Source organism: uncultured Prevotella sp. (genome assembly GCF_946407605.1).
Taxonomy (GTDB): Bacteria; Bacteroidota; Bacteroidia; order Bacteroidales; family Bacteroidaceae; genus Prevotella.
On the sequence record NZ_CAMJOS010000010.1, the window covers coordinates 57,672 to 101,660 of the forward strand.

The 43,989-nt window shown below is 51.7% G+C and carries 35 protein-coding genes, 2 tRNA genes and 1 other RNA gene (1 of these 38 cut by a window edge); 22 read left to right on the plus strand and 16 right to left on the minus strand.

Annotated elements, in window-relative coordinates; genetic code table 11:
• A protein-coding gene (locus tag Q0R57_RS06135) for a DUF3575 domain-containing protein (protein ID WP_294744735.1) crosses the window boundary here: on the minus strand, positions 1-428 show its 5' end (the start). It extends 1,111 nt beyond the left edge of the window; 428 of the gene's 1,539 nt are visible here — the first part of the coding sequence; it begins with the start codon at positions 426-428; the stop codon falls past the left edge of the window.
• A gap of 319 nt (positions 429-747) precedes the next feature.
• Between Q0R57_RS06135 and Q0R57_RS06140 the strand changes: the two genes are divergently transcribed.
• Together Q0R57_RS06140 and Q0R57_RS06145 are read left to right on the plus strand one after the other, a co-directional pair.
• The gene (locus Q0R57_RS06140; protein ID WP_294744738.1) at positions 748-1,542 is read left to right on the plus strand and encodes a Nif3-like dinuclear metal center hexameric protein; all 795 of its coding nucleotides are present in this window, start codon (positions 748-750) and stop codon (positions 1,540-1,542) included.
• A 58-nt stretch (positions 1,543-1,600) separates the two neighbouring features.
• On the plus strand, positions 1,601-2,461 hold the full coding sequence (locus tag Q0R57_RS06145) for a C4-type zinc ribbon domain-containing protein (protein WP_294744739.1): 861 nt from the start codon (positions 1,601-1,603) through the stop codon (positions 2,459-2,461).
• Positions 2,462-2,467: 6 nt separating this feature from the next.
• On the opposite strand, the gene Q0R57_RS06150 is transcribed toward Q0R57_RS06145, so the two are convergent.
• Positions 2,468-2,914, minus strand: coding sequence for a type I restriction enzyme HsdR N-terminal domain-containing protein (locus tag Q0R57_RS06150; protein WP_294744741.1), 447 nt, complete (start codon positions 2,912-2,914; stop codon positions 2,468-2,470).
• 148 nt (positions 2,915-3,062) lie between these two features.
• On the opposite strand from Q0R57_RS06150, the gene holA reads away from it, so the two are divergent.
• From holA to Q0R57_RS06175, 5 genes are all read left to right on the plus strand, one after another.
• Complete coding sequence (holA, locus tag Q0R57_RS06155) at positions 3,063-4,091, plus strand: DNA polymerase III subunit delta (RefSeq protein ID WP_294744744.1); 1,029 nt, start codon at positions 3,063-3,065, stop codon at positions 4,089-4,091.
• Between the two features lie 835 nt (positions 4,092-4,926).
• Positions 4,927-5,415 carry a helix-turn-helix transcriptional regulator gene (locus Q0R57_RS06160; RefSeq protein ID WP_294744747.1) on the plus strand — a complete coding sequence of 163 codons (489 nt, stop codon included), beginning with the start codon at positions 4,927-4,929 and terminating at the stop codon, positions 5,413-5,415.
• Positions 5,416-5,472: 57 nt separating this feature from the next.
• Complete coding sequence (locus tag Q0R57_RS06165) at positions 5,473-6,309, plus strand: dihydroorotate dehydrogenase electron transfer subunit (RefSeq protein ID WP_294744750.1); 837 nt, start codon at positions 5,473-5,475, stop codon at positions 6,307-6,309.
• A complete protein-coding gene (locus Q0R57_RS06170) occupies positions 6,297-7,205 on the plus strand; it encodes a dihydroorotate dehydrogenase (protein ID WP_294744752.1) in 909 nt (302 codons plus the stop codon). The genes Q0R57_RS06165 and Q0R57_RS06170 overlap by 13 nt, the downstream gene beginning before the upstream one ends.
• 5 nt (positions 7,206-7,210) lie before the next feature.
• Complete coding sequence (locus Q0R57_RS06175) at positions 7,211-10,519, plus strand: autotransporter-associated beta strand repeat-containing protein (protein ID WP_294744755.1); 3,309 nt, start codon at positions 7,211-7,213, stop codon at positions 10,517-10,519.
• A gap of 166 nt (positions 10,520-10,685) precedes the next feature.
• Here the strand turns inward: Q0R57_RS06175 and aroC are convergent, their stop codons facing one another.
• From aroC to Q0R57_RS06190, 3 genes are all read right to left on the minus strand, one after another.
• Entirely contained in the window at positions 10,686-11,885 is a 1,200-nt protein-coding gene (gene aroC, locus Q0R57_RS06180) for a chorismate synthase (protein ID WP_294744758.1), read from the minus strand.
• A 26-nt stretch (positions 11,886-11,911) separates the two neighbouring features.
• A complete protein-coding gene (locus Q0R57_RS06185; RefSeq protein ID WP_294744761.1) occupies positions 11,912-12,484 on the minus strand; it encodes an FKBP-type peptidyl-prolyl cis-trans isomerase in 573 nt (190 codons plus the stop codon).
• Between the two features lie 147 nt (positions 12,485-12,631).
• On the minus strand, positions 12,632-13,432 hold the full coding sequence (locus Q0R57_RS06190; protein WP_294744765.1) for a flavodoxin: 801 nt from the start codon (positions 13,430-13,432) through the stop codon (positions 12,632-12,634).
• A 202-nt stretch (positions 13,433-13,634) separates the two neighbouring features.
• Here Q0R57_RS06190 and Q0R57_RS06195 point away from each other — a divergent pair, with 202 nt between their 5' ends.
• The 8 genes from Q0R57_RS06195 (at position 13,635) to Q0R57_RS06230 (ending at position 26,204) form a co-directional block, all read left to right on the plus strand.
• A complete protein-coding gene (locus tag Q0R57_RS06195) occupies positions 13,635-15,389 on the plus strand; it encodes a carbohydrate-binding domain-containing protein (protein ID WP_294744768.1) in 1,755 nt (584 codons plus the stop codon).
• Positions 15,390-15,517: 128 nt separating this feature from the next.
• The gene (locus Q0R57_RS06200) at positions 15,518-17,104 is read left to right on the plus strand and encodes a glycoside hydrolase family 30 protein (protein ID WP_294744771.1); all 1,587 of its coding nucleotides are present in this window, start codon (positions 15,518-15,520) and stop codon (positions 17,102-17,104) included.
• Between the two features lies 1 nt (position 17,105).
• The gene (locus tag Q0R57_RS06205; RefSeq protein WP_294744774.1) at positions 17,106-19,001 is read left to right on the plus strand and encodes a family 43 glycosylhydrolase; all 1,896 of its coding nucleotides are present in this window, start codon (positions 17,106-17,108) and stop codon (positions 18,999-19,001) included.
• A gap of 284 nt (positions 19,002-19,285) precedes the next feature.
• Complete coding sequence (locus Q0R57_RS06210; RefSeq protein ID WP_294744777.1) at positions 19,286-19,645, plus strand: hypothetical protein; 360 nt, start codon at positions 19,286-19,288, stop codon at positions 19,643-19,645.
• Between the two features lie 167 nt (positions 19,646-19,812).
• On the plus strand, positions 19,813-21,573 hold the full coding sequence (locus Q0R57_RS06215) for an Ig-like domain-containing protein (protein ID WP_294744779.1): 1,761 nt from the start codon (positions 19,813-19,815) through the stop codon (positions 21,571-21,573).
• A 164-nt stretch (positions 21,574-21,737) separates the two neighbouring features.
• Positions 21,738-23,684, plus strand: a complete 1,947-nt coding sequence (gene thrS / locus Q0R57_RS06220; RefSeq protein WP_294744782.1) for a threonine--tRNA ligase — start codon at positions 21,738-21,740, stop codon at positions 23,682-23,684.
• A 242-nt stretch (positions 23,685-23,926) separates the two neighbouring features.
• Positions 23,927-25,105 carry a hypothetical protein gene (locus Q0R57_RS06225; RefSeq protein WP_294744785.1) on the plus strand — a complete coding sequence of 393 codons (1,179 nt, stop codon included), beginning with the start codon at positions 23,927-23,929 and terminating at the stop codon, positions 25,103-25,105.
• Positions 25,106-25,331: 226 nt separating this feature from the next.
• Positions 25,332-26,204 carry a neutral zinc metallopeptidase gene (locus tag Q0R57_RS06230; protein WP_294744788.1) on the plus strand — a complete coding sequence of 291 codons (873 nt, stop codon included), beginning with the start codon at positions 25,332-25,334 and terminating at the stop codon, positions 26,202-26,204.
• Positions 26,205-26,212: 8 nt separating this feature from the next.
• Here Q0R57_RS06230 and Q0R57_RS06235 read toward each other — a convergent pair whose 3' ends face one another.
• Positions 26,213-27,109 (minus strand): esterase-like activity of phytase family protein, encoded by an 897-nt coding sequence (locus Q0R57_RS06235; protein ID WP_294744790.1) that lies wholly within the window; start codon positions 27,107-27,109, stop codon positions 26,213-26,215.
• 1 nt (position 27,110) lies between these two features.
• Positions 27,111-30,251: a glycoside hydrolase family 2 TIM barrel-domain containing protein gene (locus Q0R57_RS06240; RefSeq protein ID WP_294744793.1), complete on the minus strand. Its 3,141-nt coding sequence runs from the start codon at positions 30,249-30,251 to the stop codon at positions 27,111-27,113.
• Between the two features lie 132 nt (positions 30,252-30,383).
• On the opposite strand from Q0R57_RS06240, the gene Q0R57_RS06245 reads away from it, so the two are divergent.
• The 4 genes from Q0R57_RS06245 to ispE are packed head-to-tail and all read left to right on the plus strand — an operon-like array spanning position 30,384 to position 35,263.
• Entirely contained in the window at positions 30,384-32,207 is a 1,824-nt protein-coding gene (locus tag Q0R57_RS06245) for a DUF6057 family protein (protein ID WP_294744796.1), read from the plus strand.
• Positions 32,208-32,209: 2 nt separating this feature from the next.
• The gene (locus tag Q0R57_RS06250; RefSeq protein WP_294744799.1) at positions 32,210-33,709 is read left to right on the plus strand and encodes a hypothetical protein; all 1,500 of its coding nucleotides are present in this window, start codon (positions 32,210-32,212) and stop codon (positions 33,707-33,709) included.
• Between the two features lie 16 nt (positions 33,710-33,725).
• Entirely contained in the window at positions 33,726-34,379 is a 654-nt protein-coding gene (gene nth / locus Q0R57_RS06255; RefSeq protein WP_294744802.1) for an endonuclease III, read from the plus strand.
• Between the two features lie 20 nt (positions 34,380-34,399).
• Positions 34,400-35,263, plus strand: coding sequence for a 4-(cytidine 5'-diphospho)-2-C-methyl-D-erythritol kinase (gene ispE / locus Q0R57_RS06260; RefSeq protein WP_294744805.1), 864 nt, complete (start codon positions 34,400-34,402; stop codon positions 35,261-35,263).
• Here ispE and Q0R57_RS06265 read toward each other — a convergent pair.
• From Q0R57_RS06265 to Q0R57_RS06295, 7 genes are all read right to left on the minus strand, one after another.
• A complete protein-coding gene (locus tag Q0R57_RS06265) occupies positions 35,174-35,440 on the minus strand; it encodes a PqqD family protein (RefSeq protein ID WP_294744809.1) in 267 nt (88 codons plus the stop codon). The two genes, ispE and Q0R57_RS06265, sit on opposite strands and share 90 nt — an antisense overlap.
• Before the next feature lie 64 nt (positions 35,441-35,504).
• On the minus strand, positions 35,505-36,017 hold the full coding sequence (locus tag Q0R57_RS06270) for a S24/S26 family peptidase (protein WP_294744812.1): 513 nt from the start codon (positions 36,015-36,017) through the stop codon (positions 35,505-35,507).
• Positions 35,993-36,868, minus strand: coding sequence for a hypothetical protein (locus Q0R57_RS06275; RefSeq protein WP_294744836.1), 876 nt, complete (start codon positions 36,866-36,868; stop codon positions 35,993-35,995). The genes Q0R57_RS06270 and Q0R57_RS06275 overlap by 25 nt, the downstream gene beginning before the upstream one ends.
• Positions 36,858-37,304, minus strand: a complete 447-nt coding sequence (locus Q0R57_RS06280) for a hypothetical protein (RefSeq protein ID WP_294744817.1) — start codon at positions 37,302-37,304, stop codon at positions 36,858-36,860. Before Q0R57_RS06280 ends, Q0R57_RS06275 begins: the two co-directional genes overlap by 11 nt.
• Positions 37,305-37,353: 49 nt before the next feature.
• Positions 37,354-38,217: an RNA polymerase sigma factor RpoD/SigA gene (locus Q0R57_RS06285; RefSeq protein WP_294744820.1), complete on the minus strand. Its 864-nt coding sequence runs from the start codon at positions 38,215-38,217 to the stop codon at positions 37,354-37,356.
• A 114-nt stretch (positions 38,218-38,331) separates the two neighbouring features.
• Positions 38,332-39,828, minus strand: coding sequence for a Do family serine endopeptidase (locus Q0R57_RS06290; protein ID WP_294744824.1), 1,497 nt, complete (start codon positions 39,826-39,828; stop codon positions 38,332-38,334).
• A 195-nt stretch (positions 39,829-40,023) separates the two neighbouring features.
• Positions 40,024-40,689, minus strand: a complete 666-nt coding sequence (locus Q0R57_RS06295; protein WP_294744827.1) for a hypothetical protein — start codon at positions 40,687-40,689, stop codon at positions 40,024-40,026.
• A gap of 382 nt (positions 40,690-41,071) precedes the next feature.
• On the opposite strand from Q0R57_RS06295, the gene Q0R57_RS06300 reads away from it, so the two are divergent.
• The 3 genes from Q0R57_RS06300 (at position 41,072) to Q0R57_RS06310 (ending at position 43,669) form a co-directional block, all read left to right on the plus strand.
• Entirely contained in the window at positions 41,072-41,611 is a 540-nt protein-coding gene (locus Q0R57_RS06300; protein ID WP_294744830.1) for a DUF3836 domain-containing protein, read from the plus strand.
• 281 nt (positions 41,612-41,892) lie between these two features.
• Positions 41,893-42,270, plus strand: an RNA gene (gene rnpB, locus Q0R57_RS06305) — RNase P RNA component class A.
• 61 nt (positions 42,271-42,331) lie between these two features.
• Positions 42,332-43,669, plus strand: a complete 1,338-nt coding sequence (locus Q0R57_RS06310) for a YihY/virulence factor BrkB family protein (protein WP_294744833.1) — start codon at positions 42,332-42,334, stop codon at positions 43,667-43,669.
• A gap of 53 nt (positions 43,670-43,722) precedes the next feature.
• On the opposite strand, the gene Q0R57_RS06315 is transcribed toward Q0R57_RS06310, so the two are convergent.
• Both Q0R57_RS06315 and Q0R57_RS06320 read right to left on the minus strand, forming a co-directional pair.
• A tRNA-Glu gene (locus tag Q0R57_RS06315) sits at positions 43,723-43,794 on the minus strand.
• 31 nt (positions 43,795-43,825) lie between these two features.
• A tRNA-Glu gene (locus tag Q0R57_RS06320) sits at positions 43,826-43,897 on the minus strand.
• Between the last annotated feature and the right edge of the window lie 92 nt (positions 43,898-43,989).

A 43,989-nucleotide genomic window follows, 5' to 3' on the forward strand; every position in this document is an offset into this window, starting at 1 on the left:
CTCAGGCCGTTGAAGGTTAGGCGCTTGGTGATAAAGTCGGTCAGAGCCTTGGCACGATTCTGACTCAGGCGCTTATTGTTCAGATAAGGACCTTCGGGCGAGGCGGCACCACGAATCACAATAGCCACCAACTCCAGACTGTCGGCATTGATGTGGGGCAGTACAACCTGCTCCAGTTCCTCCAGGGTCTTGTCGTTCTTGGGCAGACCGTATTTGTTGACTGGGAATACCACCTTCGCACAGTTGTCGTAGAAGTCCTCGTCGGTGAGTTGGATGGAGTCCTCGCTCTCCACAAAACGGATGTAAGAATATTTTTCGTAGAAGGCGGCATCTGACAAAACGATCAACGTAGCAGCAACGGCAGATAGCACGGATGTCACTGCTATCAGCACGATGAGAATGATATGTCGCTGCACGTAGTTATTCATTTTAACTCCTTTTTAATTCGCAAAGATAGCATTTTTTTTTATAATAAAGTACGCGTGATAGTGATTTTAATACAAGTCTTAACATAATTTAAGAAAAACGTCACGGAGGAGAGGGTTTTCTTATCCTAAAACGTAAATAAAAGCCCAAATGAGGTGTCTTTTGTTTAAAGGCTTTTTTCTATGAAAATAGGACAAACAGGGGTGGAGTATGGATCGGACTGGAGTCTAATGGCTACTGTTAAATTTACTTTATTTTAGATGTTTTTCTTTTGCGAAACGGAAAAGATTTTGTACCTTTGTGCCGAAATTGCGAAATAGCGTGAAAATAAAACAAGTGCTGAGCGCCCTTGAACAGTTCGCGCCCCTGCCGCTGCAGGAAAGTTGGGATAATGCTGGCTTGCAGATTGGATTGACAGAGGCGGAGGTTTCAGGGGCATTATTGTGTCTGGACGTCACCGAGAAAGTCATCGATGAAGCCATCGCCAAGGGGTGCAACCTCGTGGTGAGCCATCATCCGTTGCTCTTCCGTGGATTGAAACAGGTGAGCGATGCCAATGATGTGCAGCGTACCGTCAGAAAGGCCATCAAGGCTGATATCTGCGTCATCTCCATGCACACCAATATGGATAATGCAAAGGGTGGGGTGAACTTCAAAATCGCAGAGCGCCTCGGGGCTAAATGTCACACAGAAGGTAAAGGTCACACAGATTTCACAGATAACACAGATGTTAAGGTGCCAATGGTGGTGGCAGAACTGCCGGAGGCGATGGAGGCAAGGGCCTTTATTGAATTGGTGAAGGAAAGGTTTGGCGTGAAATGCGCACACTGCAATGAGCTGTTACAGAGGCCGATACGGAAGGTGGCCATCTGCGGTGGGGCAGGGGACTTCATGCTCGACGAGGCCATCGCAAAGGGGGCCGACGCCTTCATCACTGGCGAGATGCACTATCACCAGTATTTCGGACACGAACAGCAGATTCAGATCTGCGTCATTGGTCACTACGAGAGCGAGCAGTTTACGACGGAAATTTTCCAGGATATCATCCACCAAGCGTGTCCTGGTGTCCGCACCGAAATCGCCGCCACAAACACCAATCCGATAATATATGTTTAATAGGGAAACGAATGAGAATAATTAAAATAATTTTATCCACGAATAATTAAAGAAAATTATGGCAAAAAAAGATGCAACAGACTTGTCTGTGGAAGAGAAGCTGAAGACGCTCTTCCTGCTGCAGACGGCTCTCTCGGCTATCGACGAGAAGAAAGCTCTGCGTGGTGAACTGCCCCTCGAGGTAGAGGACCTGGAGGCTGAGATTGAAGGCCTGAACACTCGTGTAGAACGCATTCAGAGCGAAATCGACGAGTTCGAACGCGCCATCTCGCAGAAGAAAGCTGAGATCATCGAGTCACAGAACAACGTGGAGCGCTACAAGCAGCAGCTCAATGATGTGCGTAACAACCGTGAGTACGACACCCTGTCGAAGGAAATCGAGTTCCAGTCGCTGGAAATCGAGCTCTGTAACAAGAAAATCAACGAGGCACAGCGTCGTATCGCCGAGAAACAGGAGGAACTGCAGGCTAACCAGTCCGTGATGGACGAGAAGCAGGCTGACCTGGATCTGAAGCGCAGCGAGCTGGATGAAATCATGGAGGAGACACGTGCCGAAGAGGATAAGCTCAAGGAGAAGGCACACGAGTACGAGTCAAAGATCGAGGCCCGTCTGCTCACCTCTTTCAAGCGTATCCGTAAGAATGCCCGCAATGGACTGGGCATCGTTTATGTGCAGCGTGATGCCTGCGGTGGTTGCTTCAATAAGATTCCGCCCCAGCGTCAGTTGGATATCAAGATGCACAAGAAAGTCATCGTTTGCGAGTACTGCGGACGTATCCTCATCGATCCCGAGCTGGCTGGCGTGAAGACCGAGAAGCCCGCTGAGGAGAAGAAGTCACGTCGCCGCAGCAGCACGGGTGGCTCTGTTCGCCGCTCTTCTACCTCGAAGAAGGCCACAGACGCCAACGATATGATCTAAAAGGCTCTAAAGAATGTCGTAGCTGGGAATTTCGGGAAGGAATTCCCAGCTATGTTTTTCGTAGTCCATACGACAGCAGAAATGCTGTAAACCATTGGAAATCACCAGATAATCGACGTGCAGCAGACGGTTATAGACGGATATCTGGTCAAACACTTGCTGCGTAATCTCTACATCAGGCGCTTTATACTCGATAATCATCTGGGGCTGCATGGCCTTATCATATAATAAGGAATCGCAACGCAGCTTCTTTTCTCCTACACGCAACTCCACCTCGTTGGCCAGCAGACCCTTGGGATAGCCCTTCTGCTCTATCAGAAAATGCACAAAATGCTGGCGAACCCATTCCTCGGGCGTCAGAGCCACCCATTTTCGACGCAGAAAGTCGAAAATCTGGCGATGCCCGTTATGCTCGCGCCATTTTATTTCGTATGGAGGCAGGTTTATTTCCATTTTTATTTGCTATTTTTCGTGCTTATTCGTAACTTTAAGTTACACTTGAAGATACTTTCGCTCGGAAAAACTCAAATGAATTTGGTTTTTCGCTCACTTATTCGTATCTTTGCAACCGCAAAGGTACAAAATATCTTTCAAACAAACAATGGCAGAGACCAAAAATGTGACTTACAACAGCATTATGACTGACCTACAGGCGGGTAAATACCAGCCTGTGTACTACCTCATGGGCGAGGAGTCGTACTATATCGACAAAATTTGCGATTATATCGCAGAACATGCCCTACAGCCAGAGGAACGCGACTTTAACCAGACCATCTTCTTTGGTAGCGATGTCAGCGCCTCGCAGATTGCCGACGCCGCACGACGCTATCCGATGATGGCTGAAAGACAGGTGGTCATCGTAAAAGAAGCGCAGAACTTGAAGAATACGGAGGCGCTGGAGAAGTACTTAAAGCAGCCCTCACAGACTACCATACTTGTCATCTGTCATAAAAACGGTAAAATTGACGGCAGAAAACGCGAATATGTGAAGCTGATACAGCAGGCTGGCGTACTTTTTGAGAGCCAGAAGCTGAAAGATCGCGACCTGCCGGCATTTATCGAGAACTACGTCAAGCAAAAGAATGCTTCTATCGACCCGAAATCAACTCAACTCATCGCTGATGCCATCGGCGCTGACCTGAGTCGCCTGACTGGCGAGCTCGACAAGGTGCTCATCAGTCTGCCTGAAAACAATAAACGGATTACGCCGCAGGTGGTGGAGGACCAAATAGGGGTGAGCAAGGACTTTAACGGTTTCGAGTTGAGAGATGCTATCGTAAACCGGAATGTTTTCAAAGCAAATCAGATAATCAATTATTTTGACAAAAATCCGAAGGCTGGTAGCATCTACTCTTTTCTCCCGTTGCTCTTTAATTACTTCCAGAATTTAATTATTGCGTGGTACGCACCAAATAGAGGAAGCCAAGAGGCTGTAGCTGAGTGGTTAGAATTGAGATCTCCATGGGCTGCCAAAGAGTACATGACTGGCATGAGAAATTTCTCTGCGATGAAAACCATGCAGATAATTTCAAAACTACGCGAAATAGATGCCAAAAGTAAGGGCTTAGACAACCCAAATACCCCTCCAGGGGAGCTGATGAAAGAACTTATTTTTTACATTTTGCACTAAAAAGGCATCTTTTACTACCTGTTTTTCTCTAGAATGAGCACTCGCCAAGAGTGCTTTTTTTGACCCTAAATGCCTGTAAAATCAGGCGTTTAGCTCCAAATAACTACCCTCATATTTTAAAAATTTTCAGCCTCCTGGCCGTCGGCCGGAAATATTTCAAGCACGGCAAAATTGGCCTAATTTGTCCTCTTCAGATTTAGCGTTAAACTTTTTTATGATTCATATATCTGAACTTTGAATCTTTAAAATGTTTAATTCTTAAATCATCAGTTACGTGATTTAAATATTAATACGTAAACTTTTTAAATTTAAATGCTTAAATATATAGATTATTAAACTTTAAATATCGTCGTTTAAATATATAAATGCATAAATATAAAACTACAAACTTAAAGATATAAGTCTATAACAATCAACAAGTTAACTAAAAATCATAAAGCAAAAAGGCTCAGAATACTATTCCACTTACAACTATTCATTTAACTGAATATCCCCTATTATCAGGCCTTTTTACTTGGATATACAACTCTTAATCTTTGCATATATGCCCTAATTATAGGGTTTGTGGTGGTTGTAATGATTGAATAATCAGTGAGTTATGTATTATTGCTTATATTTTACTTAATCGCACTTTACAGTCTTGAATACGTATTTGTAAATGTAAACCAAGAAAACTTGTCTTTATTACTTTGATTTTACAAATATGAAACAGAAAATTTAAACTTTAATATCGTAAATTCTTCTTTAAAAAGTTGCACGTTTCATTTTTTCTCTTTACCTTTGTAAACTGAAACGAAAATGCCCAAAATGGGCTCCAAAACAACTTGATAAGCAAATGAAGGACAGAATCAGACAGATTATGGAGTCACAACACATGACTCAACAGGTGTTCGCAAATTGCATCGGAACGACACCCGCCACCTTGAGTGGCATCTTTAACGATCGCACCCGCCCTACTATTAACATCATTGAGAGCATCAAAAAGAAATTTCCTGACATCAGTCTCGAATGGCTCATGTTTGGTATTGGTGATATGTACCAGACCTCATCTACCCCCCTTCAGGGTGATCAACAGTCCCAAATTGTACCTCCTTCTATGGGGCAAAATGTACAAGATCAAGTCCTCGATTTTTCATCACAGGCTGCTCCTACCCCTTCTTTTGCCCCTCAGCAGACGCTTTCTTACAATAGTGTCAGAAATACACATCAAGAAATGAACCGTGAAGAGGTAAAAATAGTTGACAAACCTATGCGAAAAGTCACCGAGATTCGGGTGTACTATGATGACCAGACGTGGGAAAGTTTCGTGCCTTCTAAGAAATAATTCAAAAAAAATGTGTATCTTTGCACCTGAATTAGTATATATATTAATAAGGTGTAAATGAAAAAATATATTCTGGACCTTCAGGTCAAGTCAGTAGATCGTGTTCATGAACGTTATGTGCTGATTAGACTGACGGATGATAAGCCCTTGCCAGAAATGCTGCCTGGGCAATTTGTAGAAGTGCGTGTTGACGGCTCATCTACAACTTTTCTGCGCCGTCCTATCTCAATTAATTTCGTGGATCGACAGGCCAACGAGCTGTGGCTGCTGGTGGCCTGTGTGGGTGACGGCACCCGTCGTCTGGCTGAACTGAAAGCTGGCGATACCCTTAATTGCGTGTTGCCCTTAGGTAACGGCTTTACATTACCTGTCACCTCTTACCCTTCTTGCGTCCCTTCGGTAGCAAGCGAGCAAAGCTCGAGCGCACCTTTCACCTTTCACCTTTCACCTCTCTTAGTAGGTGGTGGCGTGGGTGTAGCCCCGCTGCTCTATTTGGGCAAGGTGCTGAAAGAGAAGGGTGTAGAGCCAACGTTCTTGCTTGGAGCGCGTTCTGCCAAGGATTTGCTGATGCTCTCGGAGTTTGAGAAGTATGGACGGGTATTGGTGACCACAGAGGACGGCACGATGGGAGAAAAAGGCTTCGTAACCAACCATAGCGTGCTACAGCAGGAGCAATTTGACATGATTCAGGTCTGCGGTCCTACGCCAATGATGAAGGCGGTGGCGCGTTATGCCAACGAGAAAGGCATTGAGTGTGAGGTGTCGCTTGAGAACCTAATGGCCTGCGGCCTGGGGGCTTGTTTGTGTTGTGTGGAGAAGACCAAAGAAGGTAATTTGTGTGTATGTAAGGAAGGTCCCGTATTTAATATCAAGAGATTGTTATGGCAAAGTTAGATGTAAATATAGGCGCATTGAAGCTGAAGAACCCCGTGATGACTGCCTCTGGAACCTTTGGCTATGGTCTTGAGTTCCAGGACTTTGTGTCACTTTCTGAGATTGGCGGCATCATTGTGAAGGGTACTACCCTGAAGCCCCGTGAGGGCAATGACTACCCCCGTATGGCAGAGACGCCGCAGGGCATGTTGAACTGTGTGGGACTGCAGAACAAGGGGGTGGATTATTTCTGCGAGCATATCTATCCCCAGCTGTTGCCTACTGGTGGTACGTATATCGTCAATGTCAGTGGCTCGTCGCCAGAGGATTATGCCGAGTGTGCCGCCCGTGTGGATGCTTTGGAGCATATTCCTGCTATAGAATTGAATATCTCGTGTCCTAACGTGAGAGACGGTGGTATGGCCTTCGGCGTGACCTGTGCAGGAGCCTCGAGTGTGGTGAAAGCGGTGCGTCAGGCTTATCATAAGACGCTGATAGTCAAGCTGTCACCTAATGTGACGGACATTACCGAGATTGCCCGTGCCGTAGAGGCTGAGGGTGCCGACTCCGTGTCGCTTATCAACACCCTGATGGGTATGGCTGTCGATATAGAGAAGCGTAAGAAGACCCTCTCTATCGGTACTGGCGGCTTGAGTGGTCCCTGTGTAAAACCTGTGGCCCTGCGTATGGTCAATCAGGTGGCTAAGGCCGTAAAAATCCCTGTGATTGGTTTGGGTGGTATCAGTAGTGCCACTGATGCTATCGAGTTCTTGATGTGTGGTGCTACTGCCATTGAGATTGGCACCGCCAACTTCCTCGATCCTGCTATTACTATCAAGGTACGCGACGGTATCAACGACTGGCTCGACAGTCATCATATCGCTGATATCAACGAGATTATCGGAGCAATACAATAATTACTATGAAATCTAATCTACTAATCGGTCTGATGCTGTTGATGGGCAGCATGACGTCCTCTTCCCAGCAGCTCGCATTTCCAAATGCTCAGGGCTGGGGACGTTTCGCTACTGGCGGACGTTCTGGCTCTGTATATCATGTGACTAACCTCAATGATTCTGGCACTGGCAGCCTTCGTGATGCCGTGAGTCAGCCTAACCGCATCGTGGTGTTCGATGTGGCTGGCGTCATCCGCATCAACTCGCGCATGTCGTTTGCCAAGAACCTCTATGTGGCTGGTCAGACCGCCCCTGGCGAGGGTATCACCGTCTATGGCGACGGCGTCACCTTCTCGGGTTCCGACAATATCATTGTGCGCTATATGCGTTTCCGAATGGGTGCTGTAGGTACCAAGGATAAGGATGCTGGTGGCATTGCCAATGGTCAGAACATGATCTTCGACCACTGCTCCTTCTCGTGGGGACAGGACGAGAACTTTTCCGTGAACTGGGATAACAAAGGCACCGCCCCCAAGAATATCACGCTGATGAACTGCATCGTGGGACAGGGTCTGATGACGCACAGTGCCGGCGGACTGATGCAGGGCGAGAATATCTCGCTCTATCGCATCCTGCTGGTCGACAATTCCACCCGTAATTTCAAGGTGAAGGGCGTGAACCAGTATGTCAACAACCTGGTTTATAACTGGAAGAACTACGCCTATAACATGGGTGGCGACAGCGAGGGCGAGTCATTCGCCAACATCGAGTCGAACCTCTTTGTCAACGGGCCCGATGGCGGTGGCAACTGTCTGGACGGCGGTAATGCGAAGTTCCATTTCTATGGCGCAGACAACTGGCAGGACGCCAATCGCGACGGCATCCTGAATCCCACGGAGTTTACAGGTAATGGTGGTGGCGACAGACAGTCTTCGCCCTATGACTATCCCGCTTTGGAGAAATGGTCTGCTCGCGACCTTGTGGATAAGCTGATTCCTGAGGTGGGGGCCTCGTTGCCTTATCGCGACCTGGCCGACTGCTATATGGTTGAAGAGGTGCTCTCGTTTGGCAAGAAAGGTAAGCTCATCACCAACGAGAACGAGTTGCCTATCGGCGTGCCCACCCAGTGGACGATGTTTGCAGGCACCAAGCCTACAGATACCGATAATGACGGCATGCCCGACTGGTGGGAGGAGGCTAATGGCACCAACAAGAACGCCAACGACGCGATGACTATAGCCGACAATGGCTATGCCAATATCGAGAACTATATCAACAGCATCACCAAGGCTAACCGTGAGTTCTTCCTGCGTGCTCCCTTGTTGCTGGAGCTTACCGCCTCGACGCCTAACAGTCTGACCCTCGCATGGGCCGACTATACCGAGGATGAGGATGGCTTTATCGTAGAGATCAAGCAGGACGGACAGTTCATGGAGGTAGGCCGTACGGCCAATTCTCAATTCTCAATTCTGAATTCTCAACACCCCTTACAGCCAGCCTCGACCTATGTGGTTCGCGTCTGTGCCTACAAGGGCGACCAGAAATCGGCCTATACGCCAGAGCTTACCGTGAAGACGCGTCCTGAGCAGACCGACCTCATCGACATCGACGCCTTTACAGGGGAGGGTGAGGGAGAATGGCTCATCAATCCTACTGATGATCAGGTGATTACACTCACAGAGCCAACGCCAAAGACTGCCGTGGTGGTGCGTAGCGATGCCCATGTCACCATCGACGGCACAGGCTATATCAGCGGTTCTGCCTCCATGAATAAAGGTGGCGAGGGTACGCTGACCATCGCCAGCGGCCAGCATTATGAGGGTGCTACCGTATTACATGGCGGCATCTATGAGTTCTCGTCGCTGAAGAATGGCGAGGAGGCCAGCGGCCTGGGCATGAGTCAGGAGTTTGCACAGAACTGGGTGATGGACGGCGGTACCTATCGCTATACCGGCACCTCTACGGCCACCAACCGTTCTGCTCGTCTCTATGATGCCACCACCTTTGCTGTGGCTAACAAGAGTGCTGTGGTCACGATGAACGGCAGCATCGAGGGTAGCGGCGACCTCATCATCGATGGTGAGGGTACCGTAGGTGTCAACACTCCCAACTTCTTTACGTTTAACGGCGACGTCGTGATGAAGGGCGGTACGTTAAAGCTCAACAAACGTGAGATCTCCGAGGCTGGCATAGGTTCTGCCTCGAAACTCGTTGTTCTTGGTGGCACCTTTACTACTGTAGGCAAGAACGAGGGTAACATCACTTATAACTTCCCCATCGAGGTGCCCGAGGGTTCTAATGGTACCGTCGATTTCGACCTCTGGAACTCTAATAAATGTAAGGTGTCTGGTAAGGGTACGCTGACGTGGAATGTCCATTATGTCCGTGAGTATATCGAGGGCAACTGGGACAGCTTCACTGGCCGACTTATCGTCAAAGGTACGGGTAATGCTGGCTCCAGCCAGTTTGCCGTACGTAATGGCACGGGCATCAAGAACGCTACCCTGCAACTCAAGGGCAATGCCGCTGTTCATGGTGCTAAGACTAACTCGACGTATTACCTTGGCGGCCTCTCAGGCGATGCTTCTACCTTCCTCGCTGGCTTCGACGTGAAGACGGCAGGCAAGGGCACATGGGTTGTTGGTGGCGCTAATACTGACGAGACCTTCCGTGGTGTTATCAACGATTACGACCAGAAGAACTCTCATGCCGGCACCACGAATATTGAGAAGCAGGGCTCGGGCGACTGGCGACTGACGGGTGCTAACGTCTATAGCGGAACGACTGTGGTGGGCAAGGGCCGACTCATTGTCAATGGCAGCCACACTGGTACTGGTGCTGTCACCGTGCGCACTGGTGCTACGCTGGCTGGTAGGGGCGCTCTCAAAGGTGCCGTCACCATTCAGAATGGTGGCATCCTGCAGGTGGGCGACACGCTGGCTACAGAAAAGGGACTGACATTCAATGGTGGACTGAAGCTCCAAAACGGTGCCATCCTGAAACTCAACGATAAGATGGCGGCTGTGCAGCGTACTGCTGGTACGACTATCAAGGTGTTCACGGGTACTGTTACTGGTACTTTCGCCGAGATTATTCCTGCTACACCTGGTGAAGGTCAGCGTTGGGACACCTCCGAACTCTATACGAAAGGTATGCTGAAGGTGGCCGACGATACAGACAATATCACCAACCTGAAAGACCAGCAACCTGTCAGTCGGGCATTTTATACCTTGTCAGGTGAAAGGGTCACATCGCCTACAAGAGGTGTTTATTTGATGATAACACGCTCTGAAGACGGACAAAAGGTGTCGAAGAAGATTTACATCAGGGACTAATAAATAAGGGCTACCAATCGGTAGCCCTTAACCAACACAAAAACTAAACTAGACTTAACTAAAACAATTTAGACTTTCACAAGCCCACGATTGCATCTGCAAAGATAAAACAAAATTTTTATTCCGCAAAGAGTTTTCTCATATTTTTTGTATTTTTCTTGAAAAACTACCTATTTTGGTAGGCTTGATGACATAAAAAGGCATCTAAAATCACCATTGCAGCCATCGCCTCTACTACAGGTACCGCTCTTGGCAGGACGCAGGGGTCATGACGTCCGCGGGCTGTAAAGGTGGTGGCGTTGCCTTCCAAATCAACCGTTTCCTGAGGACGGAGTAGGGTAGCCACTGGCTTGAAAGCCACACGGAAATAGATGTCCTGTCCGTTGCTGATACCGCCTTGAATGCCGCCGCTGTGGTTAGTGGCGGTTTTTAGTTTAGAGTTTAGAGTGTAGAGTTTAGAGTTTGCTGCCGCCACTCCTTCTGCGCCAGCCCCTGATTCGGTAGGAAATTCTTCACTCTTAACTCTTCGCTCGGCTTTGCCGCTTTGCTCCGCAAAGAACTCTTCACTCAAGAATACGTCATTTTGTTCCGATCCGCGTAGGCTGACGCCGGCGAAGCCCTCGCCATATTCAAAGCCCTTCACTGCGTTGATGCTCAACATCGCACTACCCAATTGGGCGTGCAGCTTGTCGAACTCCGGCTCGCCCAAACCTATGGGACAGCCTTTGATGACGCAGGTGATGACACCACCGATGGTGTCGCCTTCGGCCTTCACCTGTTCTATCAGGCGCTCCATCTCCTCGGCCTTGGCGGGGTCGGGACAGCGTACGCTGTTGGTCTCTGTCAGGTTCAGGTCGTAACGCTTGTAATCACGGTCCAGGGCGATGTCGCCCACCTGTGAGGTATAGGCCTGAATGCTGATGCCCATCTGTCGCAGCACCAACTTAGCCAGCGCACCACCCACCACACGACTGATGGTGATGCGAGCTGAAGAACGGCCACCACCGCGATGGTCGCGCGTACCATATTTATTATAGTAGGTGAAATCAGCATGTGAGGGACGGAAAAGTGTACGCAGGTTCTCGTAGTCCTGCGAGTGCTGGTTCTGGTTGCGTACGATGAAGCCGATGGGACAGCCCGTCGTCTTGCCTTCAAACACACCACTCAGCAGTTCCACCTCGTCGGCTTCCTGTCTTGACGTGGTAATCTTGCTCTGGCCCGGTCTGCGGCGGTTCAGCTCACTCTGGATGAACTCCATATCCACCTCAATGCCTGCCGGCATACCGTCAACCACGCCACCGATGGCAGCACCGTGGCTCTCACCAAACGTGGTTAGCGTAAACAGATGTCCAAACGTATTCTTCATCACCTTTCACCTTTCACCTTTCACCTTTAATGGCAACCGCATTCGCCGTTGCCGCAGTCTCCTCCGCAGTCACCACAGTGACCGCCGCAACCACCACACTCGTGACTCATTTGGTTCAGCAGGTGCTGAATCTCCTCTTTCGTGGCGTCGCGGTTTTCCAGCACCTCACCCTTAAACTGCAGGGTCTTGCCTGCCAACGGGTGGTTGGTGTCGAGTGTCACAGCCTCGTTGTCCATGGCGATGACACGAGCCAGGAACCGCTTGTCCTCGTTGTCTGTCAGCGTGATGACGGCACCCTCGAAGATATGATCGCTGTCGAACCTGCCGTCTATGTAGAACATCTCGCGCTTCATCTTGTGCACACCCTCCTCGTCGTAGTCGCCGAAGGCCTCGTCGGGCGTCAGCGTGAAGTCGAACTTCTCGCCCTGTGGCAACTCTATCATACGCTGCTCAAAGGTGTCGAGCGAGAATCCGAAGCCCGTGATAAAGCGGAAGGGGCGCTCCTGTTCCGTCTGTTCCTCCAGCTGTTTCTCGCCGTTGGCGTCGATGGAATAAAGTTGATAACTTACTGAGATGTACTTGCTTTGCTTATTGTCCATTTTATTTCTGGTTATGATAAGGGGTTTTATTTTTGGCCACAAAGGTAACAAAAATTTCCGAGATTATTGCAAAAACCTCGGAAATCTTCTACTTTTATGTGTTTTCTCCTTATTTCGTCGAACAGCCAGAGGCTGTCTCTGACAGACTTAGCGAACCACCTGCGTAAACTCGGGCTTGGCGTCGGGAGCACTACCTACGATGACATAGATGATCGAGGTAGACTCTTGGCCATCCATGCCACGACCCGTGACGGTGAATTTATAGTCGGTGCCATCAGGTGTGATGCGCTTGCCTACCGTCTGGGGTGTGCCCAAGGGGAACTGATAGCTGGAGCAGGCTTCATCGAAGATTTTACGCTCTGCATCGGTCACAGGCTGCTGGGCAGAGTAGTCGGGCAGTTTCTGTACCTTACCTTTCTTATAACCGTTCTCCTTCAGGAAACGGTCGAGTTCCTTTGCTGCTGAGGCTACACGGGCCGTACGAACACCATAACCCTCGCAAATGGTAGCTTTGGGCAGGGCCTTGCGCAGGGCGTCGCTCGATGTGTTCAGACCACCACTACCGAAGGTGCAGAAGGGTACGATCTTCTTACCGGCAAAGTCGTTCTCCTTCACCAGCGTGACGATAGGATTGGCGTAGGTGCCAAACCAGATGGGATAGCCCAGGAAGATAATGTCGTAGTCGGCAATCTTCTTTGTGAGCGCTTTCAGTGCGGGGTACTCACCGCTCTGCATCTCACGCTGTCCGCGTTGAATGGTTTCCTGGAAATTGCCTGAGTATGGCTCTACGGCCTCGATGCTCTCGATGTCTGCACCTGTCTGCTTCTGCAGTTCCTCGGCAACGGCCTTCGTCGTGCCCGTCTCTGAATAATAGAGCACCAATAATTTCTGAGCTGATACAGTTGTCATAGCTGTCATAGCTGCAATGGTAAATAAAAGTTTCTTCATAATTTGGTTTATTAATTTGTATGATCTCATCTCGTGAAAATAGATTTTCGCTGCAAAGATACAAAAAAGTATGAAAACGAATCACCTTTTTGACGAAAAACTGATCAGATTTACTGAACATAATGGCCAGTTCGCTGATTTTATTTGGAAAATAGGTTTTATTATATTACCTTTGCTGCATGATATACTAAAACAGATAATTATGAAGAAGACTTTGGTTTTTGCGATGCTTATAGCTTCTGTGGTAGCAATGACATGCTGCACATCGGATGACCCGTTCCAGGAATATTACAATAACAATGAGTGGAACAACGGCGGTAACATGAGTAATGGAAATTCGGCCACCACGGGCGAGCTGACCTCGTTTGACGTCGCCATAGACAAGACAACGGCAGAGCCTGCGGACATTGCTACGGCTTCTTTCCCCGACGAGGAGGACGATCTGGCGAATAATGACTTCTCGACAGAGGTTAGCATCGACATGTCTAATCCTGTGGCAAAGACGGAGAACGGCGTGGAGGTGACGGTCAACGGTGGTCACGTAACGGCGAATCATGGCTCTGAGAAGAAGGTGTGCTACGTGGTGAGCGGCACGACGACCAACGGTTCGCTGACCATCCTTGGCGACAAGAAATATGCCGTGAAACTCAGTGGCGTGAGCATCACCAACCCCGACTCGGCAGCGCTGAACCTGCTGAGTGGCAAGCGGGCCTTCATCATCCTGGCCGATGGCACCACTAACACCCTGGCCGACGGCACAGGCGGATCGCAGAAGGGCGCACTCTACTGCAAGGGCAAGCTGCTGTTCAACGGCAGCGGTGCGCTGAGTGTCACGGGCAATAGCAATAACGGCATCCATTCGGCCGACTATATCGCCTTCAGCAAGGGCTGCAACATCTATGTGAAGTCCACCGCCAACCACGGCATCAAGGCCAACGACGGCATCTACATCAACGGCGGCATCCTGAACGTGGAGGTCTCGGCTGCGGCGGCCAAGGGCATCAACTGCGAGAGTCATATTGTTGTCAACGGCGGACGTACCACCGTGATAAACACAGGCGACGGCACCTATGACACTGACGATAATGAGGCCAAGGGTGGGGCAGGCATCAAGGCTGACTCTACGTTGACCATGAATGGCGGCGAGCTGTGGCTGAAGAGCACAGGCTCAGGCGGCAAGGGCATCAATGTGGATATGGAAGCCACGTTTAATGGCGGTAGTGTGTATATCGTCACCACGGGCGGACAGTACAAGAGCAACAATGACACCTCGTCGCCCAAGGGCATCAAGGTCGATGGTAATATCACCGTTAGCGGAGGCCGTATCTGGGTGCGCACCAGCGGTACCAATGGCGAGGGCATCGAGACGAAGAAGGAACTAAGCATCACTGGTGGTGAGGTGGCCTCGTATGCCTACGACGATGCCATCAACTCGAAGAGTAATATGACCATCAGCGGTGGCTATGTCTATGCCCAGGGACAGAACAATGACGGACTGGATGCTAACGGCAACTGCTATATCAAGGGTGGCACCGTCTATGCCATCTGCTCCGGCTCTCCTGAGGTGGCCATTGATGCCAATACAGAGGGCGGCTACAAGCTCTACCTCACAGGCGGTACCATCGTTGCCGTGGGTGGACTGGAAAGTGGCAGCAGTCTGACGCAGTCCTGCTATCAGGCCTCGTCGTGGAGCAGTAACACATGGTATGCGATGACCATCGACGGCAGCACCTTCTCGTTTAAGACCCCTTCGAGTGGCGGTTCCGGTCTCGTAGTCAGCGGCGCCTCACAGCCCACACTCCTGTCGGGCGTCAGCGTCAGCAGCGGCACCTCATACTTCGGTGGTCTCGCCATCACTGGCGGCACCGTCAGCGGTGGCACCAGCGTCATCCTCTCGTCCTATAGCGGAGGCAACGGCATGGGTGGCAATCCTGGCGGTCCTGGTGGCTGGCATTGATGACGTTTTTATTTGTGTTTTTAATCGGGAATTGAAGATTTGTGTCACAGTTTTGCTGTTGATAGAAAGAAAATGTGAAGATTTTGTTGTATCTTTGCAGCACAAATCTGAAACAAAAACTTAAGGCAATGAAGAAACTGACAACTCTATTCTTGATGGCCGTGGGCTTGGAGGCCTCGGCCCAGACATTCACACAGTACACCACCACGGAGCAGCAGCCGTGGCAAACGAAAGGCAAGGTTTCGCTCGCCTCAAAAGCGAAGGCGCAGCCAATTCTTCACTCTTCACTCTTCACTCTTCACTCAAAGCCCTTCAGGGCTTGGGGCACTTGTTTCAACGAGCTCGACCTTGATGCTATCCGTCTGTTGACGAAGGAGGAGCAAGAGAAGATAATGCATGATATCTTCGCGCCTGACGGAGATCTGCGTTTTACCCGTGGACGACTGACGATGAATGCCAACGACTACAGTAGGGCTTGGTACTCGTGCGACACGGTGGCAGGCGACTTCGCACTGAAGTACTTCAATATCGAGCACGACAAGGCAAACGTCATCCAGCTTATCAAGATGGCGCAAAAGTGGCAGCCTGCCATGACTTTCTGGGTGTCGCCTTGGAGTCCGCCCTCGTGGATGAAAATAAATCAGGACTATTGTGTGGCCAGCTCGCCATATAACACACAGCCGAAGGAGAAAGACTATCTGCTCTTTGATGATGGCGGACAGCCAGACCCCAACGAGATGCAGTTCTTGGGAGAGCGCCAGGGACTGTTCCCTAAGAAACTGGCCTCACAGAACTACTTCATCCAAGATCCACGTTACCTGCAGGCCTACGCCAACATGTTCTGCAAGTTCATTGAGCTCTATGCTGAGGAAAACATTCCCATCGACATGGTGATGTACCAGAACGAGGCCTACAGCTATACGCCTTATCCGGGCTGTGCATGGACGGCAGAAGGAACCATCAAGTTCAATAAGGACTATCTGGCACCTACGCTGAAAGAGAAGCACCCCGAGGTGAAGCTCTATGTAGGCACGTTCAATACCAACCGCCAAGATTACGTTGAAAAAATTGTCAGCGCACTCACTGCGCCAGCCAATTCTTGCGTCCCTTCGGTAGCAAGCGACCAGAGGTCGAGCGCTCAACTCTCAATTCTCAATTCTCAATTAATTGAGGGATTGGGCTTCCAATGGGAAGGTCGCGAGAACCTTGACTATATGCGCGAAATGCACCCCAACCTTCACATGATTAGCAGCGAGAGCGAGTGCGGCAACGGTCAGATGGACTGGCGTGCTGGCGAGCACACCTTCTACCTGCTGCATGAGTACATCGGTCGTGGCTGCGACGAATATTACAACTGGAATTTCATACTTTGCGATCAGGGTCGCAGCGCTTGGGGCTGGAAGCAGAATGCCCTCGTGCAGGTAATCACCTCCCCTACAGGGGGAGGTCGGGAGGGGGCTACCTATCGCTATACTCCTGAGTACTACGCCTATAAGCACTTCTCGCATTTCGTGGAGCCTGGCAGCACCCTCCTTGCCTTCTATCCGATAAAAGACGGTCTGCAGGCCATCGTCTTCCAGCGTCCTGACGGCAAACGTGTTGTCATCTGCGGCAATACCAACAACGAGGCAAAGCCCCTCAGCATCCAGCTTGGCAAGAAATATCTGAACATAAATCTTGCTGCCCATTCCTTTAATACGTTTGTAGAGAAATAATATGAAACGAATCGTTTTTTCTGTATTGGCAGTGGTGGTTAGCTTACAGGCTTCAGCACAAGAAATGTCTGGCTACCTCTTTGCCTATTTTGAGGGCAGTGGTGACACGAACCTGATGGAACAGTTGCATTTCGCGGTGAGCGAGGACGCACAGAACTGGTATGCGCTGAACGAGAACAGACCGATAATAGCTTCTGACAGCATCAGCGAGAGTGGCGGCATCCGCGACCCGCATATCCTAAGAGGTGAGGACGGTTGCTACTATATCGTGGCAACGGACATGCATGTGTTCGACCCGAAACAGGGGTGGGGGTCTAATCCTGGCATCGTGCTGCTGAAGTCGAAAGACCTCATTAATTGGACGCACGCGAAGATTAACCTCTCGAAGGACTGGAGCGAGCATTTCGGCGATGCCTACTGGGTGTGGGCGCCGCAGACCATCTACGACCGCAAGGCCCGGAAGTATATGATTTACTTTACCCTGCAGCGCAACGACCGCAAGACGCTCATCACCTACTATGCCTATGCCAACAAGGACTTCACGGCTTTCGAGAGCGAGCCGAAGGTGCTGTTTGAGGCGAAGTATGGCTCGATAGACAACGACATCATCTACAAGGACGGTGTGTACCACCTTTTCTATAAAGGCAACACGAAGGATGCTAACGGCAAGGAATTCAAGAACGGCATCCAACAGGCAACGTCTAAGAAGTTGACAGGACCATATAAGGAAGACTTCGAGTATATCGATGCCTATGCTGGTACGAGGACGCATGTGGAAGGTAGTGGCGTATTTAAATGTGGAGAGGAATATATTCTCATGTACGACCTCTATAGCTCTGGCCGCTACGAGTTCCAGCGGTCGAAGGACCTGAAGACGTTTACCAAGGAGCCGGAGTCGTTCCGCAAGGACTTCTTTCCCCGTCATGGTACGGTGATGTCGGTGACTGCCGACGAGCTGGAGCGCCTGCAGCAGAAATGGGGCTATGTGCTGAAGCATGAGTTCGAGAGCAACGGCAACCCCATAATCCGCGACAAACATACTGCTGACCCCGCCGTATTGGTGGAGGGCGACACCCTCTGGCTCTTTGCTGGGCATGATGCCGCAGGCAACCAGTCGGGCTATGTGATGAAAGACTGGCTGCTCTATTCTACTACTGATATGAAGCATTGGACGGAATATCCCTCGCCCCTGCGTATCGACGATTTCAAGTGGGCCGACAGTAAGCAAGCCTACGCAGGACATGTGGCCCGTGGCAAGGATGGTCGCTACTACTGGTACGTCTCCACCAACTGGTGTGGCATCGGCGTGGCTGTCAGCGACAAGATTACTGGTCCATACAAGGATGCACTCGGAAAACCCCTGCTCACCAACAAGGACTGCTTTGCCTCGAAACACAACTGGGCATGCATCGACCCAGCCATCCTCATTGACGATGACGGTACACCTTATATTATATGGGGCAATAAGGAGTGCTACTACGCCAAGTTGAAGGACAACATGATTGAGATTGATGGCGATATCCATCAGATTGACGTGCCTCGCTTCACCGAGGCCCCGTGGATGCACAAATATAAAGGTAAGTATTACCTGACCTATGCCAGTGAGTGGCCCGAGAAGATTGCATACGCCGTTGCCGACCATATCGGTGGCCCCTACACCCCCATGGGCATCATCAGCGAGATAGCAGGCAACTCCAACACCACCCATCCCGCCATCGTCAGCTTCAAGGACCAGTGGCTCTTCTTTAGCCATAATGGTGGTCTGCCCGATGGCACCAGCTATAGCCGCAGCATTATTGCTGAGCCTATGAGCTATGACAAGGATGGAAAGATTAACGTCATTCCGCCTACTGCACAAGGCGCAATAGACGCTTTTTCTCAAAAAAAGATGCCTTAGGGATATGATTCGTTGATTTTGGTCAACAAAAGAGGCTGTTTGCGCACACAATTGCCAAAAATCCATTGTCGGATGAAAAAATCGCCGTACCTTTGCATCGTCAAAAGGAACAAAAAGCCGCAACAAACGCTAAAAAATTCCTGGCGACAAGGATAACACAAACTAATAATAATTAAGGTAGGGGCCTTTGAAAGGTAAAAAGAAAAAAGTAACATTAATAAAAGGATAACAAACAAATTCAACCATTGCAGGCCCTGAGTAAAGAAAAGAAAGGAAAAAAGAGTATGAAAAAGATTGTTTTGATGGTAGTTGCCATGTTCACGATGACTATGTCATTTGCTGAGAACGAGAACAACAGCGCAGTGAAGAGTGTAGAGGCCTACGATATGACAGTCAATATGAGAAAGTTGGCCGTCGCACTCGACCTCACCTCAGACCAGATTGAGGCCGTGCAGGACATCCACACCGCTTTCTGCAACGACATGATGCTGGCAGCTTATGCCCACGCCGACGAGCGCAACGCTATGGTTGAGCAGGCCGTGAAGAAGGATGTTCGCTATATGCACTACATCCTGAACGAGAAGCAGTACAAGACTTACCTGCTGCTGCTTAACACCACTCTGAAGAACCGTGGACTGAAATAAGAAGGGTTAATAATAATATTGTAAATAAAGGGTGGACGCAAGATTGCTTGCGGCCACTCTTTTTTTTGTGTCCCAAATTTTTGTTTGTTCATCTTTTTCGCCTTGCGCGTGCTGTTGGTTTGGAAACAATTGTGTATCTTTGCACCACGATAACTAAATACACCATTATGAAACAAACCATCATCTTTCTGCTCCTGATGATTGCAGGAGTGACGTCGGTAAAGGCCGACAACATCACCGTCAACGGCACCAGCCGCTCCTACAACGTTATTGTACCAAGTAACCTGGGAGAGGGTAGGCCGCTGCTCATCTTCTGTCATGGCTACAACCAGGATGCCAACTGGATGCAGAACAGCGAGTTCAAAAACGACCAGGTGAGCATGGAGGCTGTGTGCGACACGGCTAAGTTCGTGTGTGTCTTCCCCAACGGCATCGACAAGGCGTGGGATACTGGCGGCGACCGCGACATCAACTTTATCAAGGCCATTATCGAGAAGATGGTGACGCAGCACAATATTGACCGCAACCGCGTTTATCTGGGTGGTTTCTCCATGGGCGGCATGCTGACCTACAACGCCATTAACAAGATGTCCGACCAGATTGCGGCCTTCGTGTCGTGCAGCGGTCCGGCAGTGGTGACGCCCAAGGCAGGTCTGCGCCCCATCCCCCTGTTGCATATCCAGGGCACGGCCGACAACTGGAGTGGTGTGCAGCCTGCGCTCAACCCCTGGATCAATCACAACGGCTGCTCTACCACCGACCGTGTCATCAGCAACTACAACGGCTTCAGCGGTGCCAAACTCCATATCTGGGGACCAGGCAATGACGGCGTCGAGGTGCGCCTCATAGAGCTCAAGGACAAAGGCCACTGGATCTGTAAGGAGAAAGAGGTATATACAGGTAAGGAGATATGGAATTTCTGCAAGAACTACTCGCTCAACAAGACCACGCCCAACGTCAAGATCTCTTCTCCCACCACAGGCGGCCGATACATCAGCTTTGGCCCTCAGGGCGCTGTCACCTTCCCCGATATCACCATCACCGCCCAGGCCGACGACCCTAACGGCACGGTAGAGAAGGTGGAGTTCTTCGACGGCACTACGCTGATTGCCACCTGTACTGCCAAGCCTTATAAGACTACGCTGACACCCACCAAGACAGGCAAGCACACGCTGAAGGCGGTGGCTACCGACAACGACGGCGAGACCAGCACCGCCAGTGTTGAGGTGACGCTGGCAGCCCCCTCGTCGTTCACCATCTCGTCCGACATCAAGGAGGCCAACGCCATCCCTGCCGGATGGACCACCTACGACAGCAGCGAGAAGCGCACAGGTTATAGCAGCGGCTACTCGTCGGGCTGTCGCGTGCTGCAGTTCACGGGTTCTACCAAGGGCTTCAACTATGGCCTCTATATCCGCAATATCAACGGACGTGCACGTCAGGGCTATGCCAAGTACGGCAACAGCGACGCAGGCACCATGCTCAGTCTCGCCCCTGGTCACTACACGCTGAAATACAAGGTGTGCAACTGGAATATGGCCGACTTTGGCGAGGTAGAGGTGCGCATCGAGAAGCGCACGGGCGGCACCGTCATCGCCAGTCAGACCTATACGCCCGACATCAACATCGGCAATGTGGCATCCAATAAATTCAACAGTCCTGCACTGCAGACCCTCGAGTTCGACGTCACCGAGCAGGGCAACTATGTCATCGCCTTCTACTGCGCCGCTGCCGAGTGGAGCGACTGCATCATTGGTCAGCTCAGTCTGGCCGCAAACAGCTTTGTTGCCACAGGCCTTGGCCACGCAGCCACCACCGATGCTGCCAAGACGTCTGACGTCTGGTACTCGCTCGATGGTCGTCGTATTGAAACTATCACTAAACCAGGACTTTACATCAGCAACGGAAAGATTGTCCTCAAGAAATAACACCCAAAAGGGTAGGGCATCCCATTCAGTCATACGCCGACTCAGACACTCTGGGCCGGCGTATTATTTTCGGGTGTGACACAAAAAAGCCTCTGAATCTTTTTCGTGTTTTAATTATATTTATTACCTTTGCAGCCGCTTAAACTTACACATATATTGTAGATATGGAAATAAAAATTACTTTTCCGGACGGATCTGTTCGCTCGTATGAGCAGGGCGTTACCGGACTTCAGATTGCCGAGAGCATTTCGCCGGCTCTGGCACGCAGCGTAGTAGCTTGCGGCGTGAATGGCGAAACGGTGGAGTTGAACCGTCCTATCAATGAGGACGCTAAGATCGAGCTCTATAAGTTTGAGGACGAGCAGGGTAAGCACACATTCTGGCACACCTCTGCCCACCTGCTGGCTGAAGCACTCCAAGAGTTGTATCCTGGCATTCAGTTCGGCTTCGGTCCTGCTGTAGAGAGCGGTTTCTTCTATGATGTGCTGCTGCCCAACGGCGAGAGCATCAAGGAGAGCGATTTCCCCACCATCGAGAACAAGATGCGTGAACTGGCCTCAAAGAAGGAGCCTGTCGTTCGCAAGGAAGTGGCTAAGGCCGACGCTCTGAAAGAGTTTGCTGCCGACGGTCAGACCTATAAGTGCGAGCACATCGAGCAGGACCTCGAGGATGGCACTATCACCACCTATACCCAGGGTAATTTCACCGACCTCTGCCGTGGTCCTCACCTCGTCGATACTGGCGAGATCAAGGCCATCAAGCTCACCTCTGTCGCTGGTGCCTTCTGGCGTGGCGATGCCACCCGTGAGCAGATGCAGCGTCTCTATGGTATCTCATTCCCCAAGAAGAAGATGCTCGACGAGTATCTCGTGATGTTGGAGGAGGCTAAGAAACGCGACCACCGTAAGATTGGTAAAGAGATGGAGCTCTTCATGTTCTCTGACAAGGTTGGTAAGGGTCTGCCCATCTGGCTGCCCAAGGGCACCGACATGCGTTTGCGCCTGCAGGACCACCTGCGCAAGGTACAGAAGCGCTACGGCTATCAGGAGGTCATCACCCCGCATATCGGCTCCAAGAACCTCTACGTCACCTCTGGTCACTGGGATCACTACGGCAAGGACTCGTTCCAGCCTATCCACACCCCCGAGGAAGACGAAGAGTACATGCTGAAGCCCATGAACTGTCCTCACCACTGTGAGATCTTCGCTTGGAAGCCCCGTTCATATAAGGACCTGCCCCTGCGTATTGCAGAGTTCGGTACCGTCTATCGCTATGAGCAGAGCGGCGAGCTCCACGGACTCACCCGTGTACGTTCGTTCACTCAGGACGATGCCCACCTGTTCTGTCGTCCCGACCAGGTCAAGCAGGAGTTCCTCAACGTCATGGATATCATCAACGTCGTGCTCTCAGCCTTCGGATTCAACTTCGAGGCACAGATCTCTCTGCGCGATCCTAACAACCACGAGAAGTACGTAGGTAGCGACGAAGACTGGGCACTGGCCGAGAAAGCCATCCAGGAGGCATGCGCCGAGAAGGGACTGCCCGCTAAGGTAGAATATGGCGAGGCCGCCTTCTATGGTCCTAAGCTCGACTTCATGATCAAGGACGCCATCGGCCGTCGCTGGCAGCTGGGTACCATCCAGGTGGACTACAACCTGCCTAAGCGCTTCCAGTTGGAATATACCGACGAGGACAACCAGAAGAAGACGCCTGTGATGATTCACCGTGCACCCTTCGGCTCTATGGAGCGTTTCACCGCCGTGCTCATCGAGCATACCAGCGGTCACTTCCCCCTCTGGCTCACCCCCGATCAGGTCGTGGTGCTGCCCCTGTCCGAGAAGTACAACGACTATGCCAAGAAGGTGCTCGACCAGTTCAGCGAGCAGGGCGTGCGTGGCTCTATCGACCTGCGCAACGAGAAGCTCGGTCGCAAGATCCGCGACAACGAGCTGAAGCGCATCCCCTACATGGTCATCGTAGGCGAGAAGGAAGAGGCCGAGGGTCTCGTCTCTATGCGTCAGCAGGGTGGTGGCGAGCAGGCCACCATGACCATCCAGCAGTTCATCGACAAGATCAACGCCGAGGTGGCCGAACAGACCAAGAACTTCTAAAAACGAATGGGGATTTAAGAAACGAATTATCCTAATTGATCCTAATTATCAAAAGCGCCGACTCATGGTCGGCGCTTTTTTTCTGTTATCCCATTACCTCGCCGTCCTTGATCTCCCGACCCACGATGATGCTCGGTCTAGGGCGATTCGAATCGCGTTATTATCAGGAATTATTTGTATTTTTGCAAAAACAGCAGCAGATTTCAGGAATTATTTGTATTTTTGCAAAAACAGCAGCAGATATGCAGGCTTTATCCTATCGTCCACGTAATCCAGGCCACGACTACTATGGTCGCGGCACCTATCTCATTACCCTGGTGGTTAGCGGCCGTGAACGCCTGCTCTCCCATTTTGTGACCGATCTCGGGCACAAAGCAGAGGGAGCAGAGGGCGGCCACAAATCCACCCTTGCCCTCACCCCTATTGGCGAGGCCATACAGAAGGCATGGTTACAGACACCCGCCCATGCACACACTCATGGCAATAAGGTGGTAGTACATGCGTGCGTATGCATGCCCGACCATTTTCACGGTGTCATCGAAGTACTGGAACCCATGCAGTGGAGTCTGGGCGATATCATTCAGGCCTTCAAAGCTAACTGCACCAGCTATTGGCAGCAGCAACAAGGCCTCCCTTCCTCTACCAATCGGCCGATCTCGGCCGATTGCAGGAGCGAGCGTGCTCCAGCCTGGCTGCGCGAGAAGGCTGCCCTTCACTCTGACGAGGGCACTCTTATTCGCAGCATGTCAAAGAAGCAGCGTCAGGAGTACTACACCTTCGTGTGTCGCCAGCAGCGCCCGCTCTTTGATGACAACTACGACGACACGGTGTGCCTTGATGAGCGCCACCGCCAGGCGATGATAGCCTATGTGCATGACAACCCTCGCCGTGCTCTGTTGAGGCGACTCCTGCCCGACTTCTTGCGCAGATGTTTGCATGTGCAGATAGACGGTCGTAGCTATGGCGCCTTCGGCAACCTATTCCTTCTGAGGTGGCCCCGTAAGTTGCAAGTGATGTGCCACCGCAAGCATCCCGTCAATGGTCATCCATACGAGGAAACTCCCGACTACGCTCATGAGCGAAACCAATGGGAGAATGCTATCATGGAGGGAGGTACAGTCATTGTCACCCCTGGCATCTCTCGCGGTGAGCAGCTAATGAAAAATGAGTGCATAGAACGCGGCTATCCGTTGATACATCTGCAGCCGGCCCCCATAGACAAGTACTGGAAACCCGAGAAAAAGCGCTTTGATGCTTGTGCAAGTGGCTCGCTGCTCATATTGGCTCCCTGGAATCTCGACACGATGGGCGCTGTTGGCAACGCACCATCCGACAGTGATTATAGTCGTTTTCACAATCTTAATACATTGGCCGCTGAGATATGTTCTTTCTATGGTGAAGCAAAGATAATTAGGGATTGATTTCCTTTTTTATTACAAAATCCTTCTCCCTTGCTTCTCCCTTCCTTCTCCCTTGCAACAAAATCGGCCAAAACGCCCCATTTTCAAGTAAAAAATCTTGACGTTTGAGGACCGGCACTTTTATTTTTCTATGTACATTGCTTTGATTTTCAGAAAAAAGATGTACCTTTGCATCCAATATTGGAACACAAAGGGAGCCTTTGTGACAAACTAAAACTATAATAGTATGAGACTCAATGGAAGAAGACAGAGTTCGAATGTGGAAGACCGCAGAGGGCTCAGTACAGGTGCCAAGGCCGGTATCGGCGGCATTGGAGGTATCATTGTCATTGCGCTGATGACCTTCCTCTCGGGAGGCGGTCTGGGCGACGTGGTGAACAACGTGGTGCAGAACGGGGGACTATCCAGCCTGCAGACGGAGACACCTGCGGGACAGCGCGAGTTCAGCGCGGAGGAAGAGCAGCTGGCTACGGAGTGTAAACAGATTCTGGCCAGCACGGAGGATGTGTGGACGGAGGTGTTCCGTGAGAACGGCTTCGGGGAATACAAGGCTCCGACACTGGTGCTGTTTACGAACAGCGTCAACTCGGCCTGCGGCTCGGCAACGGCTGCCGTGGGTCCGTTCTACTGCTCGGGTGACCAGAAGTTGTATATAGACCTGTCGTTCTTTACGGAGATGAAGAAACAGCTGGGCGTGGAGGGTAACACCTTTGCATACGCCTACGTGATAGCCCACGAGATTGGTCACCATGTGGAGTACTCGCTGGGCATCCTTGGAAAGGCGCATGAGCAGATGAGACAGCTGGACAAGACGCGGGCTAACCAGGTGAGTGTGCGCCTGGAGCTGCTGGCTGACTACTATGCGGGCGTGTGGGCTCACTATGAGGATGCGAAGAACCACTCGCTGGAGTATGGCGATATGGAGAAGGGTCTGGAGCTGGCAAAGGCCATCGGCGACGACTGGCTACAGAAACAGGCTCAGGGCTATGCGCAGCCGGAGTCGTTTACCCACGGCACCAGCGCACAGCGTAAGCGTTGGCTGAAGCAGGGCTTCGATACGGGGGACATGAGGACGACTACTTTTGAAGGAGATATTTAAATTAGTAATTAGGAATTACTAATTATTCGCAGCCAGTCGCGGAGGAAGCCCTTGTACTGATTCTGGGAGTCGGCGATGAGGAGCAGGAGGCTGGGCGACACCTGACAGAGACCTTCGAAATTGGCAAATTGACGACTGGTGATGGAGAGCCGTGTGCGGAACTCTGTCACCAGTTGCTTTTGTAGGTGTTCATCAGACCCAGGCGACACCTCATAGATGCGAATCAGGGTCTTGGCACCAATCTTGAGACGGGGCACACGGATCTGACGTTCGAGCACCAGCAGACGACCATCGTCGAGGGCGCAGAGCTCGGAGACGCCATGGAAATACTTGCGGTTGACGGGAGCATCGGGCTGGTAGTGATAGGTGTGCTTCAGCTGCAGGTCGTCACCAAAAGCCAGGATACGCAAGGTGCTGTCGCCAAGCAGGGGCCGCTCGGTGGTGGTAAAGAACAGATGGTTGACGGCATCGTAGGTGAGCGCCTCGAGGCCGAAGTTATGACTGGCCCGCTTGACAGCATCGGGCATGGCCAGTCGGCGCCCTGTGCGCTGGCCGTCGAGGGTGTATTCATAGACCTCGTTGTCGGCCTCGCCGCTGATAAACAGGGTATTGGTAGAGGGTCGATAGCAGATGCCCTCCATGTCGCGGTTGGGCAGTCCGCTGGAGTGATAGCCCAGGTCTTCGAGCATGCTGATGCGCTGTCCGTCAGCGTCGAACAGGATGCGGACGAGGCGGAAACCGTCTGTCGGGGCCTTGTCGTCGACCAAGGCAAAACAGTCGTTGCCTATAGCGCAGATGCCGCTATAGTTGCCTGCAGGCAGCTGCTTGCGGAAGTGCTGCTGACGCTGGGAGTAAACGAATAGCGGCACTACGATGAGTGCCGCTATGATGATGATTCGTCGCATATTACTTCAAAGGCTTGATAGCGAAGGTGAAGTCGTATTCCTGGAACTTGACACGATACTCATCGCGTGGCCAAGCACCCCAAGAGTTGACGCAACCCAAGCCTAACTGACGCTTCTGGATGTGGACGCTGGTGTGACCAGAAGGAATCAGGTCGCCAGAGTGATGTCCCCAAGCCTTGTCCTTGCTGGGACCATCGTCGAGCTGAGCGGTGGTATAGGGCAGGGCAGAGGCTTCCATCGGAGCGTTGCTGTAGAACTGCAGGCCCTTGCCGCTATTGTCGATGACAGAGAACCAGCGCACATCGACGTGGTTGCCGCTCTCCTGCGGACGGACATACTCGTAGTATTCGTCCTGTACCTTATTCTTATAGATGCCCAGGAACTCAGAGTCCTTACGGTCGCTATAGGTCTCGATGGGTCCGCGGCCGTAGTACTCCACCTGGTTGTACTGCTTAGGCATCTGGATGCCCATGCCGAAGCGGAACATCTCGCTCATCTGGGCCTCGCCCTCGGGCTTCATCTGCTCACGTACGATGACTACGCCGTCAGAAGTGAGGGTGTAGGTCATGGTGAGGATGGCAAAGGTCTGACGACGCTCGCCGCCGTTTCTCTGTCCACCACGCATGCCGGGCTCGGTGAGGGCGATGGTGGCAAAAATAGAATTGCCGTTGACGGTGAGGTTACGAACACGCATATCGGGGTTCTTCCAGGCTGAGAAGCGGTTCTGCAGACCAGCGCCGTAGTCGTTGTCGGTAGGAGCACGCCAGAACTCGGGCACGATGCTCTCGCGGAACTGCAGCATGTCCTTGCCATCGACGGTGATATAGTCAATCATACCGTTGCGCTTGCCCACGAAGAGGTCGGTACCTGCGGCAGAGAGCTTGACGTAAGTGTTGGTCTCTTCCTTCAGGAGTGAAGAGTGAAGAGTGAAGAGTGAAGAGTCTGTCTCTGCAGTCAGAGCGGGATACTTGTATTCGTTGATGCAGAACTGCTGCTTGGCCAGCACCTGACCCTTGTCGATGAGGGGGGCGCCGTTCTTTGACTTGAAGTAGAACGAAACGAAGATCTCGTTGTCGCCATGATGGCCGAGCACGCGCTCGATGACCTGCTTCATCTCGTCGGAGGTGATGACCTTGCGCTGCTGAGGCTGGATGCCGCTCAGGGCGATGGTGCCACCATGACCAAAGGTCATACCTGCAGGACGTCCGTCAGTCTCGTGATGATGACCACCGGCACCACCCACGAACCATTCCAGCTCGATATCGTCGAGGGTCTTGAAGAAATTCTCGTTATACACCTCGAACTTACCCTCCTTCAGGCCCTTGTCGGTGACCCAGATGTTCTGATAGTAGTAACCTACCTCGTAGGCATGGGGGTTGAGACGACGGTCGGGGGCGATGATGCCGTTGCAGTTGAAGTTATAGTCTGAGGCAGGATACTTGCCGTAGTCGCCACCATAGGTGAAGATCTCACGACCCGTGATAGGGCTCTTGTCGCGCATGCCCTGATCTACGAAGTCCCAGATATAACCACCCTGATACTTCGGATACTTACGCACCAGGTCCCAGTACTCCTTGAAGCCACCCATGGAGTTACCCATGGCGTGGGCATACTCACACTGGATGAGTGGACGGGGGTTGTTGCCCTTTGAGTAGGCCTCGCAGCCCTCGTAGCCATAGTACATAGGACAGAAGATGTCGGTCTTGCCGTTCTGACCTGCCTGCTCAAACTGGCAGGGACGGGTCTTGTCGGTAGCCTTCACCCAGTCGTAGGCCTTCTCGAAGTTAGGACCGTAGCCGGCCTCGTTGCCCAGAGACCACACGATGATAGAGGGGTGGTTCTTAAACGAGTGGATGTTGCCCTCCTGACGCTCGATATGAGCCTTCTCGAAGTCGGCGCGCTTGGCCAGGGTGCCATCGCCATAGCCCATGCCGTGGCTCTCGAGGTTTGACTCAGCGGTGAGGTAGATACCATATTCGTCGCAGAGGTCATACCAACGGGGGTCGTCGGGATAGTGACAGGTACGTACGGCGTTGATATTCAGCTGCTTCATGATGCGGATATCCTGAACCATGCGCTCCATCGATACGATATAACCGCCGTCGGGGTCGAGCTCGTGACGGTCGGCACCTTTTATTAATATAGGCTGACCGTTGACCAGCAGTTGACCGCCCTTGATCTCGATATGACGGAAGCCCACGCGCTGCTTCACCACCTCAAGCACCTTGTTGCCCTTCTTCAGGGTGATATACAGGTTGTAGAGCTGAGGAATCTCAGCCGACCAGGGCTTGACGCTCTCCAGGCTGACCTCGTTGCCATTGTCATCCTGCAATGAGGTCTCGACGACGGTACCCTTAGGTGCCTTCACGTTGACGTCGAGGATGCCCTTGCCGTTGAGATAGTCCTGCGTGATGAAGATATCCTCGATGTGCTGCTTGGGACGGGCATAGAGATACACCTCGCGGGCTATACCCGTGAAGCGCCAGAAGTCCTGGTCCTCCAGATAAGAGCCGTCGCACCAGCGCATCACCTGCATGGCGATGAGGTTCTTACCTTTCTTCAGGTACTTGGTGATGTTGAACTCGGCAGCCACCTTAGAGTCCTCGGAGTAGCCCACGTATTTGCCGTTGACCCAAAGGGTGAGGTTGCTGGTGGCAGAGCCCACATGGAAATAGACATCCTCGCCTTCCCAGTTGAGGGGCAGGTCGAACTCACGGCGATAGGAGCCCGTGTAGTTGTTGGTCTCGTCGATAAACGGCGGGTTGCTGTTGAACGTCGTGCCCCACGAATAGCCTACGTTCTTGTAGATCTTGTCGCCATAGCCCTCAATCTCGAAGAGTCCGGGCACGGGGAAGTCCACCCATTTCGAGTCGTCGAAGGCAGGCAGGAAGAAGTCCTTGGGTGCCATGTTGTGGTCTTTCACGAAGTTGAAGCGCCACTTACCCTCCATCGAGAGGAAACGCTTGGACTGCGTCTTGTCGTTGGCCTGCGCCTTGTCGGCACTCTCGAAAGCGAAGAAGGCGGCACGACGGGCCTCACGGTTTACTTGGTTCACTGTGGAGTTCCTCCAGGCGGGGTCTACGGCACCAAAGGCCGAGACAGAGGCCAGAAGAACGGTTGTTAAGAATAGTTTTCTGAGCATATAGGTTATTGATAAATGTGAATACTGCTGCAAAGGTAACAAAAAAGTTTGATATATGCAAGCATTTTTCAAGAGCAAAATTTTGTGCGCCACTCTATTTTTTGTACCTTTGCATTCGTAATAACGAAAACAATGACTGAAAAACTTAGATTTATTCCTCTCATCCTCGTAGTGGCTGCGCTGGGCGTGGTGGCTTGGAGCCTACTGAACTACGAAGAGAACCTGCTGTGGAAGTTACAGGAAAACAACCTGTTTCTTGATACTTCGCTGTTCTTTAAACAACAGATGGTGGTACCTGGCGGACTGCTGACGTGGTTGGGTACCTACTTCACCCAGTTCTTCTATCATGCGTGGCAGGGTGTGCTGATGCTCTGCGCCTGGTGGGCCCTGTTAATATGGCTCACGTCAAAGGCCTTCCGCGTGCCGATGAAGTGGCTCACGCTGGCGTTGGTGCCCGTGGCCCTGCTGTTGGCTACGAATATGGAGCTGGGCTATTGGATTTACTACATGAAGCTGAGAGGCTATTACTTCGTGGGAACTATGGGCATGTCGGCATTGATGGCTGCCGTATGGGGCTTCCGCTGCATACCGTCGAAGTTGAAGGTGGCCTATATCGTGGTGAGCGCCCTGGTGCTCTATCCTCTGGTGGGCGCGTATGGCCTGTTGGCGGTGGTGCTGATGGGACTGCTCTCGTGGCAGCATCAGGAAATGAAGCTGTGGCATAGGGGTGTGGCCTGCGTGGTGGCCCTGCTGCTGGCCGTCGTGGTGCCCAAGGGCTACTATTGGCAGTTGTACTATCAGACCAGTCTTGATGATATCTATCGGGCAGCACTCCCCATCTTCGAGTTGGATGTGCCCTATCATGAGTTCTATCTGCCGTTTTATCTGCTTGGCATGTTCTGCCTGCTGCTCTGTCTGCCTGTGCCTGCCGCCATCAAGAAGTTTTTCGATAACATCGTGGTGTGGGCCTTGTGTCAGGTGCTGCTGGTGGCTGGCATGACCTATGGCGTGAAGCATTTCTGGTATAGGGACTTTAACTTCGAGAAGGAGTTGGAGATGCGTCATGCGCTGGAGCAGGAAGACTGGGAGGGCATTGTCCGTGCTGCTGTCGACCTGCCTGAGGAGCCTACACGTGGTATTGTGATGATGAAGAATCTGGCGCTGTTCCGTATGGGACGTCAGGGCGACGAGATGTATCACTACCGTACTGGTGCCAAGGCCTATAACACCAGCATCAAACCTAATATGACGCAGATTGTGGGCTACATCATCTATTATGAGTATGGACAGCTGAACTACTGCTACCGCTGGTGCCTGGAGGACGGCGTGGAGTTTGGATGGCGTGCAGAACACCTGAAATATATGACCCGCTGCGCCCTGCTCAATGGCGAGTATGAGGTGGCAGCGAAGTATATCGGGCTGCTGAAGCACACCACTTTCCACAAGGCGTGGGCCGAGGAGCAGGAGCAGTATCTGAAGCATCCCGAGAAGATGGACGAGAACAAGAACTACGCCGTCATCAAGCGTCTGAAGATGACGGAAGACCATCTGGGCTCGGACAATGGACTGCCCGAGATGTATCTGATGAACGTGCTGCTCGACATCAACAGTACTGACCCAATGGTGCAGGAGCTCACGTTGTTGTCGGCCCTGTGGAAGAAGGATATCGGCGTGTTCTGGCCCCGCTTCTTCAACTATGCCACCCTGCATCAGGGCGAGCATATGCCCAAGCACTATCAGGAGGCTGCCTATCTGTATGGTCATCTGGAGAACCAGGTGGACATCAGTCACATGCCTTTCGATGAGGATGTGAAGCAGAACTATGAGGAGTTTATGCAGCAGGCACAGCGATGTGGCGGCATGACGGAGGAACAGATGCAGCCCATCTTCTATCCAAAGTTTGGTCACACGTTCTATTATGAGTATTTCCTAATCCGCAATCAAAAGATTCATTGATGATGAGACAGTATATATATATTATGGTGGCAGCTCTGGCGCTGACAGCCTGTCAGACCAGCGTGCCCGAGAGCTACACGCAGAAGGATGAGCTGCCCGCTATCTATCCTGACTATACCGATGTGACCATCCCCGTCAACATCGCACCCCTGACATTTATGTTGGAACAGCAGGCCGACGAGGTGGTGGCCCGACTGTCGTATGGCGACGAGGAGATGGTATGTGGCGGCGATAAGGTGCAACCCGACATCGACGACTGGCATGCGCTGGCCGAGAAGGCGAAGGGGCACGACATCACCGTGGAGGTGTATGCCCGTGAGGGTGACCAGTGGACGCGCTTCAAGCCCTTTGCCTATCATGTATCGACAGACAGCATCGACCCTTGGCTGAGTTACCGACTCATCTCGCCGTCGTATGTCACCTATGAAGAGCTGACGCTTAACCAGCGTTGCCTGGAGAGCTACGAAGAGCGCGTGATGGTCGATAATATGCTGTGCTGCACAGAGGAGAACGGCCAGTGCGTGAACTGCCATAACTACCAGCAGTACGACCCAGAGCGCATGCTGTTTCATGCCCGTCAGAATCATGGCGGCACAATGATTGTCTATAATGGCGACATCCATAAAATCAATATGCGCAACGATTCTATCCTCTCTGCAGGCGTCTATCCTACGTGGCACCCCTGGCTGCCACTGGTGGTCTTCTCGACTAACAAGACGGGACAGAGCTTCCATACTGCCCATCACAACAAGATTGAGGTGTTTGACTCGGCCAGCGACCTTATTGCCTATGATGTGGCGAAGAACGAGGTGACGAATATCGAGAACGATACCACCGAGTTTGAGATTTATCCTTTCTGGGCCCCCGATGGCAAGACGGTGTATTACTGCAGCGCCCACTTCATTTATAACGACTCGGTGGATCGCGAGCCTGACGTTATCATGCGTGCCAAGGAGTTCAAATACTGCATTTATAAGAAGAGTTTCGACCCAGAGACGATGACCTTCGGTCCTCACGAGATGGTGTTCGATGCCGACTCGCTGGACAAGAGTGCCACGCTGCCACGTATCTCGCCTGATGGTCGTTTCCTGGTGTTCACGCTGGGCAACTACGGCTGTTTCCATATCTGGCATCATGAGGCCGACCTGTGGCTGATGGACCTGAAGACAGGTGCTGTGGGTCGCATGGAGGGCATCAACAGCGACGATACGGAGAGCTATCACTCATGGTCGAGCAACGGTAAGTGGCTGGTTGTCAGCAGTCGCCGCGAGGATGGCAACTACACGCGTCCTTTCATCGCTCATGTCGATGAGCAGGGGCGCAGCACTAAGGCCTTCGCCTTGCCGCAAGCTGATCCGGAGTTCCACCGTCAGTTCATGAAGAGCTATAACATCCCAGAGTTCATGCGTGGTCCGGTGAAGTATCGTCCTCAGGATTTCGCCAGGATTCTGCACGAGGAGGAGGGTAAGCCCGTGAAGTATGTACAGAAATTGTCGAAGTGATTCTTGATTCAAGACGATGAGGCGCGAGGAGCGATATAACATGGTGCTGGCGCATTTCCGCAAGGCGATGCCCGAGGTGACTACCGAACTGGAATTCGGTAGCGTGTTCCAGTTGCTGGTGGCAGTGATGCTCAGTGCACAATGTACTGATAAGCGCGTTAACCAGGTGACGCCAGCACTCTTCCGTCGCTATCCGGATGCGAAGACAATGGCGCAGGCCGAGCCCGAGGATGTGCTGGAATATGTGAGTAGCGTGAGCTATCCTAATTCGAAGGCGGCTCATCTGGTGGCGATGGCGCGACTGTTGATAGAACGTTTCGACGGCGAGGTGCCCAGCGATATGGACCTGCTGATGGAACTGCCTGGGGTGGGGCGTAAGACGGCTAACGTCATCCAGGCTGTAGCTTTCGGACAGTCGGCAATGCCCGTTGATACGCATGTCTTCCGTGTGAGTCATCGCTTGGGACTGGTGTCGAAAACTGACAATACACCTTTCAAGGTAGAGCAGACGCTGAAAAAGCATATCCCTGCCGCCGAGGTGTCGTTGGCACATCACTGGCTCTTGCTTCATGGTCGCTATGTCTGCACGGCTCGCAAGCCCCATTGCGAAAAGTGCGAATTGGAATCTCTCTGTCCCAAACAGTTAGAAGGCTCGCGCCTGGAACACTAATTCATAATTCTCAATTCTCAATGATCAGTTTTCCTATAGCAAAGATAAATCTGGGTCTCAACGTGGTGGAGCGTCGGCCTGACGGCTATCATAACCTCGAGACCGTGTTTTTCCCTGTGCCCCTGAAAGATGCGCTGGAGGTGCAGCTGATGGACGAGGCCTTCCCTTCGCCCTACGACTGCGACCTGAAGGTGACGAATATTGAGGTCGAGGGTGACGAGCAGCGTAACCTGGTGGTGAGGGCTTATAACCTGTTGAAGCAGGACTTCCCACAGATGCCGCGTGTGCATGCTCATCTCTATAAGGCTATTCCCACGCAGGCAGGCATGGGTGGCGGCTCAAGCGACTGTGCGGCTATGCTGCTGATGCTCAATGAGATGTGTGGACTGAGTCTCAGTCAGCAGCAGCTCATCGACTATGCTGCTAAGTTGGGTGCCGACTGTCCCATCTTCATACTCAACCAGCCTGCCTATGCCGAAGGGATAGGTGAGCGGCTGCAACCAATTGACCTGAATCTAAAGGGATATTACCTCGCTGTGGTGCGACCTGATATCCCTGTGCCTACAAAAGAGGCTTTTTCGCTGATTAAGCCCTGCAAACCAAAGAAGAACTGCAGGACGATTATAGAACAACCCATCGAGACATGGCGCGATGAGTTGGAAAACGACTTTGAGAAGAGCGTCTTTGCGCTGCATCCTGAGATAGGCGCCATCAAGCAGCAGCTCTATGACATGGGAGCCATCTATGCTGCTATGAGTGGTAGCGGCAGCGCCGTCTTTGGCATCTTCCCGCCGTCACTCGATAATGCCAGCTTCGAGCCACTTCTCCACGAGCGCTTTAGCGTCGCTACGGGCTGTGGCTTCGTCCACCTCGTACTCCTCTAACAGCAGTCCGGCCAGCGTGTTTTCGTCGAAGTCTATGCCCTGGATGTTTTTCCAAAGGTAGGCCGACGTCTCATTCATGCTGATGATGCGGCTGAAGTCCACATTCTCAATGCCTTCGGCCACGATGATGTTCTCACCACATACGGTGCGCAGTTTAAATCCTTTCTTTGTCTTCATATCTTCTTTTTCGGTCATCATAGGGGCAAGCCCCTACGCTAGGTTATTTGACCCCTTCGGGGCCTTATAGTCTATTCTCTTTCCTCTTTCCACTTTCCACTTTCAGCCAATATGGAACATGCGGGTATAACGCAAATAGCAGATAGCGGCGAATGGGGTATAGACGAGTCCACCACCACGAGTAGATGCGCCATTTGCGCCCATTGGTGCTGTCGAGCCTGTCGCTGCCCTTACGATAGAAGCCGATGGCTTTGGCGCGGATATCAGCCAGTGTGCATTCGGGGTCGCTGTTCAGGTTGCCATCGCCTCGCAGGGTGACCTTATTACCCTCAATGCTAATGATGCGATGCAGCACAAAATGTCCTTTCCACAACTCTGCCAGCACGGCATCGCCCACCTGTGGCTTGTCGACGGCTTTCAGCAGGGCTTTGTCGCGGTTGTCCTCCAGGAAAGGCCGCATGCTGCGTCCACGCAAGGGTAGGGTGATGGTGTGCCCCTCGTTGATCAGGGCTACCACCTGCGGCAGGAACTCCTCGTTGGGCAGTTGCTTGACTATCGTGCTATCGTCTTGTGACATATCAGTGCAGCTTCTTTATCGGGCAGACAATGGAGGGTATAGACGGGAGTGGTCTCCACGATGCGGGTGACGGCATTGCAGAGGTGATCATAGATGTAAGAGTCCCACATCATGCTCGAGCAGGCTGGCAGCACAGAGGCGAAGGCCTGCACGGCGGGTAGCTTTTCGATGCTGTTTTGTGGAGCACGTTCTATGCGGGTGACGGCTCCCAGTAGTGACCTGACGTTGCGATAGCAAGGGGTCTTGCCGCTCCAGGGTGAACCATAGATATAAGGTGTGCCGTCCTCGATGCGAATCACGGGATTGTCGTCGTTCATCAGACTGCAGTCGTCGATATGTTTCAGCCAGAGTGACGTATGCGTGCTCTTGCCTGTGCCGCTCTCGGCGATAAACGGATAGCCGTAGTCGCCTTTCATAATGGTGGAGGCGTGAACAAGCAAGGCTCCTTTGGCAGCGCCAGCAAAGGCGAAGACCAGCATCAGGGCGTTGTTCAGACCGAAGGTGCGCATGCACCAGTCGCCATTGAGGGCGCATCGGCAGTTGCTGAAGTCCTCGTTGCATATCAGCAGACAGCAGTTGCTGTCGTTCACATCGCGAATAATATATTGGTAGCCGCCCTCGTGCAACTTATACACCAGCGTGTGTCCGTTGCCAGTGTCAAAGTCTTTCAGCAGCGATTTCTGCTTCACAGGACGTGTGGCGTCATCGACGGTGAGTGTGAATAGCGGCTCGGCGGTCTCTTCCATTCGGAAGGGGATAAACGACGGCAACAGCGTCATGTTGTTGACGCTGGTGTCGGCAAATCTGATGGTAATGTCGAGATTCGCAATCCGGAAATGGTTATTCTCCATGTTCTGGATTATCGAATTCATCACTCATGTCAATGGTTCTGAACTTGAAATCCTGATCGTTGATGAATCTGATGTCGTAGTGCAACTTACCGTCTTTCGACTGGGTGTACAACTTTTTCATTTTCAGGAATTTCTTCTCCAGCTTCGAGCGTTTCTTGTTGGCCACCACAATGCAGGTACGGTTATCCATACCCTGATATTTCAGGTAGTTGCGCAACTCCAGCGAGTAGAGGTTCCTGCCTTGCAGGAAGTTACCCTTGGTGTCTATCCAGGCGCTGTCAATCTCCTGAACGTTAGTGAAATAGACGATGGTATCGCTAAACGATGCCGCCATGCCGAAGATGTACATCTTTGGCACTACGACCTTCTTGGCGCTGGCAGTAGTACACACACCCAGCGTCATCACGGTCATCAATAAAATTACAATCTGTCTCAATATCTTATTAATTATTACTTTTCACTCTTCACCAATCACCTTTCACCAGTTACTGTCCTAAATACGATTTCAGCAGTTCGTTGTTCGTCGTAGTACGCAGGCGGCGAATGGCTTTCTCCTTGATTTGTCTGACGCGCTCGCGAGTCAAATGGTACTTATCACCTATCTCCTCCAGCGTCAGCTCGGGCTGGTTAATGCCGAAGAATGCCTCGATGACGTTGCGTTCTCTTTCGTTGAGCCACGTCAGCGCCTTGTTGATCTCCTGTCTCAGCGACTCCAACACCAGTTGCATGTCGGCCGACGGTGCGTTGTCGTTCACCAGCACGTCGAGCAGCGAGTTGTCGTCGTTGGCATTGAAAGGCGCATCCATCGACACGTGTTTGCCGCTGATGTTGATGGCCTCGTCAATCTTCTCCTCAGGCAGGTCTATCTGCTCTGATATCTCGTCGATAGAAGGCCTGCGCTCGTTCTCCTGCTCAAAGCGGTTGAGCACGCGGTTTATCTTGTTTACTGAGCCCACCTGGTTCAGGGGTAGGCGTACTATTCTGCTCTGCTCGGCGATAGCCTGCAAAATGGCCTGACGAATCCACCATACGGCGTAGGAGATGAACTTGAATCCCCTGGTCTCGTCAAACTTCTCGGCGGCCCTTATCAGTCCGAGGTTACCCTCGTTGATGAGGTCAGGCAGCGACAGCCCTTGGTTCTGGTACTGCTTGGCCACGCTGACCACGAATCTGAGGTTGGCCTTGGTCAACCTTTCCAGCGCTTTCTTGTCGCCTTGTCTTATCTGGGCGGCCAGTTGCGCCTCTTCTTCTGCCGAAATCAGCTCTTCTTTGCCGATGTCCTGCAGATACTTCTCGAGAGATTCACTCTCGCGGTTGGTAATAGATTTGGTAATCTTCAGTTGTCTCATGTTCGGTTGTAGTTTACAGTCTACCGTGCAAAGGTAAGGTAAAAAAACGAAACAACCAAAAAAAAAGCACAGATTCTTGGAAAAACCTTGAATCTGTGCCTTTTTATAGACTTTTTATTCGTTTTCCAGCTGTACTACGAAGTAGCCGCGCTTGCCAGTTGGGAAGATACCTCGGATGATGAGCACGGGCTCTTTCGATGTTGAGGCGTCCTTCACCACATCCTGCAGATCCTCGATACTCTTGATGGCCTCGTCGTTCACACGCTGGATGATGAATCCCTTAGGCACGCCTGCATCCTTCATCTTACCGCCATTCACCTTGATGACCTCCAGACCGTAGGAAATCTCCAACTGCTGTTTCTGTTCCTTGGTCACCTCGCGGAAGTCGGCACCCAGCACATCCAGGTCGGCATTCTTCACCACCTTCGTGTTGCCCTGCTCGTTGCGCAGCGTCACGGTCTTGGTCTGCTTCTTCTTATTGTGCAGGTAGGTCAGCGTCACCTTGTCGCCAGGACGTTTCTGGGCGATGATGCCTGAGAGGTCGCCAAACTTGGTGAGTTTCTGACCATCGAGCTCGGTGATGACGTCGCCCTTCTCGATGCCGGCCTCTGAAGCGGCGCTGCCGTCAACCACCTCTGCCACGTAGATGCCTTCCATTGTGCCGTAGTCGGTGGCTTCCTTGCCCTCTTCCTTCTCTATATCCACCTGCGTCTTCACATCGCGTCCGCTGATGCCAATCATAGCACGCTGTACAGTACCGTATTTCTTCAGGTCTTCTACCACCTTGTTCATCATCGTGGTGGGGATGGCGAAGCCGTAGCCGCTATATGAGCCTGTCTGCGAGTAGAGCATGGCGTTGATGCCTACCAGCTCACCGCTGGTATTCACCAGGGCACCACCACTGTTACCAGCGTTGATGGCAGCGTCAGTCTGGATGAAGCTCTCCACACCGTTGGCTCCCAGCGTGCGGGCCTTGGCCGAGATGATGCCTGCGGTCACCGTGTTGTTCAGTCCTAAGGGATTGCCGATGGCGAGCACCCATTCACCCACCTTCACGTTGTCGCTATTGGCAATGCGGATGGCGGGCAGGTTCTTGCCGTCAATCTTGATGAGTGCCAGGTCTGTCGTTTTGTCAGCACCGATGATGCGAGCCGAGTATTCTTGACTATTTTCCAATGTCACCGTCAGCTCGTCGGCACCATCCACTACGTGGTTGTTGGTCACGATATAGCCGTCTGATGAGATGATCACACCAGAGCCCGTTGCCGTACGCTTCGGGGTCTGTACCTGCTGGCGACGAGTGCCGTCCTGTCCACGCTGACCGCGTCCGAAGAATCCTCCGAAGGGGTCGCTGAAGAAGTCATCGAAGGGATCACTCTGCACCTCAACGGTCTGCACCTTCGAGTTCTGCACATATTTAATATGTACTACGCACGGGAGAGCTTTCTCCGCTGCGTAAGTCAGGTCTACGGGCTGTACAGCTGTAGCTGTCGACATCTCCTGTACTTCAGGTTCTTTGGGTTCTGCCTTGATTTCGCAGAACGATGCTACCGAGAAAACAATGGCCGTCAAACTCAGGGCGGTCACACCATAATTTGCAATCTTTTTCATATCCATGTTAGTTTTGTTAATAATTCCTTTTCAGTTTCAAACCTTTGATGCAAATATATGTTCAAAGTTTATGAAACTGCCATTTTGACGCTTACTTTTCTTGCATTTTAACATTTCGCGCCTGCCCTTTAAAATCCGTTTACGTCCGTCTGTGTCATTTTTGCATTCGTTTAATCACGTAAAAATTTTTGAATTTTAGCAGATGGCTGGGACACCCTCGTCCCAGTCATCCACCATAAAGTTATAGTCCTCCTCGCCAGCAGGGTCGTAGTCGCCCCAATAGCAGAAGAAGTCCTGAGCCTGTGGAGGTTGCCAGCCCAGCGCCTCGTACCATAGCCGTTCGCGCTGCTGTCGTTCCACCGCTTCGTTGCGCATCGTCACATAGTCGTCGCGCCAGTCATCCCAGCAGGCGTCATACTTCTCGTAATACAACGAGTCATACCAGCCGTCGCCAGCCCTGTACTCCCAACTTTCGCGACCTTTTGCGTCGCTCAGTCCTAGCCTTCGCTCCGCCTCGTCTATGCGTCGTCCTATCACCTCGCACCAGCCATCGGCAATTACGTCGCCCAGCCTCACATACTTCGTGTTGAACCACACGTCGCACCAGTCGTCATAGTCTTTCGCATGAATCAGCGACAGCGTCAGCCGCCACACCTTCAAGGCCCATAGTGGGTGACGGGCCTCCATGCACAGGTCGCCTATCAGCAATCCCTTCTGTGCCATCCTACCTGTGGTCGATGCGCAGCGCATGGGGTGAATACTTGCGTCAACGATGCTTCGCAACATCTTGGCGTTCAAATACATAACGCCTTTGTCAGGTGCGCAACGGCACACCCTGACATCCTTGAATCGTCTTCTCACAATTTTGTGGTTTTAGTGTAACAACAAATAAAAGATCACTTCTCACGCCCCCTTCCGAGGGCGTCTTCCAGGTTCCTTCGAACCCTTGCTGTTACACTATTCGACTGCAAAGATACATCTTCTTCTTCATTCCACCAAATAAATATTAGAAAAAGTTTCTGTGATTTCTTACGTACCATATATAATATCTTTCCGAGTACCATAAAAAATTTTCTTTCCTTGTGCAACTTTTCATTATACGTCCTACGTCTAACGGACAGAAGAAACAAAAAAATGAAAAAAAATGGCCCGAGGATGTAATAAACTCCAAAGGTCGTGCATCTAAAGAGTAAAAGAACAAATAAAAAACGAAACAGTAATAACAATTAAAAACAATACGACAATGAAAAAGTTAGCATTTGCAATCCTGATGTGCGTAGCCGCCATGAGCGCCAAGGCACAAGTTCTCACCTCAAAGACCGTGAACAACGTCTATGAGACAGTTACAAACCAGACTGAGGGCAACTTCGCCTTCAATGCCGAGCGCACTGGCAACGACATCACCACGATGTATGTCTATCAGAAGGCTGCCAGCATGGGTATCGTGAGCCTCAAGCCCCACATGAAGTTCGAGTATCAGTATTCTGCTGATGGCACTCTGGCCAGCCGCGTTGCCTATCGCTGGGTCGACGATGAATGGAAGTGCACGGGTCGTCACGACTACAACCTGGTCTTTGGTAAGTATATCGCCGAATACAGCCGCTACAACCACACCCTAGGCACCTTCGACCAGCCTATCGACAAGATGGTTTATTCATTGATGCCTGATGATAGCGTCAACTACGTTAGCAACTACCATCGCGACCGTCCCACCTCTGACTTCCGTCTGGTTAGCGAGGCAGCCATCGTAGGACTCCCCCAGCTCTTTGCTTTGACAAAATAATATATCTGTAGATTGAAAACAACAAGCACCGACTCAGAGGGTCGGTGCTTGTTTCTTTTATAAGCCATCTTACATCGAGAGAGCTGGTCTCTTTGGGTCTTGCAGACCTATCGAACGCCTACGCTACGCCCTTGCTACGACCTACCAACGACGGCGCTACGATTTTTTTGTTTTGACGCTATAATGACAGGCAAAAATCGTTTATCTTCCTAACTATTTCCCATTTTTTTCAATTTTGATGTTAATATAACAAATAAAATCATTATCTTTGCAGGCTGAAAGCACTGCTCCGGCTTGCCGCTGGCGCTTCTGAAAGGAGGGGCGAGAGGAAAGTCCGGGCGGCATAGGGCACTCCACTTCTGAAAGTAGAAGCAGTTGGCGACAGCTGGTTAGGGGAGAAGAAAAGAACCGCCCCCTCGGGGGTAAGGGTGAGAAGGTGGTGTAAGAGACCACCAGCCGTCGGGTGATCGGCGGGCTGTTCCCACTGGAGGCCGCAAGTTCATGTATACCATCGCCATGTAAGGGTAGCCCGCCCGAGTTCCTTCGGGATGCGATGGAGGGTAGAACGCTAGAGACGCATGGCGACGTGCGTAGTAGATAAATGGCAGGCACCAATAGCAATATTGGCACAGAACCCGGCTTATAGGGGCAATGCTTTCGTTTTTATGTGAAAAGTGAATAGTGAATAGTGGAAAATTTGCTTCCGCATTATAGACGCTTATGGGACTAAAGAAGCTGATACAATTTCTGAGGGTTGATATCTGGCGCATTCCTGACGAGGAGCTGTCACCAGTACGCCGTGTGGTCTACGAAGTCATTAAGATTGCTTCGCTGGCCATCCGCTTCTTTACCACCAAGAGGGTGATGAATCAGGCTTCGGCGCTGACCTACAGCACACTGCTGGCCATCGTTCCTATTCTGGCTGTGGTCTTCGCCATAGCTCGCGGCTTCGGCTATAATAAATATATTGAGGTGTGGTTTCGCGATGCCTTCTCGTCGCAACCGCAGGTGGCCGAGGTCATCATTGGCTTTGTCAATAGCTACTTGGTGCACACCAAGAGTGGCATCTTCCTCGGCGTGGGTCTGGTATTCATGCTCTATACGGTGATGATGCTGGTGAGCAACATCGAGAATACCTTCAACGAGATATGGCAGGTGAAAAGGAAACGCAGCATCTTCCGCACCTTCACCGACTATATGGCCATGTTCTTCCTTTTCCCCATACTCATCGTGGTATCGTCGGGTTTGAGTCTGTTCCTGGCTACGATGGCCAGCTCGATGACGGATTTCATGCTGCTGGGGTCGGCCGTCAGGTGGCTCATCGACGCTACGCCCTATCTGCTCATGTCGCTGATGTTTGTGGGGCTCTACGTCTTCATGCCCAACACCCACGTGAAGGTGAAAAACGCCATTGTGCCAGGCATTCTTGCTGGTATAGCCATGCAGATAGTGCAGTTTGTGTATATCCACTCGCAAATCTGGGTGACAGGCTACAACGCTATCTACGGTTCGTTTGCCGCCCTGCCGCTGTTCATGCTCTGGGTGCAGATATCGTGGACCATCTGTCTGTTTGGAGCCGAGCTGACCTATACGTCGCAGAACCTCGATTACTACGACTATGACGCCCATACCGACGATGTGAGTCATCGCTACCAGCTGATGATCTCGGCCCTGATTATGTCGCGCATCTGTCGTCGATATGCCGATGGTAAGAAAGCACCATCCGCTGATGAGCTGCGACAGGAAACTGGCGTGCCCATCCGTATTGTGAACGACCTGCTGTTTAAGTTGGCAGAGGCACGACTGATTATCGAGGTGTCGTCTGACGAGAAAGGCGCCGTGTCGACTTTCGTGCCTGCTGAGAGTCTGAGTAACCTGAGCGTGGGAACCATGATTGACCGTCTTGAGGCTCAGGGCCGCTGGAAGCTGGATGTGCCTGTGGCCGACCTGCTAAGTGCAGAGTGGGGAAGGGCCATCATGATGCGTACTAACTACCTGAGGCAGGCGCAGGATATTCCGTTGGAAGACCTCTACGAACAGAAAGAACAGGAAGCATAAGACACTTTGATGATAGAGAAACAAAAAAAGCCCTCAACCGAGGGCTTCTTTTGTAGTCGATAGGGGAATCGAACCCCTATGCCAAGATTGAGAATCTTGTATCCTAACCATTAGATGAATCGACCAAAAAATCTTTTTACCTATTAATACCTTGAGTAGTCGATAGGGGAATCGAACCCCTATGCCAAGATTGAGAATCTTGTATCCTAACCATTAGATGAATCGACCATTTGTCGTTTTGCCGACATGTTGCAGAGCGGAAGCTGGGGGATTCGAACCCCCGGTACGGGAACCCGTACGGCAGTTTAGCAAACTGCTGG

Coding starts and splice junctions, on each gene's coding strand:
- Q0R57_RS06245 (WP_294744796.1), top strand. CDS start 30,384: ATGACTGAAAAACTTAGATTTATTCCTCTCATCCTCGTAGTGGCTGCG.
- Q0R57_RS06195 (WP_294744768.1), top strand. CDS start 13,635: ATGAAGAAGACTTTGGTTTTTGCGATGCTTATAGCTTCTGTGGTAGCA.
- Q0R57_RS06185 (WP_294744761.1), bottom strand. CDS start 12,484: ATGGACAATAAGCAAAGCAAGTACATCTCAGTAAGTTATCAACTTTAT.
- Q0R57_RS06165 (WP_294744750.1), top strand. CDS start 5,473: ATGAAAAAATATATTCTGGACCTTCAGGTCAAGTCAGTAGATCGTGTT.
- Q0R57_RS06290 (WP_294744824.1), bottom strand. CDS start 39,828: ATGAAAAAGATTGCAAATTATGGTGTGACCGCCCTGAGTTTGACGGCC.
- holA (WP_294744744.1), top strand. CDS start 3,063: ATGGCAGAGACCAAAAATGTGACTTACAACAGCATTATGACTGACCTA.
- Q0R57_RS06265 (WP_294744809.1), bottom strand. CDS start 35,440: ATGAAGACAAAGAAAGGATTTAAACTGCGCACCGTATGTGGTGAGAAC.
- Q0R57_RS06150 (WP_294744741.1), bottom strand. CDS start 2,914: ATGGAAATAAACCTGCCTCCATACGAAATAAAATGGCGCGAGCATAAC.
- Q0R57_RS06230 (WP_294744788.1), top strand. CDS start 25,332: ATGAGACTCAATGGAAGAAGACAGAGTTCGAATGTGGAAGACCGCAGA.
- Q0R57_RS06215 (WP_294744779.1), top strand. CDS start 19,813: ATGAAACAAACCATCATCTTTCTGCTCCTGATGATTGCAGGAGTGACG.
- Q0R57_RS06145 (WP_294744739.1), top strand. CDS start 1,601: ATGGCAAAAAAAGATGCAACAGACTTGTCTGTGGAAGAGAAGCTGAAG.
- Q0R57_RS06200 (WP_294744771.1), top strand. CDS start 15,518: ATGAAGAAACTGACAACTCTATTCTTGATGGCCGTGGGCTTGGAGGCC.
- Q0R57_RS06275 (WP_294744836.1), bottom strand. CDS start 36,868: ATGGAGAATAACCATTTCCGGATTGCGAATCTCGACATTACCATCAGA.
- Q0R57_RS06240 (WP_294744793.1), bottom strand. CDS start 30,251: ATGCTCAGAAAACTATTCTTAACAACCGTTCTTCTGGCCTCTGTCTCG.
- Q0R57_RS06270 (WP_294744812.1), bottom strand. CDS start 36,017: ATGTCACAAGACGATAGCACGATAGTCAAGCAACTGCCCAACGAGGAG.
- Q0R57_RS06175 (WP_294744755.1), top strand. CDS start 7,211: ATGAAATCTAATCTACTAATCGGTCTGATGCTGTTGATGGGCAGCATG.
- nth (WP_294744802.1), top strand. CDS start 33,726: ATGAGGCGCGAGGAGCGATATAACATGGTGCTGGCGCATTTCCGCAAG.
- aroC (WP_294744758.1), bottom strand. CDS start 11,885: ATGAAGAATACGTTTGGACATCTGTTTACGCTAACCACGTTTGGTGAG.
- Q0R57_RS06285 (WP_294744820.1), bottom strand. CDS start 38,217: ATGAGACAACTGAAGATTACCAAATCTATTACCAACCGCGAGAGTGAA.
- Q0R57_RS06225 (WP_294744785.1), top strand. CDS start 23,927: ATGCAGGCTTTATCCTATCGTCCACGTAATCCAGGCCACGACTACTAT.
- Q0R57_RS06210 (WP_294744777.1), top strand. CDS start 19,286: ATGAAAAAGATTGTTTTGATGGTAGTTGCCATGTTCACGATGACTATG.
- Q0R57_RS06300 (WP_294744830.1), top strand. CDS start 41,072: ATGAAAAAGTTAGCATTTGCAATCCTGATGTGCGTAGCCGCCATGAGC.
- Q0R57_RS06235 (WP_294744790.1), bottom strand. CDS start 27,109: ATGCGACGAATCATCATCATAGCGGCACTCATCGTAGTGCCGCTATTC.
- Q0R57_RS06205 (WP_294744774.1), top strand. CDS start 17,106: ATGAAACGAATCGTTTTTTCTGTATTGGCAGTGGTGGTTAGCTTACAG.
- Q0R57_RS06310 (WP_294744833.1), top strand. CDS start 42,332: ATGGGACTAAAGAAGCTGATACAATTTCTGAGGGTTGATATCTGGCGC.
- thrS (WP_294744782.1), top strand. CDS start 21,738: ATGGAAATAAAAATTACTTTTCCGGACGGATCTGTTCGCTCGTATGAG.
- ispE (WP_294744805.1), top strand. CDS start 34,400: ATGATCAGTTTTCCTATAGCAAAGATAAATCTGGGTCTCAACGTGGTG.
- Q0R57_RS06170 (WP_294744752.1), top strand. CDS start 6,297: ATGGCAAAGTTAGATGTAAATATAGGCGCATTGAAGCTGAAGAACCCC.
- Q0R57_RS06160 (WP_294744747.1), top strand. CDS start 4,927: ATGAAGGACAGAATCAGACAGATTATGGAGTCACAACACATGACTCAA.
- Q0R57_RS06250 (WP_294744799.1), top strand. CDS start 32,210: ATGAGACAGTATATATATATTATGGTGGCAGCTCTGGCGCTGACAGCC.
- Q0R57_RS06190 (WP_294744765.1), bottom strand. CDS start 13,432: ATGAAGAAACTTTTATTTACCATTGCAGCTATGACAGCTATGACAACT.